Origin of the sequence: Nostoc sp. NZL (assembly GCF_015714705.1) — a bacterium.
In the GTDB taxonomy this organism is placed as follows: domain Bacteria; phylum Cyanobacteriota; class Cyanobacteriia; order Cyanobacteriales; family Nostocaceae; genus Nostoc; species Nostoc foliaceum_A.
Genome location: NZ_WBKL01000034.1, coordinates 1 through 50175 on the forward strand (window position 1 = coordinate 1; position 50175 = coordinate 50175).

General features: G+C 41.1%; 34 protein-coding genes and 1 pseudogene. 14 read left to right on the plus strand and 21 right to left on the minus strand.

All coding sequences use genetic code 11. The features are described 5' to 3' along the window. Window positions 1-204 (plus strand): annotated as a pseudogene (locus F8R90_RS04455) (ISKra4 family transposase); the annotation flags it as partial. Here the strand turns inward: F8R90_RS04455 and cas12k are convergent. Beyond that, on the minus strand, window positions 189-1073 hold the full coding sequence (gene cas12k, locus F8R90_RS04460) for a type V CRISPR-associated protein Cas12k (RefSeq protein ID WP_196509733.1): 885 nt from the start codon (window positions 1071-1073) through the stop codon (window positions 189-191). The pseudogene F8R90_RS04455 and the gene cas12k overlap by 16 nt on opposite strands. 68 nt (window positions 1074-1141) lie before the next feature. Here cas12k and F8R90_RS04465 point away from each other — a divergent pair, with 68 nt between their 5' ends. The 7 genes from F8R90_RS04465 (at window position 1142) to F8R90_RS04495 (ending at window position 9693) form a co-directional block, all read left to right on the plus strand. Then, entirely contained in the window at window positions 1142-1573 is a 432-nt protein-coding gene (locus F8R90_RS04465; RefSeq protein ID WP_196509734.1) for a MerR family transcriptional regulator, read from the plus strand. Between the two features lie 75 nt (window positions 1574-1648). Further along, window positions 1649-3679 (plus strand): DEAD/DEAH box helicase family protein, encoded by a 2031-nt coding sequence (locus F8R90_RS04470; protein WP_196509735.1) that lies wholly within the window; start codon window positions 1649-1651, stop codon window positions 3677-3679. Window positions 3680-3688: 9 nt separating this feature from the next. Further along, window positions 3689-3874 carry a hypothetical protein gene (locus F8R90_RS04475; protein WP_196509736.1) on the plus strand — a complete coding sequence of 62 codons (186 nt, stop codon included), beginning with the start codon at window positions 3689-3691 and terminating at the stop codon, window positions 3872-3874. Between the two features lie 9 nt (window positions 3875-3883). Continuing rightward, window positions 3884-5533 carry a type I restriction-modification system subunit M gene (locus tag F8R90_RS04480; RefSeq protein ID WP_196509737.1) on the plus strand — a complete coding sequence of 550 codons (1650 nt, stop codon included), beginning with the start codon at window positions 3884-3886 and terminating at the stop codon, window positions 5531-5533. Continuing rightward, window positions 5534-6781: a restriction endonuclease subunit S gene (locus F8R90_RS04485; RefSeq protein WP_196509738.1), complete on the plus strand. Its 1248-nt coding sequence runs from the start codon at window positions 5534-5536 to the stop codon at window positions 6779-6781. 72 nt (window positions 6782-6853) lie between these two features. After that, window positions 6854-8761: an AAA family ATPase gene (locus tag F8R90_RS04490; protein ID WP_196509739.1), complete on the plus strand. Its 1908-nt coding sequence runs from the start codon at window positions 6854-6856 to the stop codon at window positions 8759-8761. A gap of 5 nt (window positions 8762-8766) precedes the next feature. Continuing rightward, window positions 8767-9693, plus strand: coding sequence for a hypothetical protein (locus F8R90_RS04495; protein ID WP_196509740.1), 927 nt, complete (start codon window positions 8767-8769; stop codon window positions 9691-9693). 44 nt (window positions 9694-9737) lie between these two features. Here the strand turns inward: F8R90_RS04495 and F8R90_RS04500 are convergent, their stop codons facing one another. The 15 genes from F8R90_RS04500 to F8R90_RS04570 all read right to left on the minus strand — a co-directional run bounded on the left by F8R90_RS04500 (window position 9738) and on the right by F8R90_RS04570 (window position 35392). Continuing rightward, on the minus strand, window positions 9738-10340 hold the full coding sequence (locus tag F8R90_RS04500) for a type II toxin-antitoxin system PemK/MazF family toxin (protein ID WP_196509741.1): 603 nt from the start codon (window positions 10338-10340) through the stop codon (window positions 9738-9740). Between the two features lies 1 nt (window position 10341). Continuing rightward, the gene (locus F8R90_RS04505; RefSeq protein ID WP_196509742.1) at window positions 10342-10821 is read right to left on the minus strand and encodes a type II toxin-antitoxin system antitoxin SocA domain-containing protein; all 480 of its coding nucleotides are present in this window, start codon (window positions 10819-10821) and stop codon (window positions 10342-10344) included. Window positions 10822-11315: 494 nt separating this feature from the next. Next, window positions 11316-12467, minus strand: coding sequence for a tetratricopeptide repeat protein (locus F8R90_RS04510; protein ID WP_196509743.1), 1152 nt, complete (start codon window positions 12465-12467; stop codon window positions 11316-11318). Beyond that, entirely contained in the window at window positions 12464-13795 is a 1332-nt protein-coding gene (locus F8R90_RS04515; RefSeq protein WP_196509744.1) for a tetratricopeptide repeat protein, read from the minus strand. The genes F8R90_RS04510 and F8R90_RS04515 overlap by 4 nt, the downstream gene beginning before the upstream one ends. Before the next feature lie 26 nt (window positions 13796-13821). Then, window positions 13822-16497, minus strand: coding sequence for a CHAT domain-containing tetratricopeptide repeat protein (locus tag F8R90_RS04520; RefSeq protein WP_230966098.1), 2676 nt, complete (start codon window positions 16495-16497; stop codon window positions 13822-13824). Window positions 16498-16566: 69 nt separating this feature from the next. After that, window positions 16567-18861, minus strand: coding sequence for a caspase family protein (locus tag F8R90_RS04525; RefSeq protein ID WP_196509745.1), 2295 nt, complete (start codon window positions 18859-18861; stop codon window positions 16567-16569). 243 nt (window positions 18862-19104) lie between these two features. Beyond that, entirely contained in the window at window positions 19105-22884 is a 3780-nt protein-coding gene (locus F8R90_RS04530) for a CHAT domain-containing protein (protein WP_196509746.1), read from the minus strand. A gap of 295 nt (window positions 22885-23179) precedes the next feature. Next, window positions 23180-25363: a CHAT domain-containing protein gene (locus tag F8R90_RS04535; RefSeq protein WP_196509747.1), complete on the minus strand. Its 2184-nt coding sequence runs from the start codon at window positions 25361-25363 to the stop codon at window positions 23180-23182. 248 nt (window positions 25364-25611) lie between these two features. After that, window positions 25612-25767: a hypothetical protein gene (locus tag F8R90_RS04540; protein ID WP_196509748.1), complete on the minus strand. Its 156-nt coding sequence runs from the start codon at window positions 25765-25767 to the stop codon at window positions 25612-25614. A 118-nt stretch (window positions 25768-25885) separates the two neighbouring features. Next, window positions 25886-26389 (minus strand): TniQ family protein, encoded by a 504-nt coding sequence (locus F8R90_RS04545; protein ID WP_196509762.1) that lies wholly within the window; start codon window positions 26387-26389, stop codon window positions 25886-25888. Continuing rightward, entirely contained in the window at window positions 26389-27225 is an 837-nt protein-coding gene (locus F8R90_RS04550) for a TniB family NTP-binding protein (RefSeq protein ID WP_196509749.1), read from the minus strand. Before F8R90_RS04550 ends, F8R90_RS04545 begins: the two co-directional genes overlap by 1 nt. A 3-nt stretch (window positions 27226-27228) precedes the next feature. After that, window positions 27229-28944: a Mu transposase C-terminal domain-containing protein gene (locus F8R90_RS04555; RefSeq protein ID WP_196509750.1), complete on the minus strand. Its 1716-nt coding sequence runs from the start codon at window positions 28942-28944 to the stop codon at window positions 27229-27231. 358 nt (window positions 28945-29302) lie between these two features. Next, the gene (locus F8R90_RS04560; RefSeq protein ID WP_331000600.1) at window positions 29303-30250 is read right to left on the minus strand and encodes a D-2-hydroxyacid dehydrogenase; all 948 of its coding nucleotides are present in this window, start codon (window positions 30248-30250) and stop codon (window positions 29303-29305) included. Between the two features lie 102 nt (window positions 30251-30352). Beyond that, window positions 30353-35146 (minus strand): PAS domain S-box protein, encoded by a 4794-nt coding sequence (locus F8R90_RS04565; RefSeq protein ID WP_196509751.1) that lies wholly within the window; start codon window positions 35144-35146, stop codon window positions 30353-30355. Window positions 35147-35158: 12 nt separating this feature from the next. After that, a complete protein-coding gene (locus F8R90_RS04570) occupies window positions 35159-35392 on the minus strand; it encodes a helix-turn-helix domain-containing protein (protein WP_190892148.1) in 234 nt (77 codons plus the stop codon). 175 nt (window positions 35393-35567) lie between these two features. Between F8R90_RS04570 and F8R90_RS04575 the strand changes: the two genes are divergently transcribed. Together F8R90_RS04575 and F8R90_RS04580 are read left to right on the plus strand one after the other, a co-directional pair. Then, window positions 35568-35852 carry a hypothetical protein gene (locus F8R90_RS04575; protein WP_196509752.1) on the plus strand — a complete coding sequence of 95 codons (285 nt, stop codon included), beginning with the start codon at window positions 35568-35570 and terminating at the stop codon, window positions 35850-35852. Between the two features lie 192 nt (window positions 35853-36044). Beyond that, window positions 36045-38243: a CHASE2 domain-containing protein gene (locus tag F8R90_RS04580; protein WP_196509753.1), complete on the plus strand. Its 2199-nt coding sequence runs from the start codon at window positions 36045-36047 to the stop codon at window positions 38241-38243. Window positions 38244-38530: 287 nt separating this feature from the next. Here F8R90_RS04580 and F8R90_RS04585 read toward each other — a convergent pair whose 3' ends face one another. Both F8R90_RS04585 and F8R90_RS04590 read right to left on the minus strand, forming a co-directional pair. Then, the gene (locus F8R90_RS04585; protein ID WP_196509754.1) at window positions 38531-41260 is read right to left on the minus strand and encodes a zinc-dependent metalloprotease; all 2730 of its coding nucleotides are present in this window, start codon (window positions 41258-41260) and stop codon (window positions 38531-38533) included. 393 nt (window positions 41261-41653) lie between these two features. Continuing rightward, complete coding sequence (locus tag F8R90_RS04590) at window positions 41654-42253, minus strand: Coq4 family protein (RefSeq protein WP_196509755.1); 600 nt, start codon at window positions 42251-42253, stop codon at window positions 41654-41656. A gap of 333 nt (window positions 42254-42586) precedes the next feature. Here F8R90_RS04590 and F8R90_RS04595 point away from each other — a divergent pair, with 333 nt between their 5' ends. Together F8R90_RS04595 and F8R90_RS04600 are read left to right on the plus strand one after the other, a co-directional pair. Continuing rightward, window positions 42587-42982 carry a hypothetical protein gene (locus tag F8R90_RS04595; protein ID WP_190892161.1) on the plus strand — a complete coding sequence of 132 codons (396 nt, stop codon included), beginning with the start codon at window positions 42587-42589 and terminating at the stop codon, window positions 42980-42982. A gap of 651 nt (window positions 42983-43633) precedes the next feature. Further along, window positions 43634-45082, plus strand: coding sequence for an AAA-like domain-containing protein (locus tag F8R90_RS04600; RefSeq protein ID WP_196509756.1), 1449 nt, complete (start codon window positions 43634-43636; stop codon window positions 45080-45082). 443 nt (window positions 45083-45525) lie between these two features. Here F8R90_RS04600 and F8R90_RS04605 read toward each other — a convergent pair whose 3' ends face one another. Next, a complete protein-coding gene (locus F8R90_RS04605; protein ID WP_196509757.1) occupies window positions 45526-47406 on the minus strand; it encodes an ABC transporter ATP-binding protein in 1881 nt (626 codons plus the stop codon). Window positions 47407-47488: 82 nt separating this feature from the next. On the opposite strand from F8R90_RS04605, the gene F8R90_RS32640 reads away from it, so the two are divergent. Then, window positions 47489-47701, plus strand: coding sequence for a GNAT family N-acetyltransferase (locus F8R90_RS32640; RefSeq protein WP_196509758.1), 213 nt, complete (start codon window positions 47489-47491; stop codon window positions 47699-47701). 24 nt (window positions 47702-47725) lie between these two features. Then, on the plus strand, window positions 47726-48256 hold the full coding sequence (locus F8R90_RS04615; protein ID WP_331000601.1) for a GNAT family N-acetyltransferase: 531 nt from the start codon (window positions 47726-47728) through the stop codon (window positions 48254-48256). Window positions 48257-48332: 76 nt separating this feature from the next. On the opposite strand, the gene F8R90_RS04620 is transcribed toward F8R90_RS04615, so the two are convergent. Beyond that, window positions 48333-48755, minus strand: coding sequence for a hypothetical protein (locus F8R90_RS04620; protein WP_196509759.1), 423 nt, complete (start codon window positions 48753-48755; stop codon window positions 48333-48335). A gap of 56 nt (window positions 48756-48811) precedes the next feature. Next, window positions 48812-50175: GUN4 domain-containing protein (locus F8R90_RS04625; RefSeq protein WP_196509760.1), on the minus strand; the 1364-nt coding region annotated here is incomplete at its 5' end.

A 50175-nucleotide genomic window follows, 5' to 3' on the forward strand; every position in this document is an offset into this window, starting at 1 on the left:
CTTAAAAAGCATTCAGGACGAATAGTTAACTACGAGTATTTTTCTACTGAAGGTTTATGTTCTATTGGTTCTGGCGCTGTGGAATCAGCTGTGAAACAGATTGGTAAACGTTTAAAAATTTCCGGCGCACAGTGGAAATTAGAAAACGTACCTCGGATGCTACAACTTCGATCTGCTTATCTCAATGGTCAGCTTACTACCTGATATTTTTGCAAAGGTGAGATGCTCCCGAAAGGTACTTTGCTAGATTGCCTTAAAAGGCTGTCTTGCCAAGATTTCGCCTCGGCTTCATTTGTTGGAACGGTGTGAGTGGCAACAACAATAGTTTCTAACCATTTGGTAACGGTTAAATCTCGACCTTTGGGAATTCGTGTTTCTAGCTGTTCTCTGATGCGTTCAATCTGAATTTCAAGTTTACGGCGACGTTGAGCAAATTTTTTAGCGTCTTCCTCTTTCTCGTTGATTTTGCAACCATTTTTGAGCAAATAGCTGATGGCGCAACGAGTCAAGTTATCTTCTGTATTGCGGTAAGTCTCAAATAAATTCTTTGATAAATTGCGATCGCTATCTGAGTTTTGAGCTTTTTTGCGCTTTTTAGCTTTTTTTACATTTGTTGATGGAGTTTCAGCAGTATTGAGAGAAGAAAATTGAGCCAAAATTTCAGCAGCTTTAGTGCGAAGACTATCTAAGCTGACACCACTACTTTCTAGCAATTCAACATCACTGTTGAGCATTTCCAACCAGCGAATTTTGCCTTCTAGTTGGAACTGCGATCGCTTCATTAGGGCAAACCATGATTTATAGATGTAGTTCACCAATGCGATCGCACTCGTATAAAACCGTCCAGGCTGACCAATAAACCGAGGGTCAGTTTTCAAAGGTTCACAGAGTTCTTTGACAGTACTAGTGGGGTGTTTGCCCTTTTGTCGCCAAGTCTCAAACTCTGGATGTTGATTTACCTGACGTAGTAATTCATTAATCAGTGGCGTATTTAACTCCGCCATCAACTTCCATAGTTGATGGCGTGATGATTCTGAGGCTATAAGACGACACTGAATAGTGATTTGGCTCATCGCTTTAAAACAATATTGTCTAATACTAACACAATTGTATTAAACAAGTCTTCTGTAAAATAAATTGTATGCAGGAGACATTTTTTACAAGCAAGGAAGCTGCTGAAATCACAGGCTGCACCCTTCGTCAGCTACAGTATTGGCGGGAGAGAGGGGTGATTGTTCCTGTAATCAGTGATACTGGGACAGGACGTAGTATTTATTACTCAAAGTCTAATTTGTTGGAACTGGCTGCAATGTCATATTGGCTATCTGTGGGGTTAAGTTTTGACATAGCCAGCACCACGCTGAAAAAGCTGAAAGACCAAGAGCCGGAGTTATTTACTTCAGGTAAAGGCAAGCGGTTTATGTTGTTGTCCCAAGCACAGGAGCGATCGCTTGAGCTTGTAGAGTTTGACAGAAAAAAGGCGATCGCATCTTTGGATGAAGGTAAGCCTGTAATTCCGGTGTGGTTGGACGAAATTTATCAAAAGTTGGCGCTGAAGTTGGGAAAAAGTTAAAACTTCTGGGATAAAGCGGAAAAAACACTGACGCTGAGGGCTTCGTGCTAACTTTGGTAAGACAGGAGTGATTTGATGAGCGACTTTAGCAAAGAGACAGACGCACGTATTAATATTGATGACCTTCTCCGCCAAGCAGGATGGAACCCGGCTGATAAATCTCAGGTAATAACTGAGGTTTCGGCTCAAATGGCAGATGGAAGAAGAGGTAGAGCCGATTATCTACTACTTGACCAAAGGGGTCGTCCCTTGGCTGTGATTGAAGCTAAGAAGCGTGCGATTGAGCCTTATGTTGCTAAAAATCAAGCACTTCCCTATGCTCGGAAGTTGGCAGCACCGTTTATTTTCCTCAGTAATGGCGAACTGATTTATTTCTGGGATTATCAAAACGATGATGCCCGGATTGTCAATTCTTTTTTCTCACGGCGAGATTTAGAACGATTGCTTGAGATGCGCTCAACCCGTCAACCGCTAGCTACTATTGAAATTCCTGAGTATTACACTCGACAGGGAGAAATTCGTTTAGTCCGTCCCTATCAAAGGGAAACTATGCAAGCTATTGACCATGCGGTTGAATTGGGAAAGCGGCGATTTTTACTCGAACTGCCAACTGGAACAGGTAAAACTGATTTAATTTGTCTGCAATTAAAACGCTTAATTCAATCGGGATATGCAGAAAAAATCCTGTTTTTAGTGGATAGAGAACAATTAGCAAAACAGGCACTAGAAGCAATTCAAGATGTTTTAAATCAGTATGGTAGCTACTGGCTCAAGCCGAGTGTTATCCGGCAAGAGCAGCAAATTACAGTTTGCTTACTCCAAACAATGATTAGCCGTTATCGGGAGTTTACTAGCGGCTATTTTGATGTTGTTGTGGCTGATGAATGTCACCGTTCGATTTATGGTATTTGGCAGACGGCACTTACTCACTTTGATGCGTTCCATATTGGTTTAACTGCTACGCCAGCAGCTTACATTGAACGGAATACTTTCGATTTCTACAACTACCGCAATGAGCAGCCAGATTTTACTTACTCTATTCAAACAGCATTTGAACAAAAGTATCTTGTCCCCTATCGGTTTGCCACTGGTATCACTGAAATTATTGCTGAAGGTGCTGAAGTTGATGAGGTTTCTTATGACCCAGTAGACTTTGAACGCAAGTGGACTAATGAGGCGAGTAACCGCCTAATGATGCAGGAATTTGATAGACTGGCTTGGGAGAATTATCAAGAATTAGCACCAGGACAAAAGATTGGGCCTGGTAAATCAATAGTATTTGCTTTGACAAAAAATCATGCGGCGCGGTTGACAAGATATCTGAACGAGTTACATCCAGAATGTAAGGGGCATTACGCTGAAGTAATTACAAGTGATGTCTCTAATGCTAATGATTTAATTCGCCAGTTCAAATATGAGGATTATCCACAAGTTGCAGTCAGTGTTGATATGCTCAATACTGGCTTTGATTGCCGGGAAGTTTTACATTTAGTTATGTGTCGGACAGTGCGGAGTCCAATTCTTTATCAGCAAATTCGTGGACGGGGGACAAGGACTGCACCACATATTGATAAACGCAAGTTTGTTATTTATGATTTCTTTGGAAATCACGAATATTTTAATGATAGCGATACTGATATTTATGCTGAAACTGGTCGAGGTCATGTATCAATTAGAAGCAACCAGCAACAATCCCGTCCTCGGTCAGAATTAATTGAATTAGGACTGAAGGATAGATGGCAGCAATATGTCAGTTATGTAGAAGTAGGTACAGAAGGGGAACGGGTTGATAAACGGGATTATGTCACTAACTGGGAGCAAACTATTCAATCTGCTGTAAATAATGATCCAACACTCCAGAAAATCCGGGATGGAGAGTTGTTGACGGAAAGAGAAGAAACGGAACTGGTACAGCGCTTGAATACACCCCGGTACTACTTTAATGAAGAAAACCTGCGGCGAGCTTACCGCAATTATAATGGTAGCCTGATTGATTTTATTCGGGCTGCATTGGGAATATTAAAGCTTAAAAGTCACGAGGAATTACTAGAAGAAAACTTTAGAGCTTGGTTGGTTTCTCACTCTTTCGCACCAGCCCAAGCTTAGTATCTTTCTTTGTTGAAAAATCGGGGTATTGCCAAAGGTCTGCTAACCATAGATGATTTATTCTTGCCACCCCTCTCAGTTCTTAATGCTGCTGGTTTAGGTATAGAACTGTTTGGTGAGCAGGGATTGCGGGATATTTTTGATGAACTAAACCGCTCTGTGTTCGCGGTAGATGCTACAGGTACAGAGGGTTAAGAGAAAAATATGGATTCAGAAATTCGTCGCAAACTCAAGCATATTACTGATACTTTATGGGCTGGTGGGGTAACAAATCCTGTCACCTACATTGAACAGATTTCTTACCTGATATACCTGAAGCTGTTGGATGAAGAGGAAGCAAATCGGGAGTTACGCGATCGCCTCACAGGTAATAATGGTAATGCTAAATTACTATTTCCCCAGCAAGCAGAACGTTATCGCTGGTCAAAATGGCGTTTCAAGAGTGGTACTGAACTACGGGACTTTCTGCGGGATGAAGTTTTCCCCTATATGGCGAATTCTTTGCTGAAAGATGAGCCAAAAGTGGCAGAGTATTTCCGGGATGCAGTTTTAGAAATTAATGACCCGAATGTTCTCAAGTTGGTGGTTGATGAACTCGATACCTTGGATTTCCTCAAAATGGGTCAGGATGTCAAAGGTGATATTTTTGAGTACCTGTTAACCCATTTAGGTCAATCTGCGCTTAATGGTCAATTCCGTACTCCCCGACAGATACGGGCGTTTATGGTGGAGATGGTTGACCCTGATTTAGGGGATACTATCTGTGATTTGGCTTGTGGAACAGCAGGATTTTTGATTGATAGTATTGAGTATATCTTGGCTAAATACAGCGAAAATCCGATAGAAGTGCCGATTTACGGTGAAGATTGGCTGGAAAAACGGGGACTGAGTTTGGCCCAAGCAAAACAGCAAATCCCCAATCTCCAGACTTATCGCAAGGGAAATGGGGATAGATTGCCTGATTGGAAACTCTTGGAAGAGTCGATTTATGGCTTTGATGTCTCCCGCCAGATGATGCGAATTTCGATGATGAACTTGGTGCTGCATGGAATTCGCAACGCCAAGCTGAAAGTAGCAAATGTATTGTCAGATATGGGGGGGCTGACAGAAGATGATTTGCGCCGTCGCTATAAGGTGATGTTTGATAATCCCCCTTTTGCGGGAACGTTACCCAAAGATTCTATCCGTGCGGATTTACCGACAAATTCCAAAAAAAGTGAATTGCTGTTTTTGGCTGCAATCATGAAGTCTTTGGTAGCGGGTGGAAAGTGTGCGGTGGTTGTCCCAGAAGGGTTACTGTTTGGTTCTACTGGCGCTCATGTAGATTTGCGGAAAAAACTGGTGACAGAATTTGATTTATTGGCAGTAGTTTCTTTACCTGCGGGGGTGTTTAAGCCATATACCGGGGTGAAGACGGCGGTGCTGGTAGTTCGCAATCCAATGGAATCTGCGGTGCGTCAGGTGAATCAAGTTTGGTTCTATGAAGTTAAAAATGATGGTTACGATCCTGATAAGATTTCCGGCGGGGGTAGACCGGAAACGCCAGAACTTAACGATATTCCCAATTTATTAAAGCAGTGGAAGGTTTATCGGGAGTCGGGTTTTGTGCAACCTCCAGGTTTTGAAAAGGGGGAGTTGCTGAAGCCGGGAAGTGAGGAACCCCGATGCTGGTGGGCATCTTTGGATACTATTGCCGAAAATGATTACAATTTAGCTGCTGGGCGTTATAAGCCACAGGTAACTGAGGCTGTTTCTGATGATGATCCGGTTAAGTTGATTCGAGAAGTGTTGGACATTGAGCGAGAAATTGCCTCTGGGTTAGAAAAGCTGCTTAGTGATGTGGAGGCAGTTTAAATGGAATCTGCATTTTTTAAACAGAAAATATTTTTTCAACTACCTTTTGAATTTGCTGTCATAGACACTACAGGTGGTCAACCAAAACTGCAAAAGCGAGAGTATTTGTCAGAGGGAGCTTATCCAGTTATTGATCAAAGTCAAGAACCAATAGCTGGTTATACAGATGATTATCAGATGTTATATCAAGGATCGCTACCAGTAATATTGTTTGGTGATCACACACGCATTTTTAAATATGTAGATTTTCCTTTTGTCCTTGGTGCTGATGGAGTAAAAGTCCTTACATCAAGAGATTATTATAATACCAAATTTATTTATTTCTATTTCCAGTCAAACTCAATTCCAAGTCGAGGATATAGTCGTCATTTTAAATTCTTAAAAGAAATAACTATTCCTTTTTTTGTCCCATCTGAACAACGCCGCATAGTCGAGATTCTAGATCAAGCTGATACACTGCGAAGAATGCGGGCTGATGCTGATGCAAAAGCAGAGTGCATTTTGCCTGCGCTATTCATTAAAATGTTTGGTGAGCCATCAACTTGGACAGATGTAAATACTGAACCTCTGGGGAGTTTAGTAAATATTCAGAGTGGGGGAACACCCTCGAAAAAAAATCCAGATTATTGGGATGGTGATATTCCTTGGGTATCTCCCAAAGATATGAAGCAAGATATAATTTTTGATTCTATTGACCATATATCTCAAAAAGCAATAGCAGAAACGAATATAAAATATGTAGAGCCAGGTGCAATCTTAATTGTAGTTAGGGGTATGATTCTAGCGCATACCATTCCTATTACATTAGCAGCTACTCGATTAACAATTAATCAAGATATGAAAGCACTTTATCCTAATTGTAATGATATTGATTCAACATATCTACACGCTGCATTAAAAGCATCTAGTCGTAAAATATTATCCCAAGTGGGTACAGCAGGACATGGCACAAGAAAATTTGATACTGACGAACTACTTAAGTTGCCAATTTTAATTCCCTCTCAGGAACAGTTGAAGAAATTCCAGATAGCAGTTACAGAGTGTAGAGCAAGTTTGGCTGGTATCAGTATAACAAAAGAAAAACTAGAAAAATTATTTGATGTTCTCCTTTATCGTGCTTTTACTGGAGAACTGACAGCCAAATGGCGGGAAGCACACATGAGAGAACTGCTTGCAGAAATGGAGGAACAAGCAAAAGCCTTTAATTTGAGAGATAACGCAGATCCTCAGCAGCTTTCTCTGTTATAAAAATACTGACCTCAGAATACACTGATGACACTTATAGAATAAATGTCTAAAATGTATCATTAATATACAAATATGCCTAAAAAAAATTACCCTCCCCGCAAAACAGATTCATCAGCTAAAAAGAAAGCCAATTCGCCCATAACTGGTTTCCGTATCAGTAATTTCAAAGCTTTTGCTGACACTCAATACATCCCCATTCGTCCCCTCACGCTGATTTATGGCGCTAATAGTTCCGGTAAATCGAGTGTACTTCACAGCCTGTTGCTGGCGCATCACGCCATTACAAACGAAGGTGAGTTAGATGTTTATCGCACAGAAGCCGGAGGTGATTCTGTTGATTTGGGAGGTTTTGGGCAATATGTTCATAAACGCGATCGCACTAAGCCAATTGAGTGGATATTTGATCTAGACCCCAAACACCTAAATTTACAGGATATAGAACCTATATATAGTAATCATTTAGAGAGCTTGTTAAAAACTGTTAATAAGTTGACTGCGCGTATTCAAATTGGTAGTGATCGAGTAGAAAGAAGACAAATACGAGTGCGTTCATTCATCATTGAAGCTGATGATCGCGAAGTTTTAAGAATGTCTGAAATTCCTGGAAGGAATAGTCTTACGTTAAATAATACTGGTGATGCTCCAATTATTAATCAGCTGATTGACGCGATGCTAGGGCGTATAGAATCTACTTCAAAACCAAGTCCCCCATCTGTCCAAGAACTGCAAAAAGCCATTTATGAATTAGTAAGAAAAACTACCGCACAAGTTTCTTGCTTACTACCAACACAACTTGAAACCAGAAATCATGATGATGATGATCATAGCCTAACTGTAAACCGCAAATCCGATTTAACAACAGGAGATTTGACTCTTATATTAGCGTCTTTATTTGTTGGACAACTTAGTACATTAATCGAAATAATTAATGACGCTATAGAGGATGAAATTGGTCGTTTGCAATATTTGGGGCCATTTCGCACTTATCCACCCCGGCACTTTGCCTTTTCTGGACAGCAAGATCCTAATTGGAATGCTGGTGGTGGTTACGCTTGGGACGTTTTATTGAATAATACTGAAGTCCGCCAAAAGGTAAACGCTTGGTTAGGGGATAGTAACAGAATGAAAACCCCCTATGAGTTGAGGGTGCGTACTTTATTATCAGATTCACATTTAGAGCATGAACTTTACTCTCGCCTTACCAAAAGCTTACACGATTTCACAGTTGAGTTGGTTTTTCACGCAGCAGGATTTGGGGAAGAGATTCAAAAAGAAATTGAACGCCTAATAGCTGATTTAGAAACTACAGGTATCGCAAACAACCAATTTTGGCAAATATATATTTTGAAGTCGGCAGTAGATTCAAACTCATACAGCTTAATGAGGTATGCTTCTTCCGATTTGGATTATCCTAACCGTTCTCTCCCGGAAATTGAACATATTGTTTCAATGATGACCGATATTGAGAGTCTATCAGAAATCTGGGTAGAGGATATGACTTCAAAAGGCGATCGCATTTCAGATTTAGTCTTGATTGACAAAAGAACTCAAACACCACTCAGTCACCGGGACGTAGGCATTGGCATTAGTCAAGTTATTCCGATTCTAGTATCTTGTTATGCTCTATCGGATGCGTTGGTTGCCATTGAACAGCCTGAAATTCATCTACATCCAAAACTGCAAGCAGAACTAGGGGATGTGTTCATTGAGTCTGCACTTGGAAAACAAAAAAACACTTTTATGCTGGAAACTCACAGTGAACATTTACTTCTGGGAATTATGCGACGGATGAGAGAAACCTTTAATAACGAACTCCCAGAAGGTTGTCTACCTGTGCGACCAGAAGATGTTTCTGTATTGTTTGTAGAAGCAGACAGTGAGGGTAGTATAGTGCGCGAAATGCCTTTGAACAAGAGAGGTGAACTTGTCAAAGCATGGCCAGGAGGATTTTTTGAAGAAGAATTAGATGAGATATTTTAATAAATATGTTAGTTGAATACGCTTTAATTCCTGATATTTTTGACGCTAACTGCTACGATTACCCTGAATTATGTAGCTCTCGCATTGAATATATTAAAGATGCCCTTCTTGAAGAAGCATTAGTTCGTGACTTGAGAAATGGCGAGTTGTGTAAATATTTTCAAACTTGTCTCAAGAAAAATGGGGATTTTTGGCCATCACGTTCCAAAGAAATTATCAAAAAACTGATTAAGCAAAACCGATTTCGTCGTGTTCCTGCTGCTCAAGACACTACTCCGTCTAACTATTTAGAATGGTGTCATGAAGCAATTAGTTCTCATAACCAAGAGCCTTTAAACGGGGTAATCACTACACAATTACACGCTACAGCAGTTTCAAAACCTGATATAGTAGCATCAATTGATAAACTTCCCGGTGCAGATTGGTGGCGAAACAGAAGTCCCTCAGTTCGGCTACATAGAACAACAAACGATTATCTTCGTCATCTCCAGTTACTTCTTTGCCATGCGAATTCTATTATGTTTATCGATCCCTATCTTGATCCACTAAAAGGTCACTATAGGGAGTTTAATAAATTACTGGCAGCAATTAAAAATCCTGATGAACCACCAGCTATTGAAATTCATATATGCTATTTAGCAGACTCTATAACAAAAAGTGAATATGAAGCAGATTTCCGCAGTAAATTATCTGGTGTCATTAATAAAGCAGGACTTACTGTAAAAGTTTTTATTTGGGATCAATTTCATGATCGTTATCTGATTAGCAATCTTATGGGTATTAAATTAAATAATGGCTTCGATATTAGCGATAACCCTCAAGAAATGACTACATGGGGAAGACTGGGGCGTTCAGATAGAGACGATATTCAGCGCGAATTTGATCCCGCATCAGGACGGCATAAAGTGCAACATAGATTCACTGTATCGTGAAAATGTCTATGGGAAATAGTTATCAACGTTAAATGTCCTATTTATTATGAGCCTAAATTGTTGATTAATTCTTCTATTGCTAAATCCTTGGTATGTTCAGGTAGATGATCAAAGACTTTTTTCAAAAGTTCTGGAGACGCATTTTGAGCAAACCAGTCTTCACTAGGATTCTCTTGAATATTCAATAAATACTTTAACCGTTCTTCTATAGCTTCTTTATCTGGTTTATCCAATTGTCCAATTCTATCTAACCAATTGGCTGATGAGTCTTTGAAGCAATTAGCATCAACAGTACATATTTGATGAACTAAAGCGTATGAACTTTTATCAAGACCATTTCTACTTGTAGAGTTAATTGGATATGTGGTTGGTAAACCGTTAAATGTTCCTTGTGAAGTCAGAGGAATAACGGAAAATGTTGCTATATATCCAGATTCATTTTGAAATTGATCGCTTGTCCAGATGATATAAGGATGTATCCCTCTGAAAACCCTACTTGAATTAATATTCTCAGTGCAAGTTTGACATTCTACTTCACTTGGCTCATCTAAATTATAAATATGAACATGACCCAGTTTGCAACGAAGAGATACCCTATATGGATTTATGGAATAGATCCAACCTTGTCTAGGTCTTTGTCCAGCCACTTTACAATCCTAATTCACTGACTAATTTTTCTCTTTCTGCTTGTAAGTTAAGTCTAGCTTTTTCTTCTGGTCGATGGGTATTTTTTGCTTCCAGCATTGGAGCAGTGCTATATACATACTCTAGTAACTGATTCAGTTTATCTGGGCCAGCCCATTCTCTCCGAATATTATCCAGCATGAACTTAAGACTTAGAGGTATTTGCAAATCATCTACCTGAGCAGCTTCATCTACAGGTCTAATGTATGTTGCATTTTCCTGAGATTCTTGAATAATTTCTTTCCCATTCATTTGATTTAAAGCAGCATCTATACCCTGATTCCAAGGGCCAAATTGATAATAACACCAATCTAGATCAGTCAGCTGCTTTCCTGTCCACTTAACAGAGTAAAGATCAGCTAAATACAAAAACTTGATCAACTGTGTTTTTGTAATATGCCCTTTTGTCGCGTAGACAAAATATTTTATTAGTTTATCCAACATGACCTTTCTCTCTGCTAACTGCCACAAAATAGTCTAATTAATGAACAAATATAAATGTATATAAAGATTCATAATCCTTTTTATTTAATAAAATATAAAGATTTTATACAATGTTTCTATCGGTTAATTATAGTTGTTTTTTTTGCAATCTTTAACACTTTTTGGCTTACTCATCGTAGACCACAGTATATTTGTACTAATATAATAGTACACGATTAATGTAACCGACACAATCTTTGACTAAAATCTCATGTGTTGTAAGTGCCTCATGGACTTGTCGCATTTCGTTGAATAACCTTTTGCCACTTTACCATTTCCGTAGACGACACAAAGCACCTTTGACACCAAGCATCCACCCACAATGCTGGAACTTTGAACCTTGCCCCACAGTTTGGGTACTCTGAAAGTAAGCTTTACCCTCAGCTGATTGTTTCAGCAGGGACTAGAAAGACAAATTCATGGAGCGATCGCACCAAAAGTTTGAGCAAGAGAGGCTATTGTTGCTGTAGGCTTTCTATTTGCTGCTGTAAAAAATTGGCACGTCTACTATCACCTAACAAAGTGTATCCATCCTTAGCTTGAGAATACCAACTTATAGCCTGCTTATTATCATCTATTGCAGTATAGACTTCTCCTAAAGCGAATTGGGCTAATATCTTCTCTTCTAAATCTTCATCACTTTTGGCAAGTTTGATTGCTGCCAAATAGTTGTCTATTGCCTTTTGAGCTAATCCAGTTTGCCAGTAAATATCTCCTAACGAGCGATAAATTATTGTTGATTGCTTACCTATTTTTGCTGAAGTTTCTAAGGTTGCGATCGCATCTGCACTCAAGTTGTAGCTTTTGAAGGTATCAGTAGTCAGACCATAGGCTTGAATTGCATCTTGCGGTAAAGTGTAGCGGCTGTAAAGATTTGCCAACATTAGAGCAGTTACTTGTTCATTTAATCCTAATTTAGTTATTTTAGTTACTTCAGATTGGATAGCTGCTGCCTCATATTTACGTAGCACTCTAAAATCTAGGTTAGACGTGCCTTCGTCCTGAGATGTTTTGCCAGTATTGGCTTTAACGACTAATGAATAGCTTTTTCCTAGTTGTAATGGAGGTAAACCAGGATAAACTAGAGAATTGTTTTTGACCTGCTTTTGCCACACTACTCCTGTAGAAGTCTGCAAAGTTACCGTATATTGCGTAGCTTTAGGTATAGCATTCCAACGGAAAGTAGGAGTACTGCTTAACAGTAGGGTATGGCGAGGAGTAATGAAATAGGGAATCAGGGGATTAGTGCCGCCTAGAGTCCCAGCAGATGGAGGCGCTTTAGATATAATTGCTCGCCAAAAAGGACAGATTGTTTTTAAACCTGATGGCACTCCTATGGGAACAAATGGTTTGGAGAGATTAGGGCAAACTACTCTCACCCTGACACCCTTATCAGGCTTGATCTGATCGCCTTGATTTAATTCTGTTCCCACAGAAACAGGACGAAAATCTGACCAATCAGGGCGTTTGAGGAAAATTATGCCTGTTGAGGAATCAATTCTGGCCGAGTAGACAACTGCTGGTTGACTTTGGGCGATGGTTGTTTCTGCCATTAACACTACTACTCCTAATACCAATATTTTGCCAGTTAGATTCAATCCAATCATTTCCCATTCTCCTGTTCTGTTAAACGTTTTTGAGCAGTAATAACCCAACTATCTTCATCAGTACTAGAAGCAATATCGGCATATTGAATACAAGTTTCCCATTCTTTAAGAGCGCTTTTTTTATCTTTTTGCGCTTCCATTACCTGCGCTAATAGACAGTGGGGGGTAGCAATGTTCTTTGTTAATTTGGCGGATTGTTGTAAGTCAATTGCTTCTAGTAATTTTGCTTCTGCATCTGGGTAATGGCTTTGCATGAGTCTTGCCCAACCGAGATTTTTCAATAAAGCGTGTTTAGTTTCTGCACTAGGCTTTAACTTCTGTTCATCAGCCAATGTTTTTAACAGCAAGTTAGCCGCAACCGGATAGTTTTTATTAAGGATGTAAAGACGAGAAAGATTATTGATCGCATCGGGAATATTATCTTGTGCCGCAATTTGGTATTCTGTACGTGCAAGATCAAGTTTTTGCAATTCTTCGTAGAGTAACCCTAACCGAAAGTGGGTTAGGGTATCATCAGGGTTAAGTTTGATTGCTCGTTGATAATTTTCTTCAGCACTTCCCCAGTCACCCTCGTTGTAGTTGTTGAAGCCCCATTTATTGTATTGAGTGGCAATTTGGGGCAGAGATAGCCGCAGACCTAATAATCCAATTACTAATAAGAATGAAAAACCTGCACTAATTTCATGCCAGAATCGCTCTGGTATTTTCAACCTTTTAAGAGTGCGTTTGTAGGCTTCTTGTCCTGCTAGAGTCAGTGCGCCGCCAGCAGTCAGCAAGGTCAAAATGCTTTGTGTACTGACTGCTACTGCGCCTAGTGTATCAGGCCCACCTGTGAGGAAACGAGATGAAATGTCTCCGACTAAACCAAGAGAAATAGTCAGCGAAGATATAGAAACGGCACTCCAAAACCAATCAAGCTGATCCCAAAATTTATGAGGCTTTCTTTCAGGTTGTAATGACCACCACCACGCTTCTTTAGGAGGATTGAAGCTAGTTTGCCAATCAACAGTTTCGCAGATGGTGGCGATCGCTCCAGCATTATCTTTGAGTATCTTGTCTAGTTGAGCGATCGCGGCTAAACTCTCTCCAGATGTGTGCGTAGTATCTGCCAATGCTGCTTGGACTTCATCTCGTGCTGTCAATACCTCGAAAACCTGTGTTGGTGTCAGTTGCTTTTGTGATGCTTCTTTTTGAGTTGTTTGATCTGCATCCATAACGACCTGAGAATTTGCTGATTGGTTAGGAACAGAAGCATCAATGGTAGTCTTGAATTTCTCAATTGCTTTTTTATAGCGTGTTATTGCCTGTTGTAGGCGAGAATCAATCATAAGCACAATAAATGAGTAATTATAATTTATTTTGCTTCACCAATCAGTGTAAATGCTGCCCAATCTTTAGGGTTAGGATGCTGTTTCATTGTTTTGAGCATTGCTTGACGTAAAGCTTGAGCTTTATTTAGCTTGCGCTCTTGCCAGTTGCGATAAAATTCAGTCATCAATTCAGCTGTCGGTGCATCGGGTACTGACCACAAAGAAACAATGACGCTGGGTGTACCTGCGGTAATCAACGAACGGGATAGACCAATTACACCATCACCTGTAATTTGACCTCGCCCAGTATCGCAAGCACTCAGAACAACTAAATCAGCATTTAGCTTCAGGTCTAAAATTTCATTGGCGGTAAGTAAGCCATCGTTGAGTTCACCATTACCAGAGGGCGCAAGGGCGATCGCACCTGGTACACCTAGTCCTTTAAAATCATCTAACAACCCATGTGTGGCTAAATGAATAATCCTAGCTTGCGATAGCTTGGGTAAAATTTTGGCTTTTATAGCTTGTTTGCCTGTAAATGCCTCAGTTTTAAATAGTTTGGCTATTTCTTTTGCTTCTTGTTCTGCTGCTGGTAAGTTAGACAACTGCTGAGGTGAATCGCCAAGTTTGGTAGTCACTTCAGGCATTGTAGGATTACCCACAACCAATGCTGCTTGCAAATCTGCGGGACGTGGCTTGAGTCTTTGTTGATTAGTGAGATTTAAAACTTGAATCGCAGGTGCAGAGAGAATTGTATGTTTTTCAATCAAATATTTACCATCAGCATCCTGTAAGGCGGGAAAGGGAACTAGAAACAGCTGACCTTGAGGAATGAAGATGACATGAGAGTTTGGATCTTTAGGGAGAATGTCAGCAATGGGATCAATTAGTAATTTGTGTAGTTGCTGTAATTGTTTTTTCTGATCTGCTGCATCAACTACAGATTCTATCTCGATGCTTGCACGTCCTCTGACACCAATGGACTCACGGCTGCTAGTCACAAGCTTTGCTAGAGAAGTGTCTAAAGATTTTTTGAGGTCAATGGAGCGAAACTCTATTTTACCTGTAGGTTGAACGACCCAAATGTAGAGGTCTTTATCAGAAACAATCGAGTATTCAACTACAGAAGCATTTTGTGTTTGGGCAATTTGTTTAATTTGCTCAAGATTGACGATGAATTTTTTTTGCAAAGATTCAGGATTCTGGTTTTGTAGATCGGGGGATAACTTGGATGTTAATAACTCAATAAATGCTTTTGCTCGTCCCCTTTCAGCTACTTCTAGCGCCTGATTAGTTTTTTGTTGAGCAACTAAGGTTGTTTGCAAAAATCGGTAAGCGGATTGTTGCGTTTCAAAAATGGAGATTTTATTTTGATCAGTTAATCCAGGTCGCAAGGATTCCCAAGCTCTTATAGCATCGTAGAAAGCTTTTTCAGCTGCTATTAAATTACCAAAACTTAGGTACTGTACCCCGATATTGTTCAAAGTTATGCCAATGTTCGGGCGATCGTTTAATTTTTGATGAATGGCTAAAGCTTGTTGGAAAAACTTCAGTGCCTCCTGATCTTGTCCTCTAATATTGTATATTAGACCGATGTTGCTGCGAGTTTGGGCTTCGTTAACACGGCTGCCCATTTTTTGATGAATATCTAAGGCTTTTTGCAAAAACTCCAGCGCTTTATCAGGCTGTTTCCAAGATAAATAAAGACTACCAAGATTGTTAAGAGTAGTAGCAATGCTTGCTTGAGCGTCTAATTTTTTGTCAATGGCTAGGGCTTTTTCATAAACTTCCAGTGCTTCCGGGTACTGTCCTGAGTCTTGATAAATTAATCCAATGTTGTTCAATGATTGAGATAATAATTCAGAATCACCATATTTTTCAGCAATGTCTAAGGATTGCTGTAGAGATTCCAATGCTTTTTTATCCTGTCCTATAATGCGGTAATTCTCAGCAAGATTGCTGAGAGTTTTAGCTTCTTGAGGTGAATTATTTAATTTTTTATGAAATACCAAAGCTTGTTGATAAGATTCTATAGCTTTCTGATACTCCCCCGTCAGGTGATAATTTGTTCCTATTAAATTAAGGATAATACCTTTAAGCTTTTCATTTTTTACAGATTGAGCAGTAACTAAAGCTTGTTGTAAAAAAGACAAGGCATTTTGATACTTACCAGAAGCTTTATAAGATGCACCTATGTTGTAAAGGGTTTCGGCTGCCTCAAGATGATTGCCCATTTTTTCATGCATAGCTAAGGCTTGCTGATAGTAATCTAAGGCTTTTTCATACTCTCTCTGATTATTATAAATATCGCCAATATTGTTAATAATTCTTCCTTCTATACTAAGGCGACCTAATTCTTTACTAATAGCTAAAGCTTGGTGATAAGCTTCCAAAGCTTGGGAATCGTCGTTTAAATACTTATAAGTTACCCCTATGTTATAGAGACCTACGGCTTCACCTTGGCGATCGCCTATTTCTCGCCAAATTATCAGAGCTTTTTGGAAATTAGCCAATGCTTCTGAAAATTTTCTGCTGTTATGTTGTTGAAAACCCTCTTTAGTTAGTCGATTTGCTTCTGTGTGGCGTTCTGTAATTTTACCTTCTGTCGCAGTTGGTAACTGTGCTAGAGCCTGTTTACATTCTGGGTATATTCCTATCAATTGTCCAAATAAAACAAGAATGAATAACAGGCTTAGGCGAAAACTATGATTTAGTGACATATTGAGTCTGCTCCTAGCAGTCAGGAAATAATAGGATTCTGTTTTATGGGTAGTTCGTATTTATGGCATCTAAACTCTATCATTTACCTCAAACGTGATTGACATAGCTGCCATCTGTCTTGTATCAATCTGACGAATACCTGCGATCGCACTTGTACCAGTGCCACGAGTGCCTTCATCTAAGTCATCTAGTAAACTAGCGATCGCCTCTGCTGGTTCCTTGTCGAGATTTACTGGAATTCCCCGTTCTTGAGGTTTCTCGGCTCCTAAAGTCCGCAATAGCTGAATGGCTCTTGTCAAGGGTGTTGTACTAGCAATTACCAGCACTTCTGCAATCCCTGGATCTTTGCCAATTTTAAATTTATAGTTTTCTCCGCGATCGCGATCAGGGATTAAAATTTCCTGTTTTGCTGGAACTGGTTTGACATCTTCGTTACCTGGTAGCGGTGAGAGAACTGTTAACTCGCCATCGACACTAATAAGCAACACACTTATATAAAGGTCACGCGGCTCATTGTTAGCCACCAAAAATTGCACCTCGGTTCCTGGCTGAATTTTCTGGGCGTTGGATGTCTGAGGTGTTGCCCCTCTGGTTCTAGTGGGAATTTTATTCGCTCCTCCTCGCACGGTGAATGATTCTGCGACAATTTGACTACCATCTACTTTTTGCATTGCTGCTGATACTGCAAGCCGAGATGAAGTAGTATTTAACGTCAGCTTGACAATTCGGGCTGCTAGCAAAGATTTGAGTTTGGGTTGTAATCGCTTGACTGCATCGGTTACTTTTTCTATTGGTGTTCCGGCTGAACCAGGTATTAAATCTTGTGCAGGGGAAAACAAAGCAATGCTACCGACTTCTGGTAAATTTTTCACTTTCAGCTTTTGCAATTGCTGATAATAAGATGTGGTGATTCGACCCAGGATATATTGCACTTCTTGTTTTGACAACGGCACTGGTTGAATGCGTTTGATAGATTGAAGTGCTTGTTTTGCTTGCTCTATCTCCTGTCCCAGTGATGGATCGAGTCCAATGTCAAGGGTAAGGTTGCTGGGAATTGCCCGCGATCGCTCTTGTAATAATGTACCAGCTGCGATCGCCGCTCCTCTAGTTGTTGTCTGGATCAGTTTGCCTTGTGCTTTAAGTTGCTGTCGTGATTCAATCTGTACTTGCCCTTGTTCTCGTCCTTGACTATCCACCACTGTAAAGGTTGCACCTCGTCCAAAGGCTTTTAAACTCCGAGGATCTATCCCGCCTAAAAATAAATCAATTTGATTTCCTTGTACTTTGGTGACTACTGCTTCGGCTGGTGTGTTTTTTCGATTGGTAAAGTAAACTATTTGCTTGTCGTTATTACTTCCCTGTTTGACGTTAAATTCTGGTTGTTGCACAACGCCGGATGTAGGGAAATATTCTTGCAGTATTTTTTGGGTTGTGGCGATCGCACTTAGCATTACCTGATTAACTGACTCAGAGGATGTTTGCTGCCAAAGATAGCGAGTGAGTATATAAGTAAAAATACCAACAGGGGTATCAGCAAAACGCGTATCAATAGCTGACTGGTCTCGTCTAGCAGCAGCAAGCATGACTCCTTTCGGCACACCTTGTTGGCGCAATTTCACAAAGTCTGAGTTAGTCAACTTCAGCCGAGACATCAGTTGTTTTTGATATTCTTGTTCTTTAGTACTTGCTAAAAGTTGGATTTTGGAGTCTGTAATACGCAACAGTTCTTGATCGCCGGGACGCGATCGCACTGTTAAAATTCCTTTACGTGCGCCTCCAGAGTGGCAGCTATCTAGTACAAAAGTGACATTTTCTGTGTTGATAGCTTGCATTAATAACCACAGAGTATGTCCAGTAATATCATCTACCTTACCTCCGTTGTTGGGATATCCAGATGGAAGGTAACTGTTGATGGGTACAATCGTGCTAACTCGCCCATCGGCAAAAACTTTATCTGGATCGGCAACTTGAGAACCATGTCCAGAAAAGTGAAATATTGCTACATCTCCAGGCTGCGCCCACTTAATTAGATGTTCTTCAAAAGCTTGCAAGATCTTTTCACGGGTTGCCTTTTGGTCGTGTAGGATGCGAATGTCGTCAGATTGAAAGCCAAAGAGATTAATCAAAAGTTCTTTTTGGATTTGAGTATCATTGACAGCCCCTTCTAGTGGATACCATTGAAAGTCACCTACTTTTAAGTAATCATTAATACCTACTAATAAAGCCCTTTTGCGTGGGGTATTTTGAGCTAAAACTTGGGCATAGCGAACAGCTTGCTGCTCAATTTCTAATTGGCTAATCCCAAGAGTGGCTAAAGCTGAACCAGCGAACTGCAAAAACTGACGACGCTTGATGATTGACATAGCCTACTCTTTTCCCCACATCCCCAAAATAGATAAATTTTGATTCGCTGATGAAGATTATCATCTGTATATACGTATTAATACAGAAATAGGAAGAAAATAGAGTGTGTTGAAATAATTTGTAGTATTGAGGATGAAAGAAAGATTACAAGTCATTACCAATATTTATAGACAAATAAAGCTGCCATCAGGTTGAGCAAAAAACGCTGTCTAGAGTCATTAATTTGGCATCGATTTTAGATATTACTCTGCCTCGCCAATAAGGGTAAATGCTGCCCAGTCTTTGGGATTTGGATGATTTTTTATCGTTGTGAGCATTGCTTGACGTAATGCTTGAGCTTTATCTAACTTGCGCTCTTGCCAGTTGCGGTAAAACTCAGTCATCAACTCAGCCGTAGGTGCATCGGGTACAGACCACAACGAAACAATAACACTAGGTGTACCTGCGGTAATCAAGGAACGGGATAGACCAATTACACCATCACCAGTAATTTGACCTAGCGCAGTATCACAAGCACTCAGGACAACTAAATCGGCATTTAGTTTCAAGTCTAAAATTTCATCGGCGGTAAGTAAGCCATCGTTGAGTTGACCATTGCCAGATGGAGCAAGGGCGATCGCTCCAGGTACACCTAATCCTTTCACGTCATCTAATAATCCATGTGTTGCTAAATGAATGATCCTAGCTTGCGATAGCTTGGGTAACATTTTGGCTTTTATGGCTTGATTTCCGATAAATGCCTTAGTTTTAAATAGTTTAGCAATTTCATTTGCTTCCCCTTCTGACCCTGGCAAGTTAGACAACTGTTGAGGTGAATCGCCAAGTTTTGTTGTGACTTTAGGCATTGTAGGATTTCCCACAACCAATGCTGCTTGCAAATCTGCGGGGTGTGGTTTGAGCCTTTGTTGATGGGTTAAATCTAGAACTTGAATTGCAGGTGCAGTGAGAATTGTATGTTTTTCAATCAAATACTTACCATCAGCATCCTGTAAGGCGGGAAAGGGAACTAGAAACAGTTGACCTTGAGGGATGAAGATGACGTGAGAGTTTGGGTCATTGGGAAGGAGGTTGGCGATGGGATCAATAAGTAACTTGTGTAGTTGTTGTAATTGTTTTTTTTGCTCTGCTGAATCAACTACAGACTCAACCTCGATGCTTGCACGTCCTCTAACACCAATGGACTCACGGCTGCTAGTAATAAGCTTTGCTAGAGAGGTGTTTAAAGATTTTTTGAGAGCAATGGAGCGAAACTCTACCTCACCTGTAGGCTGAACGACCCAAATGTAAAGGTCTTCATCGGAAACTATGGAGTATTCAACCACAGAGGCATTTTGCGTTCGGGCAATTTGTTTGATTTGCTCAAGATTGATGATGAATTTTTTTTGCAGAGATTCAAGATTCTGCTGTTGCAGATCGGGGGATAAGCGGGATGCTAATAACTCAATAAATGCTTTTGCTCGTCCCCTTTCAGCTACTTCTAGCGCCTGATTAGTCTTCTGTTGAGCAACTAAAGCTAATTGTAGAAGTCGGTAAGTGAATTCTTGAGTATCAAAGATGGAGATTTTATTTTGATCAGTTAATCCAGGTCGCAGGGATTCCCAAATTTCAACGGCGGCTAGTAGGTTTCTTTCCGCATTGACGTACTGTTTCAAATTATAGTAAATGAAGCCAACGTTGTTGAGGGTAGTGCCTTCCTTAGAGCGATCGCCGATTGGTTTAATAATGGCTAAAGCTTGCTGATAGAACTCCAAGGCTTTGGGGTACTGTCCGAGACGGGAGTAAATCAAGCCAATATTGTTGATGCTTTCTCCAACGCCAGAGCGATCGCCGATTTTTTCACGAATGGCTAAAGCTTGCTGATAGAACTCCAAGGCTTTCGGGTACTGTCCGAGACGGGAGTAAATAAAGCCAATGTTGTTGAGGGTATTGCCAACGCTAGAGCGATCGCCGATTTGTTGGCTAATTGCTAAAGCTTGCTGATAGAACTCCAAGGCTTTTGCGTACTGTCCGAGACTGTCATAAATTCCGCCAATGTTGTTGAGGGTAGTGCCAACACCTGCGCGATCGCTGATTTGTTGACGAATAGTTAAAGCTTGCTGATAGAACTCCAAGGCTTTTGGGTACTGTCCAAGACTGTCATAAACTCCGCCAATGTTGTTGAAGGTAGTGCCTTCACCTGCGCGATCGCCGATTTGTTGGCTAATTGCTAAAGCTTGCTGATAGAACTCCAAGGCTTTCGAGTACTGTCCTAGTCTGTAGTAAATTCCGCCAATGTTGTTGAGGGTAGTGCCAACGCCAGAACGATCGCCGATTTTTTCACGAATGGCTAAAGCTTGCAGATAGAACTCCAAGGCTTTGGGGTACTGTCCCAGACTCTTGTAAATAAAGCCAATGTTGTTGAGGGTATTGCCAAGGCCAGAGCGATCGCCAATTTGTTTTTGAATGGCTAAAGCTTGCTGATAGAAGTCCAAGGCTTTGGGGTACTGTCCCAGACTGTCGTAAATTCTGCCAATGTTGCTGAGAATAGTACCAACGCCAGAGGGATCGCCGATTTTTTGACGAATGGCTAAAGCTTGCTGATAGAACTCCAAGGCTTTGGGGTACTGTCCCAGACTGTCGTAAATTGCGCCAATGTTGTTGAGCGTTGTGCTTTCACCAGAGCGATCGCCGATTTGTTGGCTAATTGCTAAAGCTTGCTGATAGAACTCCAAGGCTTTGGGGTACTGTCCCAGACTCTTGTAAATTGCGCCAATGTTGTTGAGCGTTGTACTTTCACCAGAGCGATCGCCGATTTTTTGACGAATGGCTAAAGCTTGCTGATAGAACTCCAAGGCTTTGGGGTACTGTCCCAGACTGTCGTAAATTCCGCCAATGTTGTTGAGCATTGTGCCAACACTTGCGCGATCGCCGATTTGTTTAATAATCGCTAAAGCTTGCTGAAAGAACTCCAAGGCTTTGGGGTACTGTCCTAGTCTGTAGTAAATTGCGCCAATGTTGTTGAGGGTAGTGCCAACACCTGCACGATCGCCGATTTTTTGACGAATGGCTAAAGCTTGCTGATAGAACTCTAAGGCTTTGGGGTACTGTCCCAGACTGTCGTAAATACCGCCAATGTTGTTGAGGCTATTGCTAACGTCAGAGCGATCGCCGATTTTTTCACGAATGGCTAAAGCTTGCTGATAGAAGTCTAAGGCTTTCGCGTACTGTCCGAGACTGTCGTAAATCGCGCCAATGTTGTTGAGCGTTGTGCCAACACCTGCGCGATCACTGATTTTTTCACGAATGGCTAAAGCCTGCTGATAGTACTCTAAGGCTTTCGCGTACTGTCCAAGACGGGAGTAAATTAAGCCAATGTTGTTGAGGCTTTGTCCAACGCCAGAGCGATCGCCGATTTGTTGACGAACAGCTAAAGCTTGCTGATAGAACTCTAAAGCTTTGGGGTACTGTCCCAGACTCTTGTAAATAAAGCCAATGTTGTTGAGGCTTTGTCCAACGCCAGAGCGATCGCCGATTTGTTTACGAATAGTTAAAGCTTGTTGAAAGTACTCCAAGGCTCTGGGATACTGACTTAATTTGCTGTAAGATAAGCCAATGTTGTTGAGCGTTGTAGCTTCTTGAGTGCGTTCGTCCTTGACGTTGCCGTAGGCATCGCTTACTTCCTTCCTAATTACCAAAGCTTGTTGATAAAACGCGATCGCCTGGGTAAAATTAGCCTGATTGTAGTAAACATCGCCAATACTGTAGAGAGTATTACCTTCACCCTTGCGATCTTTAGCTTGTCGATATAAAGCCAAAGATTGCTCAAATGCCTCTAATGCTGCGGGAAACTGTCTTTGCTGTAGTTTTTGTTTACCCTCTGTTAGCAGCCGATCTGCCTCATCTTCTTGATTTTCAGCAGTTTGTGCTTGTGCCAAAATTTTGTTTGTGACAACTGCAACAGCTTTGAGTTCTCCTGTGACAGCAAACGATAACAGCAGAGTTACAAGCATCACTCTCAAGCGAGCAACAGTACTTGGAAGCATATTGATAATTTGTAGATATCGGCAAATTTTAGAAGAGAATACAAGACTTTGCTGAGAATTTACGGGAAATTTATTAAATCAGGTTATTTAGTTATGCAACTCAATTGCAGACCGATACAATTCAATTGCAGGACGATACAACTCAATTGCAGACCGATACAACTCAATTGCAGACTGATACAACTCAATTGCAGACCGATACAATTCAATTGCAGGGCAATACAACTCAATAATTTACCCATCGGATTCTAAAGCGATCGCAGTCTAAAAGCATATAGCCCTCTAAAATTAAGCATTACAATCCATTACCAATTAAAATAAAAGCAGCCCAGTAGTAAGGATGACTAAGCTTATCGCTGACATTGGATGGTAAAGCTTCTATTTCAATACTATTGCGTTGCTTGCCAGCAGCATCTTGACGACCAGTAATCAAAGCTATTTGTGCCTGTCTTAAAGCTTCAGTTTTGCTGAGATTTCCTTGTATAAGCTGGGCGTAAAATACATTCATTAAAGCTTGTGTACCGCCATCATTGACTGACCACAAAGAAGCGATCGCCGCCCTTGCGCCCCGACTCTGAAACTGATAACCTAAGCCTAAAATCTCTTCACCGTTACCAAATTTACCACCAATCCCAGTTTCGCAAGCACTCAACACAACTAGGTCTACATTATTCAGCGTCCAGCTTTCGATGTCTCTCAATGTCGGGCGATCGCCATTCCCAAATAAAATAAAAGAATCCTCTGGTTGTCCGGGTACAAAGGCTGCATGAGTAGCTAAATGTACAATATTAAATTCATTCATGCGCGGTTTCATGGCTTCTAGACTGAAATCCTTATCTAGAAATTGGGTAGTATCCGCAATTGATACTGCCAGATTTGCTACCTCTTGCCCAGCAAAGGGTAAACCACGCAAACTATGTTCTTCTTGACCAATACGCACAGAGTAACTGAGTTTGATATCTGCAAAAGCTCCTGCTAATACCTTAAGTTTAGATTGGTGTACGTTGTTGAAGTTAGTCAGGGATTTAGCAGTAATGTTGTTGATGCGGTAATTTTGTACTAACCATTGGTTGCCGTCGTATAATGCTGCTAAAGGAATGTAGCGCAGTTGTCCATCAGAAGCGTAGATAATAGTTGTAGCTTTTGCCTGTTTGAGGTCAGCTTCTAGGGGTTTGATTAGCCAGTTATAAAGTTTTTGCGCTGGGATTTTTACATTGTCGTCACGATGTTCTAAAGCAGAACGAAAATCAGCAATTACTTGATTGAGTTCTTCACGCTTTACCTTGACAGGACGGCGGAGGGGTGGAGCATCGGGAGTTATGATGACCAGTTCTAGGCGATCGTCTAAGATTAAAGGATAAAGCATAACTGCATTCAGGCGACGCAAGTCATCGCGGAAAGCATCTAAATCTGCTAAATCTATATTTTGTAGTTTGACTTCACGAGAGAGTTGATTAACCAGTTTCACGACATCAGGACTATGGATGAATTGGTTAAATTGCTTGTTGAGTTCTTCTTCAAGTTGCACCAGTTGAGCAATTTTTTGTTGTTGTGCTGTGGTGCGGGTTGTTTCGGGAATTTTTCGCAGTTTGGTAAGTTCTTGTCCCAGTTGAATAGCACTGTTTTGCAGGACGTTATACTTTTGCAAAATTTCCTGTTCGGGACGCAGTATGATTAACTGTTGACCTGTTCCCCGCACATTGCGGAGATAATTATCTAATTCTTGGATTTTTAATAAGTCTAAAACTTGTTGTGCTTCAAGTACCCGGTCTTGTTGCAGCAATAAATCAGCAAGACGGCGATAGGAGTGTGCAACGGTTTTTGTATATGATTCCTGTTGTTCTTTGGGTAGAACTCGCAAATCTTGGCGAATTTTTTCTCTGACGTTGACAGATTGCTTAAAAAAAACAATCGCCAATTCCGGTTGTTTTTGTGTATCTAGGAGAAAGCCAATATTACTAAGGTTAGTACCTTCCCTAGAGCGATCGCCAATTTGTTTGCGAATGGCTAAAGCTTGCTGATAGTACTCCAAGGCTTTGGCGTACTGACTTAATTTGCTGTAGGATAAGCCGATATCATTAAGTGTTGTGGCTTCTTGAGTCCGGTCTTTTAGTTCCCTACGAATTACTAAAGCTTGCTGATAAAATTCTATTGCTTGGGCAAATTGAGTTTGATAGTAGTAAACATCACCAATACTGTAGAGTGTATTACCTTCACCTTTGCGGTTTTTAGCTTGTCGATATAAAGCTAAGGCTTGCTCAAATGCTTCTAATGCTGCTGGAAACTCTCTTTGGTTTAGCTTTTGTTTCCCCTCTGTTAGCAGTCTATCTGCCTCATCTTCCTGATTTTCAGCAGTTTGTGTCTGTGCTAAAGTCAGGTTTGCGACAACTGCAACAGCTTTAAGTTCTCCTGTGACAGCAAACGACAACAGTAGAGTTACAAGCATCACTCTCAAGCGTTCGACAGTACATAGAGGCATATTGATAATTTGTAGATATCAGCAAATTCTAGGAAAGAATACAAGACTTCGCTGATAATTTACGGGAAATTCATTAAATCAGGTTATTTAGTCATGCAACTCAATTGCAGGGCGATACAATTCAATTGCAGACCTATACAACTTAATTGCAGGGCGATGCAACTCAATTGCAGGGCGATGCAACTCAATTGCAGAGCGATGCAACTCAATTACAGGGCGATGCAACTCTATAATTTACCCATCGGATTCTAAAGCGATCGCAGTCTAAGAGGGTGTTTGAAAAGATTATGAATAACAACCGTCTGCCAAACTTCATCCTTGGTGTATCGTCCGTCATTTCCCCAGTATGCAACACCAAATTGTTGCTCGTTTTCGTCGTCGAAGCGATGCAGAAGCCCATTCACAAGCACTGCGCCGACTTATACCAAGTGCGACTTTTACAATTATATTTAATCTAGAAGTGGTGCAGTTAGACTGAATCACTCTCTAGTTAGGACATTCTAGAAATTAAAATATTAGTATTTAATAATACTTCTGGTGCGTTGTCATGTCAGCAAACGTCATAAAACACCGTTGACACCAACCATCCACCCATAACGCTGGAAACTTAAATCTTGCCCCACAGTTGGGACATTCTGAAAGCAAGCTTAACTTGTGGCGATCGCACCCCTGTATCACCTTCAACTGCCATTCAATTTTATGACATGGTGACTCAGTATAACAAGTAGCACATAACCGAATAGGCTCCATTTTCATTCCCACCCCAGCAGGCGGTAACATCTGCACTAACCTATCGACATCAACCCCCACTACAACAGCCAATGCTTCCAACTGCTGCCGAGAAGGAGGAGGATTAAACCGAAACTTTTCCCAACGAGCGATTGCACCTCCAAGTCCTGCTGCTTTACCTAACCCAGTTGGGGTTAAATCATTTGCCCGTCGAAAGCGCCCCAAAAAATGACTCAGGCTTTCTCCTTGATATGGTTGAACTATAAACAGCCAAGGCTTAATATTTTCCGCTTCCATCATTTGTACTCAGCAGCTACTTCCTTCAAAGTTTCCAAGTCAATTTTTTGCAGTCCCTTTTTTAAAGCCCGGATTGCAGTCTCTCGCAGAATCATATCCATCAAACCGATATAACCTCCAGTTGCTTCCCCTAACGTCTTCAACATCGTTTTACTGGAAAGGTTGGAAGCAACTGGCAATCTCAGTATTTGTTTCTCCCAAATATCCACCGTTCGCTTAAAATCTTCCCCTGACATCTTTCCAAAACGGTGACAAGACCGAAAACGGTTGTAAACCTGCTCATCCCGCTTAATCACTGCATCTAAGCGATCGGTTCCTACCAAAATCACTTCTATTTCTAACCTGTCAAAAATATCACGCACTTCCGCAAAAGTTTTCGGCTTAAAGCGGTCAGCTTCATCAATAATCAACATCTCTACCCCGCAACCTTTGAGAACCCGCAGTGTTCTATCTCGAATTTCTGCCACTGTTCCTTTAGTTACTTGATATTTTAAATGCTCCATAATTACCCCAAAGAATCCCTTAGCACCGCACTCCTGGGGAATTTGGATATAAGCCACGGGTACAGTTGGGGGTTTTCCTGCAACTTGAGAGGGTTTATTCCTAAGCCTATAGGCATCACAACCCATTGTTTTACCCGTTCTCGACTCACCTACCACACGCCCAGATTGTCTTGATTGGCGCTTTCCTTCCAACCAATCATGGAGAATTTGCACTTGTTCAAGTGGGACAAAACCTTTACGATTTAATCGTTGAATCTCCGTCTGTAATTTTTCACTATTAACGGGAATATCACCCAATTGTTGGGCGACTGCTTGAGCTTCTTTTGAAGTCATTTTCTAAAATCCGTAATCTTCACGCATTTGTTCGTAATCAAAAACTTCCGGCATCTCTGGCTCAGGTTCGCTATCAATAGATACTTCCTCTACTAATGACTCTGGCTCAACAGGTATAAGTTGTTTAGATTTCTTGACCTCAGCCTGCTCTACTTTCTGACGCTCTTTTTTGGTTTTCTTTTGAGTTTGGAATGTTTCGCGTTCCCTAACTTCAGCCAAAATCGAGCGATTACTCACAGCTTTACCCGCTTCCCGCACTTTACGGCTGCTAGCTTTTGCCTCATCTAGAGATAGTTCTTCCGTCTCCAAATCTTGAGCATAAGCACGAGCAATAAATACCTCTTTATCCCCTTCTATGCGATAAACCAAAATCGTTGTGATGTCTCTGGGGTCATATCGCAATACAACACTTTCCCCCGCATAACCCGCTAAGAGTTCACCTCGATACATCAAGTTTTCAAATTGCAGATATCCCCCGCGTTGAATTTGTCGCCGTGTTTGCTTCATTAAGCAAATATCCAAATCCCTCTCGGAAAGTAAATCGGGTGCTGCAATTAAACCAGACTCCCAGCGTTGAAATCTTGTCTGATCGCCCATTCGAGCATCAAGTCGCTGGTTGTAGTTATCAACGATGTAACGCACCAACATTTGCTCTAACTGCCGCAACGTTAAGCAAGCTTCTTTCTCCGCTTCCTCTGGTCGCTCTTGAACGTTTGAACCTGTATATCCTTGTAAAGTTGAGAATAATTCTGTATTTAGAGTTTTAAACGGACGCTCAACACTACCACCTTCAGATGGGCGATCGCGCAAATGACAAACAAACCCTAACTGCACTCCTATTTGCTGTAAATGGTTGGAACGAAAATCTATACCCGCATCTGTATAAAAGTGTTGCGGCAAACCAGAAGTACCCCATTCTTCGTGAAGTCCATATTCTGAACTATACTGTTTGGGCAGAATTGCATGACGTAACGCCAAAGCTACAACTTGAGAACTAGGTGCATCGTAACCCAAGTTAATCCCTATAATGCAGCGCGAATAGCTATCAATAACCGTTGTTAACCAAGGACGACTTAGAATTTTGCCATGCTGGTCTACTAATAAAACATCAACAAGGGTGTGGTCGCACTGCCAAACTTGGTTACTATGTTCTATTTGTAAGTCTTTTCCATCACGAGTTTTAACTGATAGCCGCGAACCACGCCAACCCGGACTGCGAATACTTTTACCTTGCTCAATTTTATCTATTAAGGGTTGCAAAATTCGGTAAACCGTCATGTGGGAAGGAGGCTTAACTCCCAGTTCATCAGCTCTGGCCTCCACTTTAATAAAAACCTGCTGGCGAGTCATTCTTTTACTACCTTTATTACCCTCCTTATAAGTTTTCAATACAAACTTTTGCCAGTCTTCATCAACTCGATGCTTTCCTTTATCTGCTCGTCGATTTTGTACTAGCCCAGCCAAACCCTCCTGTTCCCATTTCTCTACTAGTCGTCGCACTGTACGTACTGACTTTCCAAGCTTTTCTGCCGCTTCCTTGAGCTTTTGAGTATATGTAGTGCGATCGCTATTTTCTAAAAGACTTTGAATCACCTCCATTTTCAGCAAAGCTTCATCTGAAAGTTTAGAAACAATAACGTTTGGTTCAGTAAGATCATTATTAACATCTGCGGAGCTTGCCCAAGTTGTAGAGGTTGTAGAAAATTCTGCATTTTGCATACAGTGTTTTATTAAAACATAGTTGTATTATACTATTAAATTGACAAATAATTTGTTAATTTATGAAAACTCATGATTTTTCCAGGTTTCTGGGAAGTGACAATTAAATTGTGAAATATCTGGTATTTGACATCTAATTAGTGAATATTAGCTTGGATGGGTATAACTGTCTTAAATACCTAAAACCCTGACATAATCCTTGCTATGTCAGGGTTTTAGGTATTTAGAATATTGTGACAATATTTTGTTAAATTGACAAATAATTAGTTAATGTACATACCCATAAGTTTGCCGCAACGGCAAGCTTATGGGTAAAGTCACAATAATGGCAATCTGAATGCTCGGTCTTTTGAATTGCTCAGTATCCTGCTTGCTTATCTACGACATTCCGCAAAGGCTGACCGGTTTGGTAGCGTTTGAGATTGTCGAGAAACAGTTGTGCTATGCGCTCTTTCAGCGGTGGTGAAAGGGCTGAACAATGGGGTGTGATAAAGGCGTTCGGTAGTGACCACAAGGGGCTTTCTGGTGGCAGAGGTTCTGTAGCCACTGTATCTAATCCAGCACCCGCAATCCATCCTTCACGTAGTGCGGTGAGTAATGCAACTTCATCAACGATCGCACCACGAGCAATATTGATTAGATAAGCAGACTGACGCATAGAGCGCAATGCAGCTTCATCGATCAAGCCTTTAGTTTCTGGAGTTAACGGTGTAGCAATAACTACATAGTCGGCTGCTGGTAGGAGCGATCGCCACTCATCGGCACCCACAACCTTGTCAAAATTCGGTAGCGGTTCAGGATGGCGGCGACTCCCCCAAACTTGAACTCCAAAGGCTTTAGCGCGAGATGCGATCGCTTGACCAATATTCCCAGTACCGAGAATTAATAAAGTCGCGTCTGCCAACTCTTCGAGAAACACTCCTCTTACCCAAGTGTGTTCATTCTGCAAAGTTTGCAACTTTCGCAGATTCTTGGCGTGATAAAGCATGAATGCCAATACAAATTCCGAAATTGGAATTGCGTGAACCCCTGCGCCATTGGTGAGGATGATGTCCTTTTGCAAAAAAGTTGGCGTGAGGATGTGATTCACACCAGCACTTGGTGACTGTTGCCAACGCAGTGCTGGTGCTGCTGTCAGTACTTTGTCAAGAGTAGAGGTTTTCAGATAAAATCCGTTGACATAAACTTCTGCATCACTGGCATCACCATCGAGATTACCTTCACTATCCACCTCTACAACATCTATATCAGATGGTAGGTGTGGCTTAATATCAGCAATCAGATGATCGGGTAAAATTAGTTTCACTATTTGCTACTCCCTAATTCCATTTTGGATTGTGCAACCCAAGCCGCAGAATCTCTTTGTTTTGATGGTCACAAATAATAAAGTATGAAGGTAGAGGCAGGTTTATTCAGCTATTAAGTTGGCGATCGCATCTACTAATTCGGCTGGCTCTACTGGTTTGGCAAGATGCTTTTGAAATCCGGCTGCAAGTACCTGTTTGGCGTTCATTTCTCCAGCGTAGGCGGTAAGTGCGATCGCTCGAATTTGCCCTCCTTGCTCTGGTGGTAGTGTTCTCAACTGTCGCATGAACATACAGCCATCCACTTCTGGCATTCCAATGTCGCTTAAAAGTATATCTGGCAAGGATTGGCTTAAAGCGGCTAGTGCTTTTTCTGCTGATGCTACTGCTGTCACATTTGCCCCATACTGCTCTAGCAAGAAGGCAATGAATTCTCGCGTATCTGCATCATCATCCACTACTAAAATATTGACACCATTTAAATTTGAGGATGTCTCTGAGTTGCTACTGTCCTGTTTAATCTCTAATTGATTTTGGATCAGTGGGAGTCTCACAGTAAAAGTTGCCCCCTGATCTTCGCCCCCGCTTTCTACCTGGACTGTGCCGCCATGCAGTTCGACTAAGTGACGGACGATCGCTAACCCTAATCCCAGTCCACCAAACTTTCTGGTGGTGCTGCTGTTCTCTTGGCGAAAATATTCAAACACATAAGGTAGAAAATTGGGGTCGATACCTTTGCCAGTGTCGCTGACTTGAATTAGTGCTGAGTTGGAATTGGAATTAGTACATGATGATAGGCGGATATCAACCCGTCCGCCCGCAGGTGTAAACTTAACTGCATTTGAGAGTAGGTTCCAGACGACTTGCTGCAATCGGCCAGAATCACCCAAAACTTGCCCCAAATTTGGTTTCAGGCTGATATGCATCTCAATTGACTTCGCTTCTGCCGATAACCGGACTGTTTCCATTGCTGCCGAAATCACAGATGTCAAATCAACTGGGTAGATATTCAGGCTAAGTTTACCTTGTAAAATCCGGGAGATATCCAGCAAGTCTTCAATTAGTTGAGCCTGTAATATAGCATTTCGCTCAATAGTCTTCAGGGCTTGAGGGATTGTCTTTTCATCAAGTTTTTTGGTTTGGAGTAGCTTAGACCATCCTAAAATTGGGTTGAGTGGCGATCGCAATTCATGAGAAAGGACTGCTAGAAACTCGTCTTTAATCCGGTTGGCGTTTTCTGCTGCTTCGCGTGCCGTTTGCTCTGCCTCGTATAGGCGGGCACGTTCCATTGCTTGAGCGCACTGCTGTGCTAATGCCAACATAAAGGCTTGGTCATCCTGATTAAACTCCTGAATCTCGGCAAAAGCTAGAGACATTCCCCCTATGGCTCGTCCTTCGATGATCAATGGAATTGAAATCCAAGCGCCGTAGTCAAGCTGGGCGTATTCTTTAGCAAGATGTGAGTAACGAGCAATTCTTGCTGTTGTTGACTCTTGCCAGATGGGCTGCTTGTTTCTCACTGCTTCTGCCAGTGGTACGGATGCATTAATAGAAAATCGACGCCATAAATCTACTGCTTCTTGTTGATAACCAACGGTTCGGATAATTTCCAGTTCAGTACCACTTTTAGTCACTAGTGCTACTAAAGCAGAACTAGCTCTCATAGCTGCCATACCTTGCTCTACAATTACTTCAGCAACCTGTGCCGGAGTTAGAGATTCAGAAAGTGCAGCGGTAATGGTTTGCAGACGCGCAGTGCGAGATGCTGCCCGTAAAGTCGCCTGTTGAGATTGCTCTGTTTCTGTATAGAGTCGGGCATTATCAACGGCTACGGCAGCACGACAAGCCAACTCCTCAGCTAACATTAGGCTTTTGGTGTCGTAGCGACGACCTGAAGAAGATACCAAATTCATAGCTCCTAACACCTTTCCTCGAACTATGAGCGGTACACTCATACCAGATGTAGGATTTAGTTCTTGCAAGATTTTTAGGTGAGCGGTGTTCTGGGTTGCCGCTTGCATCTGTTCATCAGAAATAAAATGAATAATTTGTGACTTGCCTGTCCGTATTACCTCAGCAACACCTTCTCTTCGTGTCAAATCAGGCGGATAATTTTGTAACTGTTCTACCAATTCTTGTTTCTCTGGATTGGCGTGGGCTGCTGCAATCCTGCGGACTAATTGATTGTCACAAATAATATCAACTAAGCACCAATCAGCTATTTTAGGCACTGCTAAACGCGTCAAACTGGCTAAGGTTGTCTCGTAGTCCAATGATGCAGCCAAAATTCCACTAGCTTCAGCTAGAAAACGCTGCTCCTCCTCCACCTGCTTGCGCTCAGTAATATCGCGCGAGGATGCCTGCATCTCTACAATTTCTTTAGTTTGGCGATCGCGAATAGCTCGAATAGTTGCTTCCAACCAGATATAATTTCCGTCTTTGTGACGAGCACGGTGAGTAATGGTATAAATATCTGGTAAATCGGCATTGACTGGGTAATTACTAGCAATCTCTACCAAATCGTCTGGGTGAACTAACTCCTGGCTGTGATGACCTACTAGTTCCTCTGGTTGATACCCCAGTACTGTGCAGCAAGCTGGTGAAACGTACAGAAGAGTTCCATCTATTGTATGACGTGAAATAATATCAGTTGAATTCTCAGCCAGCAGCCGAAAACATGCCTCACTCTCGCGCAGTTTTGCCTCTGCCTGCTTGCGGACATTAATGTTACGGAAATAAAGCGATAACCCTGTGGATGAAGGATAGGCGCGAACCGTAAACCATGCATCAAAGGGTGGGTAATAATCTTCAAGCTCAAGCGGCATTCCTAGATCAACTGCCCTTTGATAAAGCTGACCAAAGCTAGTACCAGCCAGTTCTGGGAATTCTGACCACAAATTTTTTCCGAGCAGATCCTCGCAGGAACGCCCCAGAGTCCTGCTTCCCTCATGATTGAGGTAAGTAAAGCGCCATTCACTATCAAAGGCAAGAAAGCCGTCAGTGATACTTTCTAAAATCTTGGTAACTTGCTCTTTGGCAGTTTCAGCGTCAACACGAGCCGCTTGCTCCCGCTCAAATAGCTGTTCACGCTCGACTTCTGCTTGCTTGCGCTCCGTGATTTCTTGGCAGATTGCACCCACCCAGGTAATATCATTTGGTAGTTTAATCGGATAGTAATTTACCGACCAGTGCCGCTGCTTTCCAGGCGCGGCTGGTGTCTCTCCGTTGGCCTCTTGGGCAATAGATTCTCCCGTTTCGATCACATGCTGGAAAGCTTCCATCACCGCAGAATCTACCCCAGGTAGCAGTTGGGCGACGGTCTTACCGATATGCACCTCTTGGGGAAAACCATTAATCTCAGCTAAAGCATCATTCAATCGAACGTATCTCAATTTCTCATCCCATAAGCCAATACCTATAGGTGCGTTATTGAAGAGGGTATCAAGCAGAACGTTAGCTTCAACCAAGCGAGCCTGTTCTGTTTTCAGTAGCGCCAGCAATTGCTCACGTTCTGCCTCAGCTTGTTTGCGTAAGCGAAGCTCGTCGTAGACATCGCTGATATCTACGCACATTCCTACCCATTCCTCGATTTCGCCTGTTTCATCGAGTATAGGCACACCGCGTATCTTCATGTAACGGTATTCGCCGTCATGCCGCAGAACACGATATTCGGCAACTGCAACGCTGCGTCCAAAAAAAGCCTGTTGCCAAATAGCAGCTACAGATGTCCGGTCATCTGGGTGCAGTGCGTCAACCCAACCCCATCCTTTGTATTCTTCGGGATTTTGCCCAGTGAACGCCTCCCAAGTTGGAATCTCGTCAACAACGTTGCCCCAAGGCCCCGCGCTCCAGACTATGGATGCGCTTGCTTCTGCCAGTGAGCGGTAGCGTGCTTCACTATGACGCAGATTTTCTTCTACTTGCTGCTGTTCACCCAAATATTGCCGCAAATCTGTAACCTCTTGAGCTTTTAGATGATTAATTAAATCTTTAACAAGAGGAAAATTTTCCTCCCCAATCGAGACACCTGAGGTTTCAAAAATCCGACGATATTTTTCCTCACTTTCTTGCAGTAACGACGAACTTCGCTGCTGCTCAATGAACTGACCAATTTGAGTGGCGATCGCACTCATCATTTGGAGTAAATTGGTGTCAGGTTCTAAAATTACTTCGCTGAAAAATTCGATCACACCTAAGATTTTATTACCCAGCCGAATCGGAAATCCGATGGCGGCGGCAAAAAAATTCTCGTTTTGAGCGGGTTCTGAAATCCCAACAGGTTGACCACTTGCCCAAATTTGACCGGGTAACTTTTCACCCAAAGCAATTGTCTGTTGGATGAATGGCTCTTTCTCCAAGTCAGATGAATACCAAGTACTCATGCGCTGGAGAACATTAGCTTCATCGTCAACACTCCAGATGATCCCAGCTTGCCATCCTAAACTTTCGCACAAGGATTGTAAAATAGCTGGAACTGCATTCACAAGCGTAGTCGCCTCAGAGAGGAGGTTAGCGATCGCATACTGGGCAGTTAAAAGCTGTTGGCTGCGTTTGCGCTCAGTAATATCTGTAATTAAGATTGATACGCCAGTTTCTGAGGGATAGACGCGGTTTTCCAACCAGCGATGCCATTTTGGATAGAAATACTCAAAATTTACTGGAACTTGTTCGGCAACAGCCCGGTACAGTTCAGTGTAGAGTACGCTATTAACTGTGTCAGGAAACTCCCAAATACTCTTGCCTAAGAAGTCTTCTTTATTTATCCCAGCTAGTTCAGCTAGCTTGTCATTAACGTAGGTGTAGCGCCATTCACGATCCAATATGACAAAAGCATCGCTGATCCTAGCTAAGACTTGTTCAACGTCTTGGGTGATAGTTGCTGTCACTTCAGCAGCCACAGTCTCTGCTCCTCATTTTTGAAAGTATCTGGCTAAAAGCGCTTTACCGGGTTCTCCCATTTGGTATAGTAGCTTTTCAATTTCTTTCATAGCCAGTGGCGAAGGTCGTGTCCGTCCGTTTTCCCATCGGTTTATAGTGTGGAACGAAACCCCTAACATCGTTGCCAGTTTTACCTGTGAAAGTTTGAGGCACTGCCGAGTCTCACGAACCAACTGTGCAATCTTTGGCTGTTCGATTGCTGGCATAAGCTAAATATATTTTTATTTTTCTACTAGATATTGGAATATAGCAGATGCTATAACTCTCACTACATCTATCTAGAGTTATAGAGGTTGTAAGTTGGTGATTATGTACTACATCAACTATCATTCAAGCTATTTAAGCTAGTAATAGAGTTGTTTTAATCCAGGGAATGAAAATATGAGGGTTTGGCTTGCCTGCTTTTTTGTGCTATTTGCTTTAGCAGAACTGTTTGACTGGTTGCAAGAATTCAATCTGCCATTACCTATATATATTTTGGGTGGCGCTTTTTTAGCAGTTGCTTCTAACTACGATAAAATCGTTGGCTCTTATTTTGATGATCCGAGTATCGAAGCATCACTAGAACAACCCCAGTTAGATTCACTAACCCCATCTTCTAGTCCTATTTCTTTCCCAATTGCCAGTTCTGTTGAAGATGCTCACAAATCTCAAACAGAGAATTAGCCGTATAGCGCGATTGTCTTATTCTGTGGGCTGTGCCTAAGCTTTAAGAATAGGAGTACGCCAAGGTCTCTAACCAGCAAGTAAATTGCTACATTAATAGGAGCTTCAGGTTAACTAGCTTTTAACCTAGATTCCGAAAATTAACTTCTGCGCCTGCAACATCTACCCAATTCAGGCTACCGCCGCAACGCCGTGATTAGTGGACTATTAGAAAAACTCCGTGTCCCCTTTGTCAAAGTTCAGGATTCCCGTGAAACTTCCAAGAGCAAAAGCTGGTTGCAAATTATTTTGGTTACCAGTGTGGGAGTCACCGCCTTTATCTGGGGAGTTCGGGAACTCAAATGGTTGCAGCCTTGGGAGTTAAGAGTTTATGACCAGATGTTGCGATCGCGTCCAGCACAAGCACCCGATCGGCGGATTTTGCTAGTAAAAATTACTGACGACGATCTCAAACGAGAGAAATGGACTCTATCAGATCGTACAATCAATCAGCTATTAAAGAAAATAGAGTCTTATCAACCGCGAATTGTTGGTTTATATCTTTTCCAACCAGAACACAACAATTTGGCGGCTAATCTGCAAAATCAAGATAACATCATCAGCACCTGCTTGTTCAGCAGTTTGGGTAGAGATGAAATGCCACCGCCACCCAATTTCCCTATAGATAATGTTGGGTTTAGCGATGTGGTTGCTGACCATGAAAACGACCAAATTCTCCGCCGTAGTTTGTTATTTGCTCACTCTACAGACCAGAAATGTACAACATCATTTGCATTTGGTGCCCTCATTGCAATTAATTATCTGGAAAAACAAGGCATTGAATACCAGTTCACTAATAAAGGGGATTTTCAGTTAGGTAAAACCCTGTTCCCACGTTTACAAGCTAATTCCGGTAGCTACCAACATCTGGATGCAGGTGGCTATCAAATATTATTGAATTACCGTCACCCCGACAGCCTCGCCGACCAAGTAACCCTCACAGCAGTTCTTAGTGGCCAAGTCAACCCAAATCTAATTAAAGACCGACTTGTAATTATCGGTACCACAGCAACTAATCTCCCTCCAGGTGGATTTTATACGCCCTACAGCACTTTGCCAGATCAACCAGCTAGAATGCCTGCTCTGTTTATTCATGCACAGATAGCCAGTCAACTGATCAGTACAGTGTTGGATGGGCGATCGCTAATTTGGTATTGGCCAGACTGGGTGGAACTGATTTGGGTGTTGGGTTGGTCGCTTTTAGGTAGTGTTTTAGCATGGCGATGGCAAAATCCGTTGCATTTGCTAGTGGCGGGAGGGACAACTCTACTTGGCTTGGTATTAATCTGCGTTGCTTTGTTTTTGCAAGCCGGATGGGTGCCGTTAATCCCTTCTGCGCTTGCTTTGGTGTTTAGTAGTATCTGTGTGATTGCTTATACTAGCTACCAAAATCAGCGACAAACTCAGGTGATTATTCTGCAAGTTGAAAAACAACAAGAAGCAATCGCCCAATTAAATGTCCTCTTAGAAGACAAAACAGCAATTCCCGATTCGTCTATTGATTTTCTTCCCCCAATTGATTCACCAGAAACAAAATCAGGTGATTTGCTTTTGAGTGGACGCTACAAAATATCTCAAACTCTTGGTGCTGGTGGATTTGGTCGCACTTATTTAGCACAGGATACTCAACGACCGGGTAATCCGATTTGTGTAGTGAAAAAGTTAATGCCAGCCCGCCAAGATACACGGTTTTTGCAAGTTGCTCGCAGGTTGTTTAATAGTGAAGCTGAAATTTTACAATCTTTGGGTAGACATCATCAGATTCCCGAACTACTTGCTTATTTTGAAGATGACCAAGAATTTTATTTAATTCAACAATATATTGAGGGACATACCTTAAGTGAAGAATTACCACCTGTGCAAAATGTGCAGAACGAATCATTTGTAATTGAGATGCTCAAACAAGTTTTAGAAGTTCTAGAATTTGTTCATCAACATCGAGTGATTCATCGTGATATCAAACCGACTAATATTATTAGATGTGCTCAAGATAATCGGCTGGTCTTGATTGACTTTGGTGCTGTCAAATTGATGCAACCGCCCAGTAGTGAGCAAACAGAATTAGCCACAGTAGCCATCGGGACGCGGGGTTATGCACCTCCAGAACAATTTGCCGGTCATCCCCGCTTGTGCAGTGATATCTATGCTTTAGGAATGATTGCGATTCAAGCCATAACTGGGATACCACCGCAAGAACTCTACCCAGATCCAGAAACGGGTAATGTGATGTGGCGAGAAACGGTGCAAGTGAGTGAAGAATTAGCGGCAATTTTAGATAAGATGGTTTGCTATCATTTTAGCGATCGCTATCAATCAGCCGCCGCCGTTTTACAAGATTTAAAACGGATGTAGTCCTGGCGATTAGAAATCCCGGAACCATCAAGATGCCTACGGCGGTAAACTACGCCACATTAATAAATAATTGATTGATATCGTGTCCGGTTAAAGACTTATCATTTAGACCGCAGGGGGCAGGGGGCAGGGAGCAGGGGGAAAGAGGCTTTTGCGCTTTTTGCACAGATGCGGGAATTATAACTAATTAGGCGGACATGATATGAGAACAGCATAAAAAATCCAAGTAGCCAGAATTTGGATTTGTACGCCGTTCGGATCACCGACCCAGATATAAGCCAAACCTCCTATTTAGAAAGTAACTGGGCATTTAATGCTTTAGTGATGCGATCGCCAGAAGCTTCTAAATGGGCTAGGGTGTAAATATCAAGGCTTTCACTCAGTTGCTTGAGTCTGACATCAATCGCTTTTTGCAGTTGGCGCAATTCATACCAAGCCAGTGTCCGGCCATCTTCAGGTGTATCAGTAGTACCCAACATCATCTCTAGCAAAATATTTAGATATTCCCGTTGCAATGAACGGCGGATGCTAGAAATTGGCTTTGATTCTCCTGGAGTTAAAACTTCTGTCCAGATGCCTATTTGCAGGGTGTCTAACAGTTCCGGGATGGAAAGCGCTTCTCCAGGCTGGGTTTTTAATTCTATATCTTGTAAACGATTCAGGCGATCGCTGTCTAGTAGCGATCGCAGTACCGCACTCTGGAAACTCAGAATGCGATCGTGAATTGGATAATCAAGGCGGTTGTTAGGTACAGAACTACCCCAGTGTTCCCAGCGTGACGGTGCTAGTTGATTGAGCAATTGTGGTGAAAAGCTAAAAGCATTCTCAGCAAATACATACTCTTGAAGCTTTGTCAATGCTTGACGTTGTTTTAAAAGTGAAACTGGTACAAATGCCCAAGAAGCATCATCACTAGCATGGACACGGCGAAAAGATTGTCCACCAATGTATTTAGAAAGCAAGGTGGCGTTGCGAAAATAATATTTAAGTACTCTATTGAATGAGCCACGCAGGTTACTATAACTTTCTCCTTTCGATAGATAACCCTTATCAAGGTGCTGCCACATAAAACGGGCATTATCCATTTGCCATTGCGAATAAAGTAGCACATCACTACTCATGTCCCAGACATTTGCCAAAGGATTAATGTCCCAGATATCTTCATCAGTTGCATAAGATAATTCTGGTTGAGGCGACACTAGGGCAATCTGCTCTAAAAAACTTTTTTCTGATTCTGGAATGATTCCCTCAAGTGCTACTGATGGGCTTTTTTTATAACCATACTCAATTGCCCATTCGTCGTAGGGCCCAACAACTCCTGGGAAATAATCACCTTGCTGTACTCCCTGTGGAGCTATATTCACGGGTAGATAGTCCATCACCGAACCCACTAAACCTTTAGTGTGAGTGATTTCAGTATTATTTAATTCTTCGGGCGCTAACATGGTGCTGCCGTGAAAGTTGTGGCGTAAACCGAGAGTGTGCCCGACTTCGTGAGCGATGAGAGAACGCAAGTATTGATGCACATACTCTTTCATCGTTTCACTACTGGGTGTAGTGCTTGGCAAAATTGACAACACCAACGCCCCCATCGCGGCTTGAGATGAAGACTCCATGCTATAGCAGAGGTCATTGTCTGCTAAATGTTGCTCAGGAAAAGCTTTAAAACCTTTCGATAACATTGCAGATAAATTAGCTGGACATGAGTTTTTACCCAGTTGGGAAAAGTGCCCATCCATAAGTGCGTGATATTCTTGCTGAATTGAGCGCACCATATTGGCATCCACAATAATATCTGCATCCAATATTTCCCCGGTGAATGGATTAACGCGCACTGGGCCTCTGGCAAAACCTGCATCTAAAGAATTGAACCAGCGAATAGTGTTGTAATGTACATCTGCCGGTTGCCAATCGGCATCATCTGGCATTTGCTGCACTTCAATAGCATTTTTAAATCCAGCTTTTTCAAATGCTTTGTTCCACATCAAAACACCTTCACGAATTGCATCGCGGTACTCTAGTGGCACAGCATTTTCAATCCAAAACACAATTGGCTTTTTGGGTGGAGATAAAGGAGCCTTAGGATCGGATGGTTCTAGATGCCAACGATTGATGTAACGTACAAATGATTCATGAGCATTATTATTAGAGAAATCTTGGAAAGCAGTAATAAAATATCCCACTCTGTCATCTGCAAGTCTGGGAATATAACCAGTGTTTTCTCTAAGCTGAGAAAAACTGTAGTGTACCTTCAGAGTGAGTGCCCTGCTATCGGGTACGGTGACTAAATTTGCTCCTTCTGGTGATGAAAAACCGTAAATAGAATCAATTTCTACGTTTTCTGGGAAGCTGTTAACATCTCCCAAATAAGACTTGTGTGCATCCAAGTGGTAATCAGCTTGCAAAGAGTATTTTAATAGGGGAGTTAATCCGGGAAAATCCTGCATTAGCAGTTCATCCAGGTTGATCAGAATATTTTTACTGTGCGGATCAATAGTGTATATTTCGAGCGAATAAAGAACTGAGTCGCTAAATGAACGAGCAAGCGATCGCTGTTCTGGTCTACTTTCTGCACGGAATTTAACATTACGAACAACAAAGTGCAATCTATTGTTTACTCGTTGAAAGTAGAAGAGAAAATCAGAAAGAGGTAATCCACTATAAATTCCCTTTTCCCCAACGCCCGATTCCAATGTCACTATAGCTAGATAGTCTTTATTTAGTTGTTCTGGTTTAATTTCTAAGTAAATTTTGCCCGAATCCTCACTGCAATAAACTGTGAAGAGTCCCTCTAATTTATCTATTCTTTTGGCAACCTCATGCACTCGACAAAAGTCTTCTTTTCTACTCTTAGCAAGATTATTGTCAGCACTTGCTAAGTTTTCAACTACCGGGAGTGCATTTAGTTGTTGCACATCAATATTTGAAAGTTGGTTTGCTCCTGCGTAATCACTTGATAGGAGCAAGTTATACAGTAATACTATACAAATTGCTAATTTCCTTATCCAGTATTTCATCCTTTGGCTTTCCACCTAAAGCAGTTCTCGTATTGAGGAAAAATGTGGATTAATTTGTCGTCTGTAAGCCCTTCAAATATCTAGGAATTACGGTATAAATCCACTCAGTTAGACAAAAATTTGCCTCTAGCCTAAAAATTGGCTGACTAATGATTGTTATTAGTAGCTCTTTAGGAATTATGTATATCTTAAGATAGATAATTTATCTAACTATAGATACATGTTTTTTTTATTTGTATCTGTATTAAAAACCAAATGTAGCATTAAAAATGTATTTAGTGCTACATTTGGAAGCCGAAGGAAACTCAAGCATGTTTTATAAACAAAGAGCTAAACTTCCAAAAGAGCTGTTATTGAGCAGGAAAATGCTTTTTTCGGATTAATTGGGTAAATTTATCTTAATCCCAACCGTTTTCTTACATCCTCAATTGGTTCTTCCCAATGGTCTTCAAAGCGGTAGCCCAACATAAAATCAGCTTTTTTGCCTAGTTCTCGCCCTTTCGCTAGGTTGACGAAAATCGCTTTGGTTTGTTGGGGAGCCAAGATGGGATAGAGCAATCTAGCCAACCACAAACCGATTTGAAGTGATTTACTGTAGTTTTGTGTAGCAGCAAAAGCAAGTACACCAATTTCTCCCGCGTAGGTGGTATCAAAATCAAGCAATACATGAAAAATATCGTGGGTGACTAAATATCGCAGAGCAAATAGGTTGCGTTTGGCAATGTCTTCTAGTTCCGGGCTGATGTTTAATGGTTTTAGTTGATTTATCCGCATATGATTGGCATATTCTCGTCCAAAGGAGCCTTGGGGATATTGGCTTAATTGGTTCAAATCAATTACGGGATAATATCCCGCTACTGGTTGTAGTTTGGAGGCAACTATTGGAGAAACTTTAGCACCGAAAAATTCAGATTTAAGAATGGCAATATCACCCAAATTCCCTGAGTTTTTATAAGCCATAATCGCTTGGAGCTGTTGTAGTTTTTGGAGCATAATGATTTTTTTTAGGAAATTTTAAAAAGTGTAAGCAAGGGGGATTTTAGACCTTTATCTAATTTCTAATAACAGTTTGATGTATTCATTTAGCATTCGCTTTTGGATAATTATCTCTCTCGGTTGTTATACAAACTATCTGTAGAAAGGCATTATTGATCGTTGCTTGTACCCATAGACGAATGGTAAATATCCATATAGCTCACAAATCACCTCTTCCCCAAGATTTAAAAATTATTTATTTTTTATAACTAAAATATGCCTTTTGCTAGAAGGTTAATTATCTTTTTATAGTTAATCTTTATGTGTAGTCAAAAAATAAGCTAATTAGCAATGATAAATTTGATTTCTAGGACGATTGGTAACATCAGTTCTCTACTTAATGGACTTCAGGTAAAACGTTTTTTGGCTGTTGTCCTAGTTGGTTTTCTAGTGCTGACGACGAATGTTACTTATGGGCAGAATGACAAAGGCTTAAAGGAGAGAGTCCGCGAACAGGTAGAGCAAAATGATGCTCAAAGACCGAAAACAATAGGGCAGTGGAATAAAGAAGCTCGTGAAACGGAAGGTTCTCCTGGTGAAAGACTTCAGAAGATTGCAGGAGAGTCAGCAGAAGCCTTTAAAGAATTTGGTTCAGGCTACGTAGAAGGCGCTCAGGAAACTGCTAGCGATGTAGGGGACAGTGCGGCACGGGCAGGCCAAGACATCTCTAACAAAGTTCGGCGCTAAATGCGTTACAATACTTCGTTGGTAGCAAGTACTAATACTCTTTCGCCAATAAAAGAGTAATAATAGGGACGCTGGTGTGTAACCACCGAACTCTTCTAATACTTGGGTAACGCGCTTACTCTTCCTGATAATAGATTGTAGCGTTTCTCAGTTGCATAAAATATAGGTCTTTAGTAGGGGTGCACAGCTAGCTATGCACCCCTACTGTGTGTTGCAAGGACTACGTAATTTTTAGAAGCGTAGGCGTAGCCCATCGTAGACATTGCCTACACCTTGTTGGATACATTTGCACTGCAAAATCTAGATTAATACCAGATAATAAATAATTTTCAGTAATCACTTAGTCAGTAGGCATAAATAAACTGAGCTATTAAGGCTTGTGATTTTTTATTTGCAAGTAGTAAAAGACAATTGATGCAGATGCGTCAGCAACTTTCCGTAGGGGAAGAAAAAATGACAATCAATACAATATAGTTATGTTTTTTTGTACCCACTCATCTCACTGATATCAAATAGTGGCGTATCTTTTTTTTACTAGCAAAATGATAATTTTCTAACAGCTAATTAACTGTTGAATAACTGCTTAAAAACATGAAACAATGAGGAGATAGTTAAGACAGTAAATAAAAAAGCAAATAGATAATTAGCGATATGAAGCAATCTAAGAGCACGCGAAGACGGGGAATTGTCCTAACGATCGCTGGGTTGAAGCGTTTGCAAGCGGCAATTCTGGCTATGGAAAAGGTTCAAAACAATGGCGAACGCTTCACTCTAGAAGATTTAGGCGATCGCATGAGTGTTTCTACCAAAACTCTGAATCGATTATGGTCATTGAATACAGGTGTGGATCAAAAAACCCTGAAATTGTGCTTTAGTGCCTTTAATCTAGAATTACAAAGGGAAGACTATGCAATTCTGAGTGAACCGAATAATTCTCAAAGCTCTCGAAGTTACTTACTCAGTTTAGATACAGAAGAGAAAAAAATATCACCGCTTTTATCCCTAGATTCATTTGCTACTCAACACCATAACCAACTCGAAAATCTTTGGTCATATCCAGATGGCCCCGTAGCCCTAGATTCCCCCTTCTATGTAGAACGTCCCCCCATTGAGGAACTAGTTTATCGAGAAATAATTCAACCAGGCTGTGTGATTCGGATTCGAGCACCAAGAGAGATGGGAAAAAGTTCTCTTGTACTGAGGCTGTTAGCCTTTGCCCAGATGCAAGGTTATCGCCCAGTAAACCTGAATTGCAAGCAAATCGATGCCAACTGTCTGACAGACTTAAACAAGCTTTTGCGTTCTTTTTGCTGGCAAATTGCAACAGAATTAGGCATTGACCCCAAGCTAGATGAAAATTGGCATGAGGAAATAGGTTGTAAGTTGAGTTGCAGTTTATACTTGCAATCTTATTTGCTCAAGCAGAGTCAAAGTCCAGTAGTTTTAGTCTTAAATGACGTTGACCGCTTTTTTGAATATCCTCAAATTGCTGAGGAGTTTTTTGGTTTGTTGCGTTCTTGGTATGAAGAAGCAAGACAAGATACCAACTTACAGAAACTGAGGCTAGTGGTGGTTTATTCTACAGAAGTGTATGTTTCCTTAGATATCAACCGCTCCCCATTTAATATCGGACTCCCGATTCGGCTACCAGAATTTACTGAGCACCAAGTAGAATATTTAGCGCAACGGCATGGGCTAGACTGGACTTCTAGTAAGCAGGTTACCAAACTGATGTCCCTTGTGGGGGGACATCCAGCACTAATTAGGATTGCTCTGTATTATCTATGCTGTCAAGGAATCACCTTAGAAGAACTCATACAGGAGGCGATGGCTAACGGCGGTATATATCGTTATCATTTGTGGCGACACTGGGCAATCCTGCAAGAAAATTCCAATTTGGTAAAGGCATATGTTGAAGTTATGACCGCAAAGCAAAGCATTTCCCTGAATCCCCTTTATGCTCATAAGCTCGAAAGCTTGGGGTTGATAACTTATGAAGGCGATCGCATCCTACCGCGTTGCGAACTCTACCGTTCTTACTTTAAAAAACAACTATGCGTTCCTGAATTTGGATATGAATCATTGCAAAAACGTGCTTAATAAAAAACTATCAGGTACTTTTTTTCTCACTCACCGTAATTCTGGGTAGAGAATTCCTTTGGTCAGATTTATCTGGAGCATGAAGCTCTTTTATGTATTCAATTAGCAACGCCAAGAACTATAGCAAGGGACTGGGGACTGGGGATTAGGTGAAAAGTCTTTTTGTGTCTAAGTTTTATCATCTGTTGATGTCCTAATCACCTTGGCTGTTGCTATATCTACAGTTTTTCACTAATGGCGGCTGGAAAAATTTTTAAACTGGTTCTTGATTTTTTTTAACTTAAAATGTCGCTAAACTGTAAGCTAAGGAGCGATACAGCTAGTTTTTAAAAGTGTTTTATTTTACTCTAAATAAGACACCCTGATTTTTCACTTGTTGGTATAGATGTCGTCACAGAGATAGCGATCGCTGTTTGCCAACTTAGGAGTATCCTGAAAATATCCTAACTTCCCAACATCTGCAAGTTATGCAAAGTGGCATAAAGCCCTCCTTGTTGCAGTAGTTGATCGTGACTTCCCTGCTCGATTAATTCGCCACGCTTCAGAACAAAAATCCGGTCTACATTGCGAATCGTAGACAGGCGATGAGCGATAATAATAGCGGTACGTCTGAGCAAAAGCTGGTTTAATGCCTCTTGAACTAAAGCTTCTGTCCCAACATCTAAACTAGCAGTAGCTTCATCTAGTACTAAAATTTGGGGACTGCGAATGGCAGCCCGTGCAAAAGCTAAAAGCTGCTTTTGACCACTAGAAATATTTGTGCCCCGTTCTCGAAGTTGAGTATCATAACCTTGGGGTAGTTCTTCTATAAACTGGGCAATGTTGGTTTCCTCTGCTGCTTGTTGAATCTGTTCAACGGTATAGCCATCTCCTAAAGAAATATTGCTTTTAACATCCCCAGCAAACAAAAAGCCTTCTTGTAGAATGACTGCCATATAACGCCGCAGTTCTGCCTGTGGTACCTCTCGAATATCTACGCCATCTATGAGAATGCGCCCTTGAGTAGGTTCGTAGAGGCGGCACAAAAGACGGATGATCGAAGTTTTACCCGCACCTGTGGGGCCGACTAATGCCACTTTTTCACCAGGATGAATCGTGAAATCTAAGTCTTTAATTACGTATTCATCGTTTTTGTAAGCAAACCAAACATGATCAAAACGGATTTCTCCCAGTTCAGGCGGGGAAGTGAGGTCTGGGGATTCTAGATTTGCAACTATCTCGTCTATGTAGCCAAATTTGGCATCAAATATTGAGAAGCGCACGTTGGCGCGATCGCGGATTTCTATTGGTTCATCCAATATGTCGCCTACGCGTTCAATGGCAGTGAAACCAGCTTGAATTACTGTAAATTTTTCGGCAAAATCCCTTAAAGGATCAAATAATCGTTGGGCATACAAGATAAATGCAGATAAAGTCCCAAAAGCCAAAGTTTTTCCTAACAGTAACCAACCACCCATGCACAAAACAGCTGCGATCGCAATCAAACCAATCCATTCTAAGGTTGCTGAAATAAATGAATCATAAAAGATGGTTTGATCCATTTGCTGAGTGTAGCGGCTGTTTGTGGCGCGAAACAATTCGGCATTAAATTTTTCCCTGCGAAATAACTGCACTACGTTAATGCCCAGCACATTTTCTTGTAGTTGTGAGTTTAGGATAGAAAGTTCTTCCCGCCCTTTGTAATTGGCTTTGCGGTACTGTTGCTGAATGTAAACTATTAACCAGGTAACTGGTAACAACATCAATAGCAGCAAGCAAGTGAGTTGCCATTCGATGGAAAACATTAAACCCAAAATCACCAGCATGGAAAACAAATTGGACACAATGCCAATTGCTCCAGTAGAAAATACATCGCCTAAAACTTCCACATCGCTGGTGATTCTGGTGATTAATTTACCTACGGGGGTGCGGTCAAAAAAGCGTACTGCTAGCGATGTAACATGCTGGAATAAGTCTTGGCGAATTGCTGCGGTGATCTCTTGCCCTAGCTTCTGTACTACGTAACCTTGGTAGCCCGTCAAAATCAAGCGGATTGCGATCGCAACCAACAATAATCCCTCCAGAATATGTAGCCCTTCGGACAAGGGGCGATTCCTAAGAAATTCGTAAGTGTTTGGTTCATTGCGAATCAGGGAGATAACTTGGCCAATCAACAGCGGTTGTACGGCATTAGCTAGGGCAAGCGGTACGAGTAGGCACATTGACAGCGCCAATAGCCGTCTGCTACGACGGGCATAAGGAACTAGACGCAAAAACAACCGCCAGTCATTTTCACGCCGACGGTCTTGCGTATAAGATTTTTTGAGAGATTGATAGATGCTCATAGTAAGAGCATTATATTTTATATTAATGTTTGTAAAAAAATACGCTTGTTTAAAGTAGCATTTATCTTCCTATTCTGATACCGTGCCTCAGATAGAAACCGCAAGACTACTACTAAGACCCTATACTCCTCAAGATTTGGATGTACTTGCTCCCATTTTGAGCAACCCAGCAGTTATGAGGTATTCACCTAGAAGGTCTATACCTAAAGATCAGGTCAAAGAAGTAATCGATGTAGTGTATTATTCTCTGGCTCGTTCAGAATGGCGCTCAGATGATTCTCTTTACATTTTGTAAATTTAATTCTGAATTGGGGTAATTGTGGAGATTGAAACTGCGCGGCTGCAACTAAGGCACTTCTCTCTAAAAGACCTTGATTACCTATTTCGCCTCTACAGCGATGTAGAAATCATGAGGTATCTGTTGCCAAGAACAAGAGAACAAACCCAGGCAAGTTTAAGCAAACATATCCAACAGTGGCAAAAACACAACTTTGGGATGTGGGCGGTAATATACAAAGAAACTGGTAAAATGATTGGTCGTTGTGGACTTAGTTTTCTAGAAAATACACCGGAAGTTGAGCTTGGCTATGTGTTTGACAAGTTCTATTGGAACATGGGACTGGGGACTGAAGCCTCACAAGCAACTTTAAAGTTTGGATTTTGGCAAGCAAAGCTAGATCGGATAGTAGCGATCGCACATCCAGAAAACATCGCTTCAGTGCGTGTGATTCAAAAAGTAGGGATGAAGTACGAAAAGAATGCTAGCTATTACGGACATGATGTCGTATATTTCGCTATCTCACACACAGAATGGCAGCCGGATGATTCCCTTTATATTTTTAAATCTTAAAAGTATCAGTCCCTCTAGCCAGAAATGTTGTCACGTTTGAGTTTGCAGTCATAGGAAAGATAATTTGCAAACTATATTACTTCCTAGTATTATTTATTCGTGTCCCAATAATTGATTGTTCTTTATCTTTTATGAGAAATTTAGAGCTATTAATTCTAAGAACTTCATAATTTTCTGGCATAAACACAGAACCTAAAGTAGCTATCATATCTGCCAAAGAAATTTTAAAAGCTAGTGGCACCTTTAAATTAAAAAATGATTTTGGCATAGTTCTAACATTTAAATGTAACTTTTTTTGAGTTACGTACCATACACCAGTAAATTTATTACCTGTTAGAAATTCTTTAGGTTTAGAGAAAAGAAGTATTTGAACCCTATTTTGCTCATAAGTCATATCATCTTTAAATTCAATAGTAATTTTTTCAGAATACGTATCAAAACGCCATTTTCCCAAAAGTAAAATTTCTATTTCTATATCAGAATGTTTACTACTACTCATATTTATCCTAAAATTATTAAATTTTTTTTTATATTATTAATAAGTATGTAATTAATTTATAGGTAACTTTTGTTACAAGTTTTTACACGAGAAAAGAATAAGTGCATCTGCCAAACTAACCAAGACTTTACCCGCCAAGCTCCCATTGAAAGATGTTCTGTAGATGATTTTGGGGATAAGTCAAAGCTCTCTTGGTCATAGTGTAACCATTTGGCTGGTAGGTGTCCCATCGGTGTCATGGGGGACAATTTAAAAGTTAATTGCTCATAGTCTAACCATTTTCCCTCTTTTCGCCAACCAAGGCGATCGCCAAGTCTCTTTTCTGTTTCATAGTCGACTTGACCACCCATTTCGCTCCAGATAGTTTGCTGAATACTGAAGCCGAAATAACCATAACTATATTGATCCCAAAGTTTATCAATGGTGTGGAGTTCTTGACAAGAGAAATTATCAATATCTTCCTTATAAACTTCATTCCAATAATTCTTGCTCATGACTTTTAGCATTAATTTGGTGGTTTCAATGTCGGCTTCTTTCCATTTATGCTCCGCGAGGAGATGCCGCAATTGGGTATAATCAATGTTTTCATTTTTTAAAAGTTCTTTTTTTAACGTAACATTGTTATTAGTCAGTCCCATGAATCCTGTGTCTTCAACAGTAGATAGAGGCACTGTAGAGACAAAATTTACTTCTGCTATGCCTAGCACTTCTCTTTGATCAGTGAGTTGCTTGGATATATAGTCAGATATTAAATCAATACCCTTATCTAAAAAGACACCATTTTCGCTCAAATCAAAATTATGCATTTGCCAATCTAATAATTGAGATTGAATAAAAGCATCTTTTAATCTGGCTTTTTTATCGTAACTTGTCACCATAAAATCGAGGAAAGTTTCAGAAATTGCCTCGTTATCTTCAAGGTTAAATAAATTTGAATGATACTTTAAAACATTATCCCCTAAAATTTTAATATCTCCGACAGTTGCGTAAAAATATTCATCTACTTTTACGACTTCATCTATTAAATATTGAAAGGGACTAAAGTAATCTTGTAAAGAATTTTCAAAATTGATTGCGGCATGGGCAATTTTTGCTATCTCTTGACGAATCTTATAGGCTTTTCTTTGATATTCGTAAATCTCTTGATATACTTCCAAATTTTTAACTATCTGCTGAACAATCTCTTGTTGATTTTTTGTGTCTTCTGCAAGCTTTTTAATTCCTTCGCCAAGCAATCTTATCTTTTCTAACATTAAAAAATAAGCATTACTCAACAGTAAAACTGCTTTAAAGTTTTCTTGCTTTTCCCATCTTAGTTCATCAATTATTTTCAGATTTTTATTATTTTTTAGCTCTAATTTTATTCTTTCATCTTCTAAATTTTTTATTTCCAAATATTTCTGTTTGAATAATTTTTTTA

What these genes read in the sequence shown, in the direction of transcription:
- cas12k (WP_196509733.1), bottom strand. Translation starts at nt 1,073, where the DNA reads ATGAGCCAAATCACTATTCAGTGTCGTCTTATAGCCTCAGAATCATCA.
- F8R90_RS04465 (WP_196509734.1), top strand. Translation starts at nt 1,142, where the DNA reads ATGCAGGAGACATTTTTTACAAGCAAGGAAGCTGCTGAAATCACAGGC.
- F8R90_RS04470 (WP_196509735.1), top strand. Translation starts at nt 1,649, where the DNA reads ATGAGCGACTTTAGCAAAGAGACAGACGCACGTATTAATATTGATGAC.
- F8R90_RS04480 (WP_196509737.1), top strand. Translation starts at nt 3,884, where the DNA reads ATGGATTCAGAAATTCGTCGCAAACTCAAGCATATTACTGATACTTTA.
- F8R90_RS04485 (WP_196509738.1), top strand. Translation starts at nt 5,534, where the DNA reads ATGGAATCTGCATTTTTTAAACAGAAAATATTTTTTCAACTACCTTTT.
- F8R90_RS04490 (WP_196509739.1), top strand. Translation starts at nt 6,854, where the DNA reads ATGCCTAAAAAAAATTACCCTCCCCGCAAAACAGATTCATCAGCTAAA.
- F8R90_RS04495 (WP_196509740.1), top strand. Translation starts at nt 8,767, where the DNA reads ATGTTAGTTGAATACGCTTTAATTCCTGATATTTTTGACGCTAACTGC.
- F8R90_RS04505 (WP_196509742.1), bottom strand. Translation starts at nt 10,821, where the DNA reads ATGTTGGATAAACTAATAAAATATTTTGTCTACGCGACAAAAGGGCAT.
- F8R90_RS04510 (WP_196509743.1), bottom strand. Translation starts at nt 12,467, where the DNA reads ATGATTGGATTGAATCTAACTGGCAAAATATTGGTATTAGGAGTAGTA.
- F8R90_RS04515 (WP_196509744.1), bottom strand. Translation starts at nt 13,795, where the DNA reads ATGATTGATTCTCGCCTACAACAGGCAATAACACGCTATAAAAAAGCA.
- F8R90_RS04520 (WP_230966098.1), bottom strand. Translation starts at nt 16,497, where the DNA reads ATGTCACTAAATCATAGTTTTCGCCTAAGCCTGTTATTCATTCTTGTT.
- F8R90_RS04525 (WP_196509745.1), bottom strand. Translation starts at nt 18,861, where the DNA reads ATGTCAATCATCAAGCGTCGTCAGTTTTTGCAGTTCGCTGGTTCAGCT.
- F8R90_RS04530 (WP_196509746.1), bottom strand. Translation starts at nt 22,884, where the DNA reads ATGCTTCCAAGTACTGTTGCTCGCTTGAGAGTGATGCTTGTAACTCTG.
- F8R90_RS04535 (WP_196509747.1), bottom strand. Translation starts at nt 25,363, where the DNA reads ATGCCTCTATGTACTGTCGAACGCTTGAGAGTGATGCTTGTAACTCTA.
- F8R90_RS04545 (WP_196509762.1), bottom strand. Translation starts at nt 26,389, where the DNA reads ATGGAAGCGGAAAATATTAAGCCTTGGCTGTTTATAGTTCAACCATAT.
- F8R90_RS04550 (WP_196509749.1), bottom strand. Translation starts at nt 27,225, where the DNA reads ATGACTTCAAAAGAAGCTCAAGCAGTCGCCCAACAATTGGGTGATATT.
- F8R90_RS04555 (WP_196509750.1), bottom strand. Translation starts at nt 28,944, where the DNA reads ATGCAAAATGCAGAATTTTCTACAACCTCTACAACTTGGGCAAGCTCC.
- F8R90_RS04570 (WP_190892148.1), bottom strand. Translation starts at nt 35,392, where the DNA reads ATGCCAGCAATCGAACAGCCAAAGATTGCACAGTTGGTTCGTGAGACT.
- F8R90_RS04575 (WP_196509752.1), top strand. Translation starts at nt 35,568, where the DNA reads ATGAGGGTTTGGCTTGCCTGCTTTTTTGTGCTATTTGCTTTAGCAGAA.
- F8R90_RS04585 (WP_196509754.1), bottom strand. Translation starts at nt 41,260, where the DNA reads ATGAAATACTGGATAAGGAAATTAGCAATTTGTATAGTATTACTGTAT.
- F8R90_RS04590 (WP_196509755.1), bottom strand. Translation starts at nt 42,253, where the DNA reads ATGCTCCAAAAACTACAACAGCTCCAAGCGATTATGGCTTATAAAAAC.
- F8R90_RS04595 (WP_190892161.1), top strand. Translation starts at nt 42,587, where the DNA reads ATGATAAATTTGATTTCTAGGACGATTGGTAACATCAGTTCTCTACTT.
- F8R90_RS04600 (WP_196509756.1), top strand. Translation starts at nt 43,634, where the DNA reads ATGAAGCAATCTAAGAGCACGCGAAGACGGGGAATTGTCCTAACGATC.
- F8R90_RS04605 (WP_196509757.1), bottom strand. Translation starts at nt 47,406, where the DNA reads ATGAGCATCTATCAATCTCTCAAAAAATCTTATACGCAAGACCGTCGG.
- F8R90_RS04620 (WP_196509759.1), bottom strand. Translation starts at nt 48,755, where the DNA reads ATGAGTAGTAGTAAACATTCTGATATAGAAATAGAAATTTTACTTTTG.